The organism is Geobacillus sp. BK01, assembly GCF_052220245.1.
Lineage (GTDB): Bacteria > Bacillota > Bacilli > Bacillales > Anoxybacillaceae > Geobacillus.
Genome location: NZ_JBQPTH010000001.1, coordinates 228,476 through 283,409, shown reverse-complemented (window position 1 = coordinate 283,409; position 54,934 = coordinate 228,476). Strand labels below are relative to the sequence as shown.

The window sequence follows — 54,934 nt, the reverse complement described above, 5'->3', positions numbered from 1 at the left end:
GCGGGTACGTCCATTCCCCTTCATGCCCGACCATCGATGGATCCGACGCCGCGATTTGTTCTCTTACGTCAAATACGGCCATCTGCACGAGCTCATCCGCCTCAACGGCCTGACGGGCGTCATGCATCGCCTGTTGTTCCACTTCATATAAAAGCAGGACGTGCGTAACGGAAAAAGCAAACAGCAGCGCGACGACCGCTACAAGCGGAAAAATGACACCGTCCTGACGTCCCATCTTTCCCTTTCCTCCTTTCATTCCTTCGTCCCGTTACGCAAAACTTACAAAATTCTACAAGAACGTTGCAGCAGTTTTCGTTTGCTTCCTTGCTCATCGCGTCCGATTTCGCCGAAGCTACTCTCGTTTCGTTGACGCTCCGAAGACTTCACTTCCCATGCAACTCACGGTACAAATCGCTATGCAAGGTAGTTCGAAAGATTGATGCTGTCTTTCGATCTCTGTCCATTTCAAGTCCACAATCCTCACATCGAAATATCCCCTCCCGAGTCAAAGGAAGCAAAGCGGCCGCTAAGAGCCGCTCGCGATCGAACAGGCAGAGCTTCCGCTAAAACGCCCGCGCCACAAACGCCTCATAAACGATGCCATCGTCCCCTGTCACTTGCACAAACAGGCCGCGGACACCAACACGGTACGAAACAGCCTGCACATGGCGAAGCGCTGTTTCGTTGCCCGTTCCATTCACTTGACGGATTACATTGGACTTGACGAACGAAAAGCTCACCTGATCGCCGTTCCATTTTTGCAAATAAAGCGTTGTCCCATCCGCCGACCATCGTTCCGTTTCATGCAACTCGATTTGCAATTGCTGTAAAAACAAACGCCATTCAAGGTGCGTAAACCCGTCAACCGGCGCAACAACACCAAGCGGGCGGACAGACAGCAACACCGGGATGACAGCCGCAACGGTCAATGCGGCCGTTAGTGCCAACAGTGCTTCTAAAAGTGTAAATCCCTGTCCCCCGGCTACCGCTTTCCGTACCCGCATCTCACCACCTCGCGGCCGGCGTAATCGTTCCAGCGCACGCATACTTTCCACATCCGTCCTCCTTCCTCGTGCGCCTGCAGGCGAAACGTTGTTCGCCCGTCCACCACCGTCGTTTCACCGACAAACGGCTCTTCATACAAGGCAACGGCTATCAGTCGGCGGGCCTTTTCCTCAAGCACAAGGTTGTTCCGTTCGAGCACCACTTGCATGAACAAAGGAAGGAGAACAGCAGCTGTCGTCCATAACAGCACAAGAGCAAACAATCCCTCAACAAGCAAAAACCCGCCGCTACATTTTTTGCACATAAAACCGCCCTTTTCCGAGCAAAAATGTCACTTTATAATTGCCTTTGCGACTTTTTACCCAAACGGTCCCGCCTTGTTCGATATTGCCGTTATCGGTAAAGATAAGCGGGTTGCGCAGCGTGCCGAGCTGAAACTGCCATGGCGCCGGAAGCGTGCGGACGATGATCCGCTGGCCGCTATCCGTATCAACCGCCCGATACTCGCCGCTCCCCTCGGTAAAAAACACGGACACTTTCACCCGTCTGGCGACGGCATGTTGCTGGGCGCCGTATAAATCGGCGCGCAACAGTGCCAACATATACGTTTCCTCACGTTGGTGCATGATCCCGCTGAGGGTCGGGGCAACGAGCGCGGCCAACAGCAGTGCAGCCGACAACACAACAAGCATTTCAAGCAGCGTAAACCCGCCGTTACGAGCCAACTTCGCTCACATCGCCGTTCTCGTTAATTTGGATCGCACGGCCGTTTGGGCATTTATCTGATTTAATATACCCGCCATCGAGCAATTCTTGAATGGTTGGAATTTTGTTATGCTCCATCTCATATGCCTTCACTTGCGCCTGCACCGTATTGACAAGCGCCTCACATCCTTTGTCGTTGATCATGCCGTTATGCTTCGTAATGTTCGGAATCGCCACTAACAGCAACACCGAAATGACCATTAACACAATCAGCATTTCAATGAGTGTAAATCCTTTTTCGTTCACGGCAACTCCTCCTTGCATCATCATGGTTCGCGCTCATCCGTAACCGCCGCATATCCCCTAAGCAGCCTTACAATCCATTTAACATCGAAAACATCGGCAACAAAATGGCCAAGTACATTCCGACGACGAATGCTCCGACCGCTGACAACAGCACCGGCTGCACAAGCTTCAGCGCCGTTTCGAGCCGCTTTTCGATCACTTGCAGCAAAAACTCCCCATAATGTTCGAGTTCCTTGCCAAGTTCGCCGTTCGACTGACCGTGGCGAATGACAAGCGTCAACTCCGGCTCGTAGTAGCGGGCGGCGCTGACGAGATCGTCAAGCGCCATCCCTTTTACCAACCCTTCGCGGATTCGTTTCCCTTCCATTTGCAGAAACGGCCAGGAAAAAGGTTCGCTAAAGACGCCGAGCGCTTCATAAACGGACAAACCCGCTTGCAGCAGGCGGCCGAGCTGACGGGCCATTACATATGTGGCAACCAATCTCACCAATAAGGCGCACCATGGAATGGATAAAGCGAACTGAAGCCGGCGGGCGACCGGCCAACGGCGGAAGAAAGCGGCGTAAAACAACCAGAAGAATATGGGGAAGGCGGCGATGCCTGCCAATGCCATCGGCGCATGGGCAATGAGCGCAATAAGTAAAGAAGTCTGTTCATTTCCGGGCGAAAGCGCCGCGGCGGTCTGCTCAAATTGCGGGAGCAGCCATCGTTGCATGAACACGAGCATGACAATGAGCAAAACAAAGAGAAAAAGAGGATAGCGGCTGAAGCGGCGCAATTGTTCGCCGAAGCGCGCTTTTTGCGCAAGCGCCGCTCCCGCCTCCGCCATGCCGCGGGGCAAATCGCCGTGCCGCTCGGCAAAAAAGAGCAGGCTGATGGCGATGCGGTCGATGGACATCCCCCCGATGGCGACAAAAAGAGGCGACCCGGCCCGCAGCTGCTGCAAGCAGCGTTCAAGCTCCAACCGACGCTTCACCGGCGCTTGAATGGCTAAAAATTCGAGCGCGTGTCCGAGCGGGTAGCCGCGCTCAAGCAGCCGGCCGAGCCGGATAAAAAACAACGCTTGTTCAGCAAGCGGCCACATTTTTCTCCTCATCGCTCTCCCCCTTCGGCAAGCTCAAGCGCGCGGGTCGGCAAATAACCAAGCGCGATTCCCTTGCGGATGAGGCGCCCTAATGTCATATGGCGGCGGGGCCGTCGCCCATCACTGTCCGACAGCGAACGGATGACATTCATAAGCTCCGGTCCGTAAAGCAGTTCATGGACGGCGGCACGCCGTCTGCGTTGAAGCCGGCGACACGCCGGATGGCAATCGTCGCCACATAGCGGACAGCATAGCTCGACAAGGCGCTGCGCCGAAACGGCAAGCAGCGTTTCAGCCAAGTCGCCGGGTGGCACACCGAATTCATGCAGCCGGTACACCGCACCGACGGCATCCGCGGCATGCATGGTCGACACGACCAAGTGTCCGCTCAACGATGACCGCACGGCGATGGCCGCCGTATCATGATCGCGGATTTCCCCGACCATTAACACATCCGGATCATGGCGCAAAGCGGCTTTCAAGCTGGCCGCATACGTGATGCCTGCTTTTTCATTGATCTGCACTTGCAAAAACCGGTCATTTCGTTTTTCGACTGGATCTTCCAATGTGATGATGTTGCGCTGTCTTTCCGCTTGACAAACATCAAGAAGGGTGTACAACGTCGTCGTCTTTCCCGACCCGGTCGGGCCGGTCAGCAATATGAGCCCTTGCGGCTGCTGCATAAAGGAAAACAATCGTGCGGTGGAGTGGGAAAATAAGGATAGTTCGCGAAGCGGCAGCGAAAAGCGCTGCGGCAAGAGGCGGATGACGAGGCTTTCGTCGTAAAGCGTCGGCAGCGTCGATAAGCGCAAATAGACCGTTTCCCCGGATTCGTTTACTTCCATCGCCCCGCTTTGCGGACGGCGCCGTTCACCGATATCCATGTCGGCTAAAAATTTGAAATGCACGATGACGCGTTCGGCGATCTCTTTCGGGAGCGTACCAACATCGATGAGCATGCCGTCAACACGGAGGCGGATGGCCGCATCATGGCGGCGCGGAATGAGGTGAAGGTCAGAGGCGCGGCGCTGCACCGCTTCAGCGAGGAGACGGTTCGCTACTTGTTCGATATCATCCAGCGCATATTCCCTCCCTTCCATTAGGTTGCTTTGAATTTCGACGGACGTTATCGGTTTTCCTGCTGCTGTCGAAATTTTTTTCGTGAACATTTTTTGAACTTTTGCTCACTTATCGTCAATAGTGACAAAAATCATTCCTCGCCTTCACCTATTTCATTATAATAACCGTATCAATGATTTATTTAGGAGGGAACCCCGATGGAACAAACATTAAAAATTACAAACGTGCTGTCCGACCCAACAAGATTTCATATTTACGAATACATGGCTAAAATACACCGCGAAGTTTCGGTTCAGGAGATTGCTGAAAAGTTCCATATCCATCCGAACGTCGCCCGTCTTCATTTGACAAAGCTTGAAGACGTTCGCATGGTCGTATCGGATACACAAAAGACGGGAAAAGGCGGGCGGCCGAGCCGATTGTACCGGTTATCTGACGAAGTCGTCGGTTTGTATTTTCCGTTCCGTGACTACCAGCTTCTTGCCCGCATCGCCATTCAGACGATGGCCAAACTGGGGCCGGCCGGGATCGAGGCGTTGCGTGAAACAGGAAAGCAGTTTGGTTATGAACTCGTTGCCAATCGCCTGCCGCATAACGGTTCAGCAAGCGCGCTTACCTTGGAAGACAAAATCCGCATCATGGAAGAAGCAGCTGAGGCGGCCGGATTTCTTCCGCAATTCCATTATGAAGAGAACGAAGGAGTGCTTTACCTCGACATTTTCAACTGTCCGTTCAAAGAAATCGCTGCACAGCATCCTGATACAGTGTGCGGCATGCATCATTCGTTTCTGGAAGGAATGGTGGACGTGCTGTTTGCCGATGCGAAAATGGCTGAAACAGAAAATATGATGGACGGCAGCCGCCGCTGCGCCTACCGCATCGCCATCCGTCCGTAGCAGCAGCCTGTCTCCTCCTTTTTCCTTCATATTGGGCGGCGGCTGGGCGGCAGGCGCCCCATCTTTTTTTCTTACAGCCTGTCCGAAAGCGTTATTTACATTCCCAACTATTGTACATTATAATAAGTAAAGACCAATGGATTGTATAAAAGGAGGGATACATAATGGACCGCATGTTCCGCGTGCTCGCTTTTTGGACCGGCATTTTCGCTGTCATGTTTTACCTCGGCCATATGCATACGACATCACTCATCTTCTTTGGCCAAACGGTGTTTTTCCTGTTCCTCGGCTTTTTAAAACTGACCGAGAGAATGTACATCTATATTTTCGGGGCGTATTTAACCATTTTCTTTGCCGCGTTCACGTATTGGACGACGTTTATGATGGTGCCCGGCATGGGCGAATAAAAACAGGCAGATCTTTCTGCCTGTTTTTCTTTACGGCAAAAACTCCGGCGCCGCCCAAATGTCGGCAGCGGAAAGCTTTGTTCCTTTTTGGTGAACGAGCACATCGAAAAAACGGCTGATGCCGTCATCGGCAATAAGTGTGCGAATCATCCGGTTTTGTCGGTTTACCGGCGAAAACAACTCCATGCTTTCAGAAACGACCCATTCGTTTAAGAGGCCGGCCGCCAATAAAAACCGGTCTTGGCGGACAAACGCCACTTCCTCCCATCCGGTCTGCCGGGCGTATAAACGAAGCGCATCCCATTGCACATGAGATGTCAAGTCCATCTCCCCCGGATGACAGAGCGGGTCGGCAATGAGCCGATGGCGAAAATAGCCGCGCAGGCTTCCATGCCGCCGCGCCGGTGCGCCCAGCTGTTCATCGGTGCAGCCGTAATCGATTGTCACCATCACCGCCTGTCGGAACAGCGGCCCGATCTCAAGCCAAAACCGCTTCACCGCCAACGGCACTTCCAAGCGCTGGCCTTCGGTGAGAACCAACCTTCGTTCATCTAAATAACGGATAATATCCGGGTCGTGCAGCGGCGCTTTTTCCTCGACGAGCCGGCCGCCGCGGGCGGCGACGAAACACTCGTACAAAACGCCATGTTCCTTTGTGATGACATGAACGGGAAAAGCGTCAAAAAACTCGTTGCTAAACACGATGCCGGAAAACGGCCCGCACTCGGCCAGCCAGCGGGAAACGCCGTCATATTGCCTTATCTTTTCCGCAACCGGACGCAGTGTTTCTTGTTGCCGTCGGCGGTGGAACGGGCTTTGGTCAATGATTGTATACGACAAATTTCTATATGTATGCGGGCTTTTTTTCTTCCATTCCTCTAATACGGCCAGCGCCAAACGCCCGTCCCCGCCCCCCCATTCGCAAACGGCCGGCGGCAGCCCTCCCCGTTCCACGAGCCGAATCCAAAACGAAGCGAGCGCTTTTCCGAACGCCGCCGCCAAAGAGCTGCTCGTAAAAAAATCACCTTCCTTTCCTATTTTTTCTCTCTCACGCATGTAATAGCCGAAACGTTCATCATAAAGGGCCATTTGCATGTAATCAGCGTATGACACCCTCCCGTCCGGCGCGGCGGCAATGCTCTTGTACAGTTGATCCATCATTCATTCCTTCCCCAATTTTTTATTTTTTTACTATTGACATAGTGAAAACAATCGTATATCGTTATTATAGTAGTAGCTTAACTATATCCCCTCCCATGATTGTGGATAGAACATCCCCCAAAACCCTTCTTGGCGCGGCTAAGAAGGGTTTTTTCTGGTTTACAGGCAGACGACGGGCGTCTGCCTGTTTTTCATGAAATGCAGCAAGGCGCAAAAGGTCTGAACAACAGTTCGGATTCGAGCGTTGCTTTTCTTTTATGAAAATCCATGCAAAAACGGATTCGTATCCATTTCCATGCCGATCGTCGTCTCCGGTCCGTGTCCGGACAAGACCATCGTCTCTTCAGGCAGCGTCAACAACTCGCGATGAATGCTCGTCAACAGCTGTTCATGGTGGCCACCTGGCAAGTCGGTGCGTCCGATGCTGCCGGCAAACAGCGCATCGCCAGAGAACACGAGCTTTGCCGCTTCGCAATAATATGAGACACTGCCTGGCGAATGGCCCGGCGTTTCACGGACGTCAAACGTAAACGGCCCGACCGTCAGCGTCATCGGCCCTGTGATGGATGTCGGTTCGCAGCGGACAACGACCGGACCGCCGAAATACAGCGAGCCGTTTAGCGCCGGGTCTTGCAGCCACTGTTTTTCGTTTTCATGCAAATACACCGGAATGTCCCAGCGGGCGAGCACATCCGAAACACCGCCGATATGGTCAAAATGAGCGTGCGTCAATAAAATCGCCATCGGAGTCAGCTGTTTTTCTTCAATCCGGCGAACGAGCGCCGCTCCTTCCGCTCCGGGGTCAACGATGACGCATGCGCCGTCTTCAGCCGACAAAAGGTAGGCGTTCGCCTGAATCGGGCCGACAGGGATGCGAGTCCATTCCATAACCGTTTCCTCCTTTATCTGGCATGGCCAATGCATGTTTAGCTTTATTTTACTGGTTTTTCCCACGCGATGAAAGGGAAAAATAAAAAGGGAATGGACCTCGACAAATGGAAGAAAAAAGATTACAATGAAAAAGAATGGACTCGTTTGTACATACTGTTTCATGAGGGGGGAAAATGATGGGTACAGTCATTATTTTTGCGCTCGTGGCTCTGCTTGCCCTTTATGGAATGTTCCGCACGTTGCGCGAGAAAAACGTGCTCGGATTTTTATTCGGACTTGCTACTGCCGCCGTATTCGGTTGGTTTACAATCATGACGATTTTGCATCAAGGGATTCCGACCGGCACGCATTAAAAACGCAAGAGGCGAATCGAGCCTCTTGCGTTTTTTACGCCATTTTAAGCGTTGCCAAAAACAGACCGAGGGCGTCCCGATAAATTTGCCCAAATTGCGAGAGTGGCAATGGATTGACTCCTTCGCCGAGCTCGACCGTATAGCCGCGCCGCTTCCACGTCTGAATGAACCAATCACGATAGCCGGCATGGCTGTCGATATAGCGGACAGCCTTGTATCCGCTTGCTTCCGCCATCGCGTTGACGGTCTTTTCCGCTTCTGGAGGCTCCAATCCTTCATATCCCCAATAAATTTCTTTCCCTTGTGTATGAAATGCGACAACCATCGCAAAATCGCTTGCTTCCGCCAACGCCGCCATGGCCTTCACCTCCGGCTCGGTGAGCGGGGCAAAGCCGGGGAAATCACGTGGCGCCGGCGCCTTTGGGGGTTTGCGCGCCTGTTCAATTTCCCAACGGGCAGGAAATTGGTTGTTTAAATCAATGCCGCGGATGTTCGCCTTCCATTGCGAAAAATCGAACGAGCCGCCGTTGATGCGGACGGCTTCGCTCCGGTGCGGCTCCTTTTCGGGCGGGCCGTTCAGCACAAGGTTGACGCCATCCGGGTTGACCATCGGCACGATCGAAAGGGTGACTTTATGGTAATACTCAAGCACCCGATGGCCGGCAAGCACGGCATCATCGACAAGCGCTCGTAAATAATCATCAATGAGCGCCATTAACACCGCGGTCGTCAGCCATTCGTTAGCGTGGAACGATCCGTTCATATGGACACGTACGGGCCCGCGTCCGATTTGCAGCTCGATAAGCGGCAACCCGAGTACGCTATGGCCGATCGTCCGCTGGCGCACAAACGGGTAGCAGCGGATAATAGCCGCGATATCTTCGGCAAGGGCGGCAAAATCGTATGGCTGGGCACGGCGAACGATCGGAGACATGATCCGCTTTGGCAGCGGCGCCGTTCCATTGACGACTGCCATCGCCCCCGGCAACCGCCGCAGCGTCTCAACGGGCAGCGCCAGGCAGCCGGCGAGTGCTTCCCATGTATCCATCATCTCATAGCCCGGGATGGCGACCGTCTGTCCCGGGCGCAGCGTTCCCTTTTCGACGTGCGGATTGGCGTCTGCGATTAACTCGGTCGGCACGCGAAACCATCGTCCATACTTCTCAAACGTATCGCCTGGCCATGCTTGCATGTGCATGCGCCTTCTCCCCTTCCCATTCTTCTATCTTCAACATATGTCACGAGACGCCAAAAAATGAAAGCAACGGCTGGCCGCCATCTGGCAGCCAGCCGTTGTTGTTTATGCACTAGCGAGCACCTTAGCTAGCCAGGCGCCGCCGATGACGCCGGCATCGTTGCCAAGCGTCGCCAAGGCGATCTCCGCCCCGTCGGCGACACGCGGAAAAGCGTAGCGGCGGAAATGGGCGGCAACACGCTCAACGAGTATGTCGCCTGCTTTCGAGACGCCGCCGCCGATGATGATTTTCTCCGGGTTGGTTACATTGGCGGCGTTCGCCAACGCCAAGCCAAGATAGTGCGTCACTTCGTCAACGACTTCAAGGGCGAGCGCATCGCCCGCTTTAGCGGCATCAAACACGGCTTTGGCGGTGACCTCCCCGCCGCGCAGCGCGCTTAGCCGCTCGTCGGCCGCTAGTTTTTCGTTGGCGATCCGCACGATGCCGGTCGCTGACGCGATCGTTTCAAGGCAGCCGGTTTTGCCGCAATTGCACGGTGCACCGCCGTCAACGATCATCGTCATATGTCCAATTTCCCCGCCGGCGCCGTTCGTCCCACGCACGATGGCGCCGTTGGCGATCACTCCCCCACCGACGCCGGTGCCGAGCGTCACAAACAGCAAGTGGGGGGCGCCGCCCCCGGCTCCTTTCCACATTTCGCCGAGCGCAGCGATATTGGCGTCGTTATCCACAGCGACCGGCAGCGCTGTCGCCGCTTCCAACTGTTGTTTCAAAGGGTAATTTTTCCACCCTAAATTGACGGCCTCATACAGCGTTCCGGTTTCCTCTTGCACCGGCCCGGGAGCACCGATGCCGATGGCGAGCAACCGTTCCTTCGTCTCGCCAAGCCGGGCAAGCGTCTCGTCAAGCGACCGGGCAATATGGGTGACGATATGTTTTCCTTGATTTGAGATATCTGTCGGTATTTCCCATTTGTGCACGATGATGCCGTCCGTTGTCATGAACGCCATTTTGGTCGTCGTGCCGCCAAGATCCACACCTACCAACCATTGTTGCATTTCGTCCTCATCCTTTTTTCGCTTGTTTGTCCCGCTCGATTTGTGCCTCGTGCCGCAAAATCAGCAAAGCGGCCTGCAGCTGTTTGACATCGATCAGCTGGGATTCGTACAGTTCTTTCACTTCCTCTTCCATCAGCTCTAAATCGGCGAGCCGGTCGCCGACATAAATGATCGTACCAAACTGTTTGAGCAGCTGTTGCACATCATATACGGTCTTCATCGTCCTCTAAGCTCCTTTTCCCTCTTCTAATGTAGCGGCAAACAACGGCGGCCGTCAAGGCAAAAAAACGCAGGCGCTGATGGAAACAGCACCTGCGTTAGCGGTCGGGGTCGCGCGGATGAAGAACGGCCGGCCGCCGGTTTTTCAACGGTATCGGCGAACGGATGAGCACATCGCGCATCCCCCGGTAAGAAAACGGAATGAACGGCCATAAATACGGAATGCCAAACGACGACATCCGGGCCAAGGCGATGATCCAAACGGTAATGCCGAGCACATAGCCAAACAGGCCGAACAAGCCGGATAAGATAAGCAAAGCGATGCGGACAAGCCTGTTTGCCAAACTCATTTCATAGCTCGGCGTTGCAAACGTGCCGATGGCAGCGACAGAAAAATATAAAATCACCTCATTGGAAAAAAGACCGACTTCCACCGCAATGCCACCGATCATAAGCGCGGCGACGAGACCAAGCGCAGTGGCCAGCGAAGATGGGGTATGAATGGCAGCCATCCGCAGCATATCCATCCCAACCTCAATCATAAAAAGTTGGGCAAAGAGTGGAATATCGCCTAATTTCGCCTTTCCTAAAAATTGCAGGGGCCCCGGCAGCAGCTCCGGCTCTGTCATGAACAAGTACCAAAGCGGCAGCAAAAACACTGACGCCCAGACAGCTAAAAAACGGACAAGCCGCAAATACGCTCCAACGATCGGCTTGTTCCGGTATTCTTCGGCATGCTGCAGATGATGCCAAAACGTCGCCGGAGTAATAATCACGCTTGGCGACCCGTCCACAATGACAAGCACATGCCCTTCGTACAAATGGGCAGCCGCCGTATCAGGGCGTTCTGTATAGCGGACGACCGGGTACGGGTTCCAATGCCGTCCGGAAATAAACTCCTCAACCGTTTTTTCCGCCATCACGAGCCCGTCCGTATCAATGGCGGCGATCGACTGACGGACACGGCGGACGAGTTCCGGATCGGCGATTTCCTCGATATAGCAAATGCAAATGTCCGTTTTTGAACGCCGTGCCACCTGCACATACTCCATGCGTAGCGACGGATCCCGGACACGGCGGCGGATGAGCGCGGTGTTAAAGACGAACGTCTCGACAAAGCCATCGCGCGCTCCGCGCACAACCCGTTCAGTATCCGGTTCTTGCGGTCCGCGCACTGGGTAAGTGCGGGCATCGATCAAAATGATTCGTTCGATCCCATCCACAACGAGTGCTGTCGGCCCGGCAAGCACCGCGGCGACCGCTTCCTCGAGATCGTCCGTTTGCCCAATTTCAATGTAAGGAAGATGCGTCTTTAACAGCTTCTCGAGTGGATGAGCTTTGAGCTCATGTTCTTCAAGGCGGGATAAATATTTCATTAAATGGTGCAAAATATCGTCTTTGACAAATCCATCGATCATAAACAACGCCATTGCCCGACCGCCATACTCAAGGTCAAGGCGAATAACATCAAAACTTTTGCCGACTCCGAGCCGTTTAGCCAAGTAAGCCGCATTGTCGTGGAGGCGGCGGGAAGCCGGCTGTTTTGGCGCGCGTTTGTCCATCATCATCCCCCTGCGTATCGTTCACTGTATACTCCCCATCATAGACAACCGAAAGGAAATTCATACATAAATGTTCCTTTCCATGCATATATTGGTGAAAACCTTGTCCAATCCAGGAGGATGTCATGAAAAGATGGGTGATAATTGCCGCGCTGCTTGCCGCCATCATGGCCGCCGCGGCTTCGCTCTTCTCATGGTGGGAGCGCCATCGCACCGTCGAAACGATCAAATTTTTCCCACTCGACCACGAAGCAGCATTCATCGAAGCAAACACGACGCTTGTGCCCAAAGCCAAAAAAGGACGAGAGCGCTATGCGCTGCGCTGGTCAGCCGCCTCCACTTTAAATCGTTCCGCCTATTTGCGCCAAGACGTCTCTCTGTTGTTTGCCGACGGCCGGTTAGTCGATGTGTTATCCAAATGGGAAACAGATGTAGATGTAATCCGAATGGGGAAGACAGTGATGGCGCATGACAGCCGTTTTTTCCAAGCGATTACGTTCCATCACGGTGAACTGCATAAAGGGGAAAGCATTACGAGCAGCCAGACGATGTCAAGTACGTACTTGTATGTCATCGACTCGCCGTACTATCCGTTCACGTCGTTCCGGCGTCCGAAAACAGACGCTGAACGCGAATGGCAGCGCGTCTTAAACAAGGCGGCCAACGAATTTCTCCGTCATAAAGCGGACGAATTGCTCGCTTACTTTTCCTTGTCGAAAGACGACTATTACGCCCTTTACTTGCCAGAATTAGTTGCCTATACAGAACAGCCGCTGCCCGGCTTGTCAACAGCAAAAACACAAACCATCATCGGCCGCCTATGGGAAGGGCTGTACAAATCGTATATTCTCGGCATAAAAAAAGAGGATGGTTCCATCCTCCCGCCGGCCGGCAGCACGATGCCGCTCATTTTAATTCAAAAAGATTATCGTCGAATCTTTATCTTGCTCGAGGCGAAAAATGGCGAAAAAGTGATGCTCATCCAAGTTCCTTAACGAAAGCCGAACCATAAACCGGCGGCGGCCAGCAGCGCGGCAGCAGCCAACGCCTTGACCTGCCGCCCCCGGGCGGTGCGCTTCGGCAAATGGACAGCGCCCGCCGCTAAAAAGCCGCCGACCAGCCCCCCGATATGGCCAGCGTTATCGATGCCAGGGACAAGCAGGCCAAACAGCAAGTTCACAACGATTAAGCTGATGACGTTCATGCCGATCGTGCGAAAAAACAAGTGCCGATATACCGTGCCGAAATAAAGAAGCGCCCCAAACAATCCGAAAATGGCGCCGGACGCCCCGGCGGAGATAGACGGGGTAAACAAAAAACTCGCCAACGTCCCAAAAAAGCCGGCTGTTGTATAAATGAGCAAAAATCGAAACGAACCGTACAATCGCTCAACCGTCATCCCCAAATAATACAAAGCGAATGTATTGGTCAACAAATGTAAAAACCCGATATGCAAAAACATCGGCGTCAAAAAGCGCCACCACTCTCCCATTTCAATGAGCGGATTAAACTTAGCGCCATAACGGATTAAGACGTCCGGGTTCGTGCTGCCGCCGCTCCATTCGAGAATGAGAAACATGGCGACTTGCACCATGATCAACAGCCGGGTAAACACCGGCTTGCCATATTCAAAAATGCGCCGTTCTTCCTCCCGTTGGCGGCGCCATTCCGTTAGCACCTCGTGCTTTAACCGCCTAGCAGCGGCAAGCGGATCGGATCCTTCCAAGGACGGCAGCGGAATGAGCGTGGCGCCAGTCATGTCCTCAAGCCGCGGGAGCATCTCGCCTATGTTGCCGCTATGAATCACAAGCGTATGGAACGCACCATCACCTGTCCCTGAAAGCGGCAGCGGTTCGTTGATGAGAAACTCCCAGTCATCCACCGGCGGATACGCCATCACATATACATTGACGACCCGCCCCCCGTTGCCGATTTTTCGCCCGTTCATTTGCCGAATGAATTGCCACGTATACTCCATATCAAGGCGCAGCGACCGGCTCCAATCAAAATCGGCACGCGCCAGACGGATAAGAGTCGGACGCCGCCAGTGGGCCGATTCAAGCCATATTTCATCGCCGCGCTCGGACACCCGCGCGATGCGGTAACCGCCGCGGAGTAAAAGATGAACAAGCTGCCAAAACAATGCATCCATCGTTCCGATCACATTCCCCTCTCCCTTTTCCTGACGAGACCAAGTCCACCGAGCAGCAAGGCGGCCAATTCGCCGACCGTCCGGCAAACAGGGACAGACGAACCAACGGGAGCCGGTTGCCGCGGCCGAAAATATACAGCCTCCCAACCAGCGCTAAGCGCGCCCTCTACATCCAATTTCCACGAGTCGCCAACATATACCGGCTGCTTAGATGGCTGCCTGTCTCCGGCGTAATGAAAAATCGCTGCCGCCGGCTTTTCATATCCGACTTCTTCGGAAATAACGACCGCATCGCTGCGGAAAAAGACGTGAAGGCCGCAGGCGGTCAGTTTGCGCCGCTGAATGACGCCGCTGCCGTTCGTAATAACACCTAGCGGCACGTTTGCCGCGCGCAATTGACAAAGCAAGCCGGTTATGCCCGGCAAAGCAACAGCAAATCGGCTGACTGCCTCATCAAAATAAGCGTGAAACCGGTCGGCCATCTCCTCGTCTGCTTCAATTTGGCAAGCGCGCGCCGCATCGAGAAAGCGAAGCCGGCGGTAAGCGCGCCGCGTCAACGTCCCGGCTTCGTAGTCGTCCCAATACCGGTCACATGCCTCTTTAAAAATCGGAAACCAAACGGAAAACGAAACGGGAGCGGCCGAAAAAAAGCGATGAAAACAATGACGGATGGCGGCGTGAAACGTCCGCTCATAGTCGATAAGTGTCTCATCCAAATCAAACCAAACGGCTTCCCACCGTTTCATCGTTGCCTCACGTGCGCAACATTTGCGAAACGAGAGCGCCGCGTACTGCAGGAATGTTGAGCGCAAACCGGATGAGCTGTTTTCGCAGCGGCGGAACGCGCAACGCCCAGTCGGCCATCCGGTAACGGTAACGGTAGGCAAGCCAGCCGGCGGCAATGGCCAATAGCGAGTACGACCATTTGTTCATTGGTGTTCCCCTTTCATCATATGATATGCTCGTTATTCTTTTTCCCTTTTTCTCTCCAATTATGAAGCGGATTGGTCAGCGTGCCAACACGAACGCAGCGGCAAGCACCGCACCGGCGATCGACAAAGCGTTGACCGCATCGTTATCAAGCCAGCGCCATCCTTTTACATGGATCGTCGTTCGTCCGCAATGCCATTTCCGCTCTGTAGCTGCCCCACATGCCGGACAGCGGTAAACGGATTGCCAGGCGGCGCCAAGCCATGTGTCCAACCAGCTGCCAAGCCAGCCGAACAGCGCAAGGGCTGACACCGGAGCAGCGTCAAGGAAGTGCGCGCCGGCGGCGGCGATCAATAGCGCCCCGGCAAGGGAAGCGGCCGTGCCAAGGAGCGTCACCGCCCCCGACGTGCCGGCTTCCACCGGCCGGAAACTCGGCCATGCCCGCGGCGGCCGTCGGCTCAAGGAGCCGATTTCCGACGCCCACGTGTCGGCGTTCGCTGCGGCGACAGCGACAACGAAAAGTGCATGCCAGGCAGGGTCAGGGCGAAACAACGCCAACAGCGCCAAAACGGCCGGCACCCCGCCGTTGGCGAACACTTGGACGGCATCACGCCCCCCGCTTTTCGCCAATTTTTCCGCCATCGCTGCTTTTTTCCGCTTCCCAACGTTGCTAAAGGCGCTGGAACTGGCAAAAAAGAGTCCGAACACCCATAATCCGCCCCAAGAAAAACCGCACCCGACCAGCGTGCCGATGACAACGGCTGCCGCCGCCCCTGAGGCGGACAGCGACCGCGACAACCATCCGCCGCCAGCCGCGATGGCCGAAACAGCAGCATACCCCCATTCATCGCCCACAATGAATGACTCCTTGATCGGTAATGATAAACCCTACCGGCACATCATGCTCCTCGACCGGAATATCGTCTACAACTTGAAACGAATAAGCAAGTGCCGCCGTCACTGCCGCACTCCCCGGCAAATATCGGTCGTAATACCCGCCCCCATAACCGATTCGGTAGCCGTTTTTGGTGAAACATACCCCCGGAACGATAATGAGATCAAACTCATCACGGCCGATTGCCACTGTTTGTTCTTCGATCGGCTCGAGCAGTCCGGCATACGCTTTCTCTAGTTGAGTGAACGACTGAATTTGCCGGAACGTCATCGTTTTCGTCAGCGGATTGCATTTTGGCACACCAACTTTTTTTCCTTCCCGCCAAGCTTGTTCGATGATCGGCACAGTATCCACTTCTGTCTCTCTCGCCACCGTGATGGCGATCACTTGCGCCTTTTGCCATTGCGGCCACTCGTATAAATACGCAGCGATTCGCCGGTCGTATGCCTGCTTTTCAGCACGTGAAAGGTGTCGAAGACGATCAAGCATACGACGGCGCAGTTCCCGTTTGTCATCCATCGTTCTCCCTCCTTCAACATAAAGACAAAAGCAGCAGGAATGACCTTCCTACTGCTTACTTCGTTTCGCGGTGCAACGTAACTTTGCGGTCCCGCGGGCAATATTTTTTCAGTTCGAGACGCTCTGGATTGTTGCGTTTATTTTTGGACGAAATGTAATTGCGTTCGCCACATTCCGTGCATGCCAATGTAATGTTCACGCGCATCTTTTTTCCCTCCAAACGTGCTTTATATAATCAGACCTTTCTATGATAGCATTTTTTCGCGGTGATTTCCACCTCTAAATTTCATCTTTTTCAATAAGACCGGCCACAAACATAGATCGATATGATATAGTGAAAGGGGGAGGGATGGACGATGGTAGAATACGCAATCATCGCTTTGGCAGCCTTATCAATTGTTTTGCTCATCATCTCGTTTTTTGCCAAAGACGAACTAAAACCGCTCGAAGAACAAATCGACCAGTTGACCGTTTCGTTGGCACAAGAAACGTACCAAATGAAAAAGCGACTGCAAGTCATCGAAGAGGAGCTGCTCATCCCCGAGCGCCGACGGCCGGCTTCACCCCGCCGCGGCGGAGCATTGTCGCCCACTGATCGGCGCGTCTTGTTTTTACATAAACAAGGGTTTCCGCTCGATGAAATCGCGCAAGAAACCGGCTTGACCGTTCCCGAAGTCGAGCGGGCCATAAGGAGATTGCAGCGATGAGAAAGCGGACGATGCGTTCTTTCGCCTTCGGCCTGCTTGTTTCGACGTCGCTCATCGGCACCGCATATTACACGTCCCCGCCGGCCGCACCGACCGAAACGGACGTCGAGGCGTTTCTTGAACAACATGGACTCGTCGCCGTCGCCAAGGACGAATACGACAAGCTCCTAAACGCCCAGTCGAAAGCACCGGCCGAACAACCGTCCAAGCAATCGGTGCAAACCGTTTATGTGTATCGCCTTGTCATTGAAAAAGGAGACACGCCAGAGGCGTTTGCCAAAGAGCTTGAGGCGGCCGGCATCATCCAAAGCGCTCGATCATTCAATGATTACTTGAAACAGCATGGGCTGACGCGTTCGATCCGCCCCGGTACTTACAACGTGCGCAGCGATATGGATTTTGCGGCAATCAGCCGCCTGATTGCCCGCCCATCATGAGACGAAAGGAGGCATCCACCAGGACGCCTCCTTAGTTTAGATCGTCAGTCGTTCAAATCGTAATGCTTCCCTTTGACAAGGTAAACGAGATGCTCGGCAATGTTGGTCGCATGATCCGCCATCCGCTCAATATACCGGGCGACAAGGGCAAGCACGTTCATTTGCGCCAGCGCCCCTTTATCTGTTTTCTCCATCTCAAGCAACGATCTCATCATCTCCCCATACTGCTCATCCACCCGGTGGTCCATATCGGCAATTTTTGCAGCCAGCGACGCATCTTCCTGATCGTACGCCGTCATGGCCGCTGATACCATGTCTGCCGCCAATTGATGCATCGATACTAGCGGACGGATATCCATGACAAACGGCTCGCCGCCGATACGGACGCACGCCTTGGCGATATTAACGGCAAAATCGGCGATCCGCTCGATATCGCTCGCGATTTTGATTGCGGCGATGACGCGGCGCAAATCGGTCGCGACCGGCTGCTGTTTCGCAATGAGCCACAACGCGAAGTCGTTCACTTCTTCTTCGAGCTTGTCAATGAAACCGTCTCCGTCAATGACGGCCATCGCCAAATGTTTGTTTTGCGTTTGAAACGCGTCAATCGCCTGTTGCAGCGCCACTTCCGTTAACCGCCCCATCTCGATCAGCTTGTCGTGCAGCGCCCGTAAATCATCAGCAAACTTTTCACGCATTCCAGGCTTGCCTCCTTTGTTTTTTATCCGAAACGGCCGGTAATGTAATCTTCTGTACGCCGGTCGGCCGGATTGGAAAACAACTTGTTCGTCTCCGCATATTCAATCACTTCCCCGTTCAAGAAAAACGCCGTTTTGTCGGAAATGCGGGCCGCCTGCTGCATGTTATGGGTCACGATAATGATGCTGTATTGTTTTTTCAACTCTTGAATAAGCTCCTCAATTTTCAACGTCGAAATCGGGTCGAGCGCCGACGTCGGCTCATCCATTAAAATAACGTCCGGCTCAATCGCCAAACAGCGGGCGATGCACAATCGCTGCTGCTGCCCGCCTGATAAACCGTAGGCATGATCGCGAAGCCGGTCTTTCACCTCATCCCAAAGCGCCGCCCCGCGCAAACTTTTTTCGACAATATCATCGAGCACTTTTTTATTGCGGATGCCATGAATGCGGGGACCGTACGCAATATTGTCGTAAATCGACTTCGGGAACGGATTCGGCTTTTGAAACACCATGCCGACTTGTGTTCGCAGTTGTTCAACCGGGTAGGACGGATCAAAAATGTTGCGTCCGCGGTAGGCGAGCTGGCCGGCAACGCGAACATTCGGCACGAGTTCGACCATTCGGTTCAACGTTTTAATATAAGTCGATTTTCCGCACCCTGACGGCCCGATAATCGCCGTCACCTCATTTTCATAAATCGTTAAATGAATGTGCTTCAGCGCATGATGTTCACCGTACCATAAGTTTAAATCTTTTGTCTCGTATACAACGCCTTTTGCCGTAACGTCCTCGGCCGTCGGCGTTGCCGCAGCCGATTCGACCAACGGCGAAAGCTTCGTTTCCTTTGTCTTTGTTGCCATCATCTGATCGGTCTCCTTTCGCTCTTTCCCGGATTTTTACGTTAAAATCGCTTTTGAAACTTGTTGCGAATCAATACCGCGACCGAATTCATCAAAATTAAAAAGACGAGCAAGACGACAATCCCGGCAGCCGCCACATGCTGAAACTCCTCTTGCGGCCGTCCTGTCCAGTTGTAAATTTGCAGCGGCATGACAGTAAACGTATCGAGCACGCTGCTTGGCAAATAGGCGATAAACGTCGGGATGCCGAGCACCACAAGCGGGGCTGTCTCCCCAATGGCGCGGGAAAGCGCCAAAATGGCCCCCGTCAGCATCCCCGGCAGCGCCGCCGGCAGCACTACCCGGCAAATCGTTTGCCATTTCGTCGCCCCCATGGCATACGAAGCCTCTCTCAATTGCTGGGGAACTGCACGGATCGCTTCTTGGGCTGCGACGACGATCACCGGAAGAACGAGCAAGCTCATCGTCAACCCGGCCGCCAAGATGCTGCGTCCGAGCCCAAGCTCACGGACAAAAACCGTGAGCCCCAACAAGCCGAACACGATCGACGGCACGCCAGCTAAATTGGAAATATTCGTTTGGATAAACGCGGTGAAGCGGTTTTTGCGCGCATATTCTTCCAAGTAAATTGCCGTCCCGACTCCTAAAATAAAGGAAACCGGTGCGACAATCATCATCAGCCAAAGGGAACCAACCAGTCCGGATTTAATCCCAGCTTCCTCCGGACGGCGCGAAGGAAAGCTGTTTAAGAAATCGCCATCGAGCCAGCCGATCGCCTGAATGATGACGCGGGATAATAATAACGCGAGAACAATGAGTCCAAAAATCGTAGCAACAAAAAAAATGGCTTGCAAGACGGCGTTTTGCGCCAGCCTTCCTTTCATTCGCTTCCAAACGAGCGGTTTGTCCAACTTGTTTTCCATGGTGTTCAATACTCCTCCCTCAACCGGTGGGAAATGTATTGCGCCAATATATTCATCAGCAGCGTGAAAATAAAGAGCGTCATCCCGACAGCGTAAATGCTGTAATAAATCGTCGTCCCATAGCCGGCGTCGCCGGTTGTCACCTGAACGATGTAAGCGGTCAATGTTTGAATCGATTGCGTAACATCAAACGTAAACTCCGGCGATGATCCGCCGGCCACCGCGACGATCATCGTTTCACCGACCGCCCGGGAAATGCCTAAAATAAACGAAGCAATCACCCCGGAAGCGGCGGCAGGAAGCACGACCTTAAGCGCCACTTCGAGCTTTGTCGCACCAAGGGCCAAGGCGCCTTCGCGAATGGAATTCGGGACCGCGCTCATCGCATCCTCCGACAGCGAGGCGATCATCGGGATGATCATAACCCCCATCACGAGCCCCGGGCTGAGCGCATTAAAAATATCGAGATCCGGAATGACGTTTTGCAATAACGGCGTCACGATCGTCAACGCAAAAAATCCGTACACGATCGTCGGAATGCCGGCCAACACTTCCAATGCCGGCTTAATGATGCGACGTGTCCGCTCCGATGCGTACTCGCTTAAGTAAATCGCTGAAGCAAGTCCGATCGGCACCGCGATCAACATCGCGATCCCCGTCGTCAACAACGTGCCGGTGACAAGCGGGGCGACTCCGAACGATCCTTGTTCCTCGTTCCAAGGAAGCCATTCTTTGCTCGTCACAAATTCGATGATCGACACACGGCGGAAAAATTCGATCGTTTCAAAAAGAAGGGTGAATAAAATCCCGAGTGTCACGAGCACCGAGAGCGCCGCCAATACAAAAAGGAGTTTCGGTGCAAGCTTTTCCATCCTTTTCGGCCAACGCTGCCGTTTTTGGTTTTCTTCAATCATCTTCCGAACCGAAAGCAGTTGCTCCTTCTTCGGAATGCTCATCATGCAAACCCCTTTCCGTCATCCTCCGACTCCTGTCACACGTATAGGCCGACAGGCAAAGCGAACCGTCGGCCTAGGCAAGCTTATTTCAATCCAGCCAATGTTTCCAATTGTTCTTTGTATTTATCCTCCGGCAAGCGGACGTAACCAACTTCTTCCGCCAAATCTCCGGCCGTTTCAAGCAAAAACTCCATATAGTCATACACTTGCGGTTTTTCTTTCAACGATTTGACGTTCACATACGTAAACAGCGGCCGCGAAAGCGGAGTGTACTTCCCGGTTTCAATCGTCTCGTTTGTCGGCTCGACTGGACCGTTGCCGCCATCAATCGGTACGACTTTCAGCTTATCTTTATTTTCAAGATAGTACGCATAGCCGAAATAGCCGATCGCATATTTGTCGCCTTCCACTCCGCGGACGAGGATGTTGTCATCCTCTGACAGCTGAGCCGTTTTCACGATCTCTTTCCCTTCCAAAATGACTTCATCAAAGTAGTCAAACGTTCCAGAGTCATGGCCTGGTGAGAAGAACTTGATTTCCTCATCCGGCCATTCCGGGCGGATATCCGACCATTTTTTCACGGTGCCATCTTCCGTCCACATTTTTTTCAACTCGTCAACCGTCAAATAGTCGACCCAGTCGTTTTCTTTATTGACAATGACAGAAAGACCGTCATAGGCAAGCTGAAACTCTTGGAACTCAATACCGTTGTCAGCAGCTGCCTGTTTTTCTTCCTCTTTGATTGGACGAGAGGCGTTGGAAAAATCGGTTTCCCCCTTCGTGAACTTTTCAAATCCGCCGCCCGTTCCAGAAACACCGACAGAGACTTTGACGTTTGGCTGTTCCATCATATATTCTTCAGCGGCCGCTTCCGCAATCGGAAAAACCGTCGAGGAACCGTCCATGATCACTTCGCCCGACAGTTCTTTCGCTGCGGACCCACCGTCCGCCTCATTTTCCTGCGCTCCATTTCCTCCACCACAGGCGGCAACGATCATCATCGTTCCGCCAAGTATACCCGACAACATCAGTCGTTTCCATTTGCTCATCTCTTTTCCCCCCGACCGTTTCGTTTTCTCTTACATGTCCTATCATAAATGGACGCTGTTAATAAGGTTTAAACGGAATGTTAAGATTGTGTAAACTCCAGCCTGACTGTTTTCACTCTCAGCATCCGTCCCTCCTTTTGCATCAATGACGTTTCCCGTCTTTGAAAAATAAAAAAGCTGATTCGATAGAAGAGGCTTCCTCTATCAAATCAGCTTCAGTTCATCAAGATTGTTCTGTTGCTTCAGTACCGTCGGCTGACGGTTGAACAGGCTCTTCGGCCATTCGCTTCGCCTTCAATTCAAAATAGGCGTCCAAAATGCGGCGGCCGATCCGGTTGTTAATGCCGTCGCTGTCCCCTTGCGTTGCCCACGGCACCACAACGGCAAACGACACTTGCGGATCGTTGTACGGCGCATACCCGACAAGCGTCAAATTGTAGGTCGGGTCATTGCGCCGGCTTTTGATCGGCCCGTCGTAAAACGCTTCAGCCGTGCCCGTTTTTCCGGCTGGCTTGTACGGGGCGCCGGCGAAATACGCATACGCCGTCCCGCCCGGCTCTTGCATGACGCGGCGGAATCCTTCCTGCACGCGCTCAATGTATTCCGTCTTCATATCGACGCGGTTTAAGACGACCGGTTCGAACCGTTTGACGACCCGGCCAGGCTCTTTTCCGTCAATGGACGGCTCGCGAATTTCTTTGACGAGCTGCGGCTTCATCCGGTAGCCGCCGTTGGCGATCGTCGAGACGTATTGCGCCAGCTGCATCGGCGTATACATGTCGTACTGGCCGATCGCCAAGTCAAGCAAAAATCCGCCGCGCGTGCTTTGCCCTTGGAAGCCGCCGAGTTCATTCGGCAAGTCAATGCCCGTTTTGACGCCCAAGCCGAATTGGCTGAAATAGTGGCGCATCGTTGCAAACGCCGCCGGATTGATGTTGAGCGGCTCACGCGGGCGGTATGTGCCGCCGCCAATGGCAATGGCGGTTTTAAACATGTACACGTTCGACGACTGTTTCAACGCCGTCAGTTCATTGATCGTCCCCATCGTTTTCCACGATTTTTTCACCGGAGTCCCTTTGATATACAACGGCTCGTCCTTGATATACGTATTTGGATGGAGCACTCCCGTTTGAAAACCGGTGAGGATGGTCGCCCCTTTCACCGCCGACCCCATCGCATAAGCGGACGTAATGTTGCCGATCGCAAAGTCGACAAACTCGCCATCGCGAAGCAGTTTGCCGGCCATCGCCAACACTTCGCCCGTTTTCGGATTCATCATGACGACAAACGCCCGGTCCAAGAGCGGCGAACGGCCTTTGCGCTTTGTCGCCAAAATTTCTTGCTGGATGATTTGCTCGACCTTTTGTTGCAGTTCGGCATCGATCGTCAGCACAAGGTCTTTGCCGCGCTCACCCGGATACACTTCCTCAACCGCCACGACATGGCCTGACTTGTCAACAACGTTTTTGATCTTCGCCTTTTTGCCGTGCAGCACTTCCTCATACTGCATCTCCAAATAGCTTTTGCCGACGCGGTCGTTGCGGCTGTAGTCGCGAGCCAAAAAGTAGTCGAGCCGCTCACGCGGGACACCTTCATCTTCATCGGTCACACTGCCGAGCACGGAGCGGAACGTGTTGTCATAAACGTACTTCCGGTCCCAGTCAACGGTCGTGTTGACCCCGGGAAGTTCGCTTAAATGTTCGCTGACGACCGCATATTCACGGTCGGTCACTCCTTTGCTTTTGACCGTCTGCGGCGTCAGCGCATAGCCGCTCTCCATTTCATGCTTAATGGCAATGACTTCAATCTCCCGCTTGGAGATTTGTGCCAAGTCTTCCTCTGTGATGCGGTCAAGCGTCCATTCGTACACTTTTTTGTCAATCTCTTTTTGCGTCAATCCTTGGTCGGCCAACCGCTTTTTTTCCCGTTCGCTCACCTTTTTTTTCGCCTCATCCGGACGAGTCAAAATCCAATAATCTTTCATATCGCGTTCCGTCACTTTTTCTTCTGCATCCGGAATATCGATATATCGGGCGAGCTTTCTGGCCACTTCCAATATTTCTTCCGGCTGCGTCGTTTTGGAACGCGTATACGTAATCGCCTTTTGCGGTGTGTTGTCGACGATCACCCGGCCCGACCGATCATAAATTTTGCCGCGCGGCACCGGCGTGCTGACAATCTCATCTTGCGTCCGCTCGACTTCGCGCCGGTAATCTTCTCCGTACACGATTTGCACGACCCCAAGGCGCAAAATGAGCGCCGAAAACAACAAGAAGACAAAGAAAAACAAAATGTTTAAACGGATCGGCACTTGCGCCCGCTTTTTCCGCTTCATCCCCCGGTCCTCCTTTCTCTCTCCCTTATTGTAAAAGAAAAAGGTGGGCATGGCTAGGGAAAAACATGAGCAGCCCTTTTATGCCGACGGGCCGCCCCGTTCGCCGGCCAGTTTTGGCCGGAATAGGAGCGGCTCCCGCCGATCCCGCTCCGGACGGCCATCTGTGAAGCGAATGTGGCGGACGAACCAGTAAATCACTAAATGCCCGGCTCCACACACAAACATGAGTACACGAATGCCAATCTCTTCCCCGAAAAGTGTCAATGCCGCTAAAAAAGCGAAAATCGATACCATCCGCCCGGCGTTTAAAAACAGCTCGCGAACAACAATATACTCAACACGTGCTTCCGCTGATTTCCAGCTCCTCCCAATCACATCGAACGTTAACGATGAGTAAGGAACAAGCAAAATCGGATAGGCAATGGCGATCGTGACGGCATAAAGAAGAAGGCGCGGGTACGACGGGTGAAACACAATTAAAAAAATAGCTGCGTACAGCAAAAGGCCGCCCAATAAAATGGCTTTCATCCGGTATTCCCGCTTCATCAGCCGGGAAACAGCGTAATAGGCAACAAACGATGTAAACGAATTGACAAGCCCGTACTTGCCGAGCGCCCATTCGCTTTTTGAGGTGACATACACCAACACCGAAATAACGAACACAAACGATCCTTCGCGCAATCCTTGAAAAAAGTGGGCGTTCGTAATGAGCCGCCAATTCCGGTTTTCATTCCGTTCCTTTAAAATGCGGAGAAATAAATATTTTCCCGCTGCTGTACGGCGCTTGAGGAAAAAACTAAGCAGCACAGCGATAATAAATAAGCCAAGCGACAGCGAAAAAACGAGCGTATATCCTTTCAGACCCGCGAGCGACGAAATGATATAGCCGGCGGCAATCGGCCCGATCATGCCGGCAGATGACGTGAGCACCCCGAAAAAGCCGTTAAAAAAGTCGCGCGTTTCCGGCTCTGTAATTTCAAACGTCAGCACGTTAAACGCCAGCCAATAAAAACCATAGCCAACACCGAGCAATGCGCCGAGAACGAGCAAATATTGATGGGCGCTAGGGCCGACCAATAAAACGGTGATAAAAAAAACGGCTAAACACGACACACCAAGCCGTAAAATCAAAATGCGGTCGATCTGTTTCGCCAGCCGGCCGGCGAATATAAATGTCAGCGGCTGCATCGTGACGACCGCCAAATTATACAATGCCAAATCGCGGAAATCGCCGGTCTGTTTCCATAAATAAATGTTGACAAACGTATTGGACAGCGACACAGCAAGCGCATAAAACCCACCGATGCAAAGAAGCAGCAGCAAATCGCGGCTCACCCGTTCTTGGCCAGTCAATTTTTCGAATAATGACATCGTAAACTCCCCTTTTCGTCTATCCGGTAGTGTGGCCATTTCTGCCGCTGCTATGCACCCGGCATCAGCAAAAAGCGGGGCGATCGATTCGCCCCGCTTCATCCATTATTTCGCTTTTGCTTCACTGTAGCGTTTCGCCACTTCGTCCCAATTGACAACGTTCCAGAACGCGGCAATGTATTCCGGACGACGGTTTTGGTATTTCAAGTAGTACGCATGCTCCCAAACATCCAATCCAAGGATCGGTGTTTTGCCTTCCATGATCGGCGAATCTTGGTTCGGCGTGCTTGTGATTTCCAACTCGCCATTGTTGACGACAAGCCACGCCCAACCGGAACCGAAACGGCCGGCCGCCGCTTTTGAAAATTCGTCTTTAAACGCGGCAAAGCTGCCGAATTTTTGGTTGATGGCATCAGCGAGTTCGCCTGTCGGCTCGCCGCCGCCGTTTGGCGACAAAATCGTCCAGAAAAGCGAATGGTTCGCATGGCCGCCGCCGTTGTTGCGCACCGCTGTACGGATGCTTTCCGGAAGGGCTTCCAAATTGCTGAGCAATTCTTCGAGCGATTTGTTTTGCAAATCCGCCTGCCCTTCGAGCGCCGCATTCAAATTCGTCACATATGTGTTATGGTGCTTCGTGTGATGGATGTTCATCGTTTCTTTATCGATGTGCGGCTCCAAGGCATCATACGCATACGGTAATGCCGGCAATTCAAATGGCATCCAAATCTCCTCCTTTTATCCTCATTATGTAAGCGGGCGCTGACCACCCGTCCAAAATTAGCTTACCAAAATTACCACAATGTTTCAATGTATTTGCTTGCCTGCTGGTTTCCAAAAAACGCTCAAAGTTGAATTCCGTTGACGCCGCATATACAATGGAAATGGAGAAAAAGAAAGGTGTGTCCATGATGAATGTATTCACCCAAATTTGGAAAAGTTTGTACTCCCCCAAAGATATTGCCCGCTTCCGCTTTCAAGGAATCGGCAAAACGATCGGCTATGTGTTTTTACTTACATTTTTATCCATCCTTCCAACCTTGTCCTATGCTTCCGTATCGCTCGTTGAAGGTGTCCGCACAACAGGCGCCTTGTTGCGCGACGACTTGCCGCCTTTTTCGATTGAAAACGGCGAGCTTCGCTCAGCGGCGGCTGAACCGATCCATATTGACCAAGGCGGGTTTACGATCATTTTTGACAGCACGGGTGAAGTGACGAGAGAAGAAGTGGAACGGTTTCCGAACGCCATCGCGTTGTTGAAAAATGAAGCGGTGCTCGTTGCCAGCCACCAGGCGCAACATTACAGCTATGCCGCATTTCCAGATGTGGTCATTACTGACGAAGACGTGCGTGCGTTTATCACCAGCTTGCAGTCGCTTCTGCCGGTGCTCATTCCGCTTTTTGGGCTCGTGTTATACGTGCTCGCATGTGCAGGAAAATTTATTAGTGTGTGCCTGCTCGCTTTTTTCGGCCTTATTTTTGCCGGCATGTTGGACAAAAAGCTTCGCTACCGTCATACATGGATCATGTCAGCCTATGGCATTACGTTATCGACCGTCTTTTTTGCTTTGATGGAAGCCGTCCAAACGATCGTGCCATACGGCATGTTTATTCATTGGTTCGTTTCGCTCGCCGTTCTCTTTTTGGCGGTGAAGGAAGTTCCTGCCTCAGCCTAGCGAAACAGCTAGCCGCCAAGGAGTTCCTTGGCGGCTTTTTATCCGGCCGTTTCAAACTGTTTCACGCTTTGCCTCAACGTTTGGCCGAGCTCAATAAGCTCAAGCCCGATTCGATACATCGCCTTCATATCTGTTGTTTGTGTGTGGGAAGAATGAAGCATCTGTTCAGCGCTTGCCAATGTTTGTTGGGCCGTTGATACGAACGAAATGGTTGCCTGTTCCATCGGAGGAACCGAATTTGCCAACTCTCCCATATGTCGTTTCATACCCTCGATCTTCTCTGTCACAACTGCAATCTCCCTTAGCAATTCCTCGAGGGAACATTTCGAGCGGTACGCTGTCTGCATATACGTAGAAAAACGTTCGGAAACGAGCATGCCTTGCTTCGTTGTCGCGATGATGACATCGACCATCTCTTCCGTTGTTTTCGCAATCGACTCAACCGCTTTTCCTGATTGCTCCGCTAACCGCCTTATTTCTTTCGCCACGACAGCAAACCCTTTTCCAGCTTCTCCTGCTCTCGCCGCTTCAATCGTTGCGTTCAAAGAAAGATATTTCGTTTGCTCGGCGATCGTGCGAATCACTTGCACGATGTTGGCAACGGACGATGAGTAGCTCTCAACCTTTTTGACGGCGCCGGCCATTTGGGCAATTTCCTGCTCGAGTGCCTGAATGGACTGCGTCAGTTGCTTAATTTGTCTTCCCCCTTCCAAAGCAGCCGTATTCATATGTTGGGAGCTTTCTTGGATCATCTCCATCTGGTCAGTGACTTGCACCATATCCTCTTTCATTCGCTGAAAGAAAGTAATCGTTGCGTCTGAAGAAGATGCCGTTTCCGCAGCACCGCTTTTCACCATTCCGACTGCTTCCATTAATTCCTGATTACTCTCCACTGTCTTTTTAGATACTGTTTTTAATTGCTCGCCTTTATCCGAAAGCTGTTCTGTTGTAACCGATATGCGATAAATCATCTCCCGCATATTGCGAACCATCTGTTGGAAACTGGCGGACAACGATTGAATTTCCCGGGTGCGGGAAATGATGGACAGGTCGCTGCTCAAATCTCCATTCGCCACCTTTTTCATCGCTCGCTGAAGGCTGACGATAGGTGCTATCACCGTTCGGACAAACGCGATGATGACCAATGAGGCCGCACATGCGCTGATCAATGTTGCCGCCAAAATAAAAACAGCCATTTGGCGCACAGCCGTCATGTATGAACTTGTAGGCACAGCAATAACATAGATTCCTTTTAATTCCTGTATATTCCGGTAAACAAGTGTATAATCTTTTCCATTTATAACGGCATAGGAAATCCCATTTCTTTTCTTTTTCATATGTTCGGTGAGCGTCTCCGGAAGCAAAAGCTGTGAGCGCCGGCTTATGTAGAATGGGCGAACCGTTTCAGCAACGAGAAAAAATTCAGCCGGCACCCCATCTTGCATCAATTCGGCTTGTTGCTTGCGGACGCCCTCGTTCACCCGCTCCATAAACTGTTCTTGATCCCCTATGTACATAAATAAAAGGTTTTGCACCAGTTCATACATCATATCCGTTTCCCGCTCAAGGCGTTGCTCAATCGCTTGCATTGTCTCCTTTTTGGCTTTCGCATACGATACTGCGCCAACCAGTCCAACTGAGATGGCTACAATGCCGACAAATAAAATGATTAACTGGTTTTGCAACTTCATCTCTCTTCGTGTTTTTTTCATGCTCGTCCCCCTCCTTCTCCCATTATGTCGGCCAACTATTAAGCCCGTGTAAATACTTTGTAATTTTTTTGAATTGTTCTCATATTTCACGCGGACAAGCATACATTTCATAAAAAAAGCGGTGGAGGAATCATGAAAAAGTGGCTGCTTGTTTGCATAGCTGTCCTTGTCGGCTATATCGCCTACCGGGATCTGACAACTGGAACACTTCCGGCGTCATCGGAGCCGCTGATCGCTGAAGAAGGGATCAGCAGTCCCACGTACAAGACGGTCAAAATCAAAGCCGGAGACACGCTTTTGTCCATCGCCGAACGTGAACAGCAAGGACCGCTTCCCGTGCCGATCGAAACGTTGATCCGCGACTTTGAAAAGCTGAATCCCGGCACAAAGGCAACCGCCTTGCAAATTGGAAAAGTATATAAAATCCCGACATATAAAAAATAAGCGTAGTGTATTTCTTGTCAATGCATTGTCACTATTGATAAACTTAGGGCAGAACAGCATTTGGTTTAAAGGAGCGAATGTTCGTGGGTGACATAATCCATCGTTCAAAAACGCGGCCCGTCCGCGTCGGTCCGCTGACGATCGGCGGCAGCAATGAAGTGATTATCCAAAGCATGACGACGACGAAGACGCACGATGTCGAGGCGACCGTAGCCCAAATTCACCGGCTTGAAGAAGCGGGCTGCCAAATTGTCCGGGTCGCCTGCCCGGACGAGCGGGCGGCTGATGCCATACCAGAGATTAAAAAACGAATTAACATCCCGCTTGTCGCCGACATTCATTTTGACTATAAATTGGCGCTAAAAGCGATCGAGGGGGGCATCGATAAAATTCGCATCAACCCGGGCAATATTGGACGCCGGGAGAAAGTCGAAGCGGTCGTCAAAGCTGCAAAAGAACGTGGCGTACCGATCCGCATCGGCGTGAATGCCGGATCACTCGAGAAACGGATTTTGGAAAAATACGGATACCCGACGGCCGACGGCATGGTCGAAAGCGCCTTATACCATATCCGCATTTTGGAGGAACTCGATTTCCACGATATTATTGTTTCGTTAAAAGCATCTGATGTGCGCCTCGCTATTGAAGCGTACGAAAAAGCGGCGCGCACATTTGACTACCCGCTTCATGTCGGCATTACCGAGGCGGGGACGCTTTTCTCTGGCACGATCAAAAGCGCTGTTGGACTCGGCGCTATTTTAAGCAAAGGGATTGGCAATACGATCCGCGTTTCCTTAAGCGCCGATCCGGTCGAAGAAGTGAAAGTGGCGCGCGAGATTTTAAAAACGTTCGGGCTGTCGTCCAATGCGGCGACGCTCATTTCCTGCCCGACGTGCGGGCGGATTGAAATCGACTTGATCAGCATCGCCAATGAAATCGAGGACTATATCGCCAAAATCAAAGCGCCGATCAAAGTGGCTGTGCTCGGCTGCGCGGTCAATGGCCCGGGCGAAGCGCGCGAAGCCGATATCGGCATTGCCGGCGCCCGCGGTGAAGGCCTGTTGTTTCGCCACGGCAAAATTGTCCGCAAAGTGCCGGAAGAGCAGATGGTCGAAGAACTAAAGAAAGAAGTCGACAAGCTGGCTGAGGAATATGTTGCAAAACAAAAGGAAAAAGAGGCTGCCCTTAAAGGCAGCGCCACAGAGTAAACGAGGGCGCGTCCCGAAGGACGGCTGCAAAAAAGGGCGTCCCCGACTGGGGACACCCTCGCTTTTTTTACGTGTAAAACGGCATAATAAACAGGCGGACGAGAATGGCGATGACGCCGATCCCGATGGCCCATGCCCCGAGCGTTTCCGCTCCGCGCCGGCGTGCGATAAAACCGACAATAATGCCGGCCGCCCCTAACAAAATCGGCCAAATAAACAAGGCGATGATGGACAACGCCAAGGCGAGCCATCCAAGCCCGGCACCGCCAGCGCGTTCTTCGTCCCGCCCATCGCGGCGGCGGATCGGTTCGGCGACCTCCGCCGCTGTTTCTTCCATGAAATTGCGCTCTGGTTCCTCTTTTCCGATCGATTGCACGTACCTTTCGTTATACGTGCGCTCGCGGTCATCTGCCATATGCTTCCCTCGCTTTCCTAAAGTAAGGAGCATTCTTAGTATGGGAAACTGGTGTCATTATTATCAGTGTGAATATTTTCTAAAAGGGGGATGGAACGATGAAGCACCGGCTCGGAATCGACATCGACGGCACGGTTACGTGTCCGAGCACGTTCATTCCGTATTTAAATGAGTCGTTTGGCAAGCAGCTCGCCTTATGCGACATTACGCAGTACAATTTGGCGCCGCTATACGGGGCAACGGAAGAGGAAATGGACCGCTGGATGGAGGAAAATGAAGCGGGCATTTATGAACGCGCTCCCCTGGCCCGCTATGCACTTGAGGTAATCGACAGTTGGAAAGACAAATACGAGCTGTTTTACATCAGCGCCCGCGGCCGCCATTTGTACAAGCTCACCGAGCGTTGGTTTCAGCGACATGGCGTTCATTACCACCATATTGAACTGATCGGTTCCCATGATAAAGTCGCCGCCGTCCGCCGATACAAGCTGGCCGCCTTTTTTGAAGACAAATACGATAACGCTTGCGAGATCGCGGAAACATGCGGCATTCCGGTCCTTTTATTCAACACCCCGTACAATCAAGGCCCGCTGCCGGAGAACGTTATCCGCATTAAAAACTGGCTCGAAGCAAAGCGGGAAATAGAGCGGCGTTTACAGCCATAAAAAACATCTCCCACCTCATAATGGGAGATGTTTTTGGCATTGCGGACACGTGCCGTAAATTTCAAATTTATGGTCGTCAATCTCATAGCCGTCGAGCTGCGCGGCAATCTTGTCCATTGGACATACGTCAATATCCTTTGTTTTCCCACACCGGATGCAAATAAAATGGTGGTGATGGCGGCGGGCATCACAGACAAAGCGGAAATGTTTTTCACCGGACAGCTCGGTCATTTCCAAAATGCCGAGCGCGGCAAAGAGCGATAAATTGCGGTACACGGTGTCAAAGCTTAAGCCCGGATACGTAGGGCGAAGCGCTTCAAGCACCTCTTTCGCGGTCAAGTATTTATCGCGGTCGGCAAACAGCTCAAGCATTTGTTTCCGTTTTTCAGTATATTTAAATCCCTTTTCTTTCATTAACTGCAACGCTTCGCCGATATTCATCACTACCGTCCCCTTTTCCATTTTTTCCATCCCAATACGAGAAGCAAGATGGCAACGGCCAACATGACGATTGTCCCGCCTGGCGCCCAATTGAGCTCGTACGCTGCCAACAGCCCGACGATCACCGCCAGCTCCCCGAAGATAATGGAAAATGCGATCGCCTGTTTAAAACTTTTGGCGATACGAATGCTCGCCGCCACCGGCAGCGTCATGAGCGAAGAAACGAGGAGCACACCGACAATGCGCATCGACGCCGCGATGACGAGAGCGACAAGCACAATGAACAAAAAGTGAATGAACTTGGCGCGAACGCCGGAGACGCGGGCGTACTCTTCATCAAAGGAAAGAAGAAACAGCTCCTTATAAAATGCGAAAATGACGGTGGCGGCAATCACAGCGACAGCGGACGCCGCCCAAACGTCAGTGCTGCTCACAGCGCTGACACTGCCAAACAAATATGAAAACAAATCGGTATTAAATCCGTTAGCGATCGAAATCAAAATGACGCTCAACCCAATGCCGGTCGATAAAATAATCGGAATGGCGAGCTCTTCATAATGACGGTAAACAGCGCGCAACTTCTCAATAAGCAGCGAGCCGACAACGGAAAAGCCCATTCCAATGTAAAGCGGATTCCAACCAGCGGCGGCCGGCATCGATTTCCCAAGCAGCAGCCCGGCGGCGATGCCAGCAAGCGTCACATGACTTAGCGCATCCGCGATGAGCGACAGCCGCCGAACAACGATAAACACCCCGAGCAGCGGCGCGGCAAATCCGGTCAAAATACCGGCCAAAAACGCGTTGCGCAAAAATTCATATTGCCATAAGGCTTCCCACACGTGTCATTCCTCCACAATCAACCGTTTTCGTTTCGTTCGTTAATGCCGGTGGGAGAGAACGTGAAGCGGATGGCCGTAAAACCGGGAAATCGTCTCGTCGCCGAGCTGTTCGAACTCTTCGGCATTTCCATGAAAATAGAGACGTTTGTTTAAGCAGGCGATATGGGTGACGCGTTCTGTAATCGTCCCAATGTCGTGCGTCACGAGCACAAGCGTCAACCCCCGGCGGTTCAAATCGCCAAGCAGCTCATAAAACTCGTGCACATGGCGGGCATCAACGCCGACAGTTGGCTCGTCTAAAATCAACAAATCCGGCTTGCTCGCCAGCGCGCGGGCGATAAACACCCGCTGTTGCTGGCCGCCTGACAACTCGCCGATATTGCGCTTCGCCAAGCCGCGCAAACCAACCGCCTCGAGCGCCGCTTCGACCGCGCGGCGGTCTTCTTTCGTCAACAGGCGGAACAAGCCACGTTTGGCTGTCAGCCCGCTTGCCGCCACTTCCTCGACGGTCGCCGGGAAACCGCGGTTAAAGCTGTTCGCTTTTTGCGACACAAAGCCGATCCGATGCCATGCCCGAAACGACTCGATTGGCTCACCGAACAGCAAAATGCGGCCGCGGTCCGGTTTTAGCAGCCCCAACATACATTTAAGCAGCGTCGACTTTCCCGAGCCATTCGGACCCACCAATCCTAAAAACGCTCCTTTTGGCACGGCCAAATGGACGTGTTCAAGCACTTCCTCTTTCTCGTATCGGAACGATACATCCTCGATTTGCACGACAAGCCTGTTTTCCATGGCCGTTCTCCCCTACTAATTCAGAATCGTTACGATTTATGCTCATGTGCAAGTATAGCCGATCATGCCCATTTTGTAAACCTTAATGAATGGCCGATTTAAAACGAGCGCCGCGCACTTCATGCGTCGCCATAATCGTAATGAATGCACTCGGGTCAATTTCATTCACAATCGATTTTAACTTTGTCACTTCTAGACGCGTCACAACGGCATAAATGATTTCTTTTTGCTCGTCCGTATAGCCGCCTTTGCCAAGCAACTTCGTCGTCCCGCGGCCGAGGCGGTGCAAAATGGCATCAGAAACCTCCTCGTAATGATCGGTGACAATAAAAGCAGCCCGCGTTTCATCAAGCCCTTGGATGACCGCGTCGATCGTTTTGGAAGCAATATAGTACGTCATGACCGAATACATGGCCGGCTCGATCCCAAGCACAAACGCCGCCCAACCGAAAATAAACACGTTGACAAACATGACGAACTCGCCAACGGAAAACGGAATTTTTTTGGTTAATAAAATCCCTAAAATTTCTGTTCCATCCAATGATCCGCCATGGCGAATGATCAACCCGACGCCAAGCCCGAGCGTCAAGCCGCCAAAAACAGTGGCTAAAATCGGCTCGGTCGTCAGCGGAGAAAAATGATGAAGCGCCCGTTCAGCACCCCCGAGGATGACAACGCCTAAAATTGTCGACCACATAAACGTTTTGCCGATGTGTTTGTAGCCGAAATACATAAACGGAGCATTCAAGAGGATGACTAACGTGGCAAAATTGAGCAGCCGCCATTCATCGGGAATTACATAATCAAGAATAAGCGATACGCCGATAATGCCTCCATCGATCATTTTATTTGGAACGAGCAACCGCTCAATAGCAAATGCCGCCAATGCGGCGCCGATGGCGATCATCACCATCCGGTACAATATGCGGTTAAACGGCTCTTTTTTATGCTGTTTTGTCGCCAAACTCCCACCCTTTCCCTTTTACTTTCATTTCCATTATACCATACACCCCTTTTCCGTTCACGTCATATGATGGAACAGAAACAAGGAGGGGGCTGCCATGAACCTTTACCAACAGCTCGTGAAACAAAAGTTAAAAACGATCACCCCGGAAGAACTCGTTGCGTACAGCCAAGATTACGGATTGCCAATTACAGTCAGTCAGGCAAAAAAAATTCTTCATCTCGCTCGAACGAATGACATTAACGTCTTCGACCCGCAAGAGCGGAAAAAATGGGTGCGCGAGCTGGCGAAAATCACCTCGCCGGAAATCGCTAAAAAAGCAAACGAACTGTTTTTAAAATTTGTACAAAAAAAATAAAAAGGGCGGAATGCCCTTTTTATTGCGCGTCAGCCACAATTTTCTCACGCAACTGATCGTCAAACGCCTGTGCCCGAAGCATCGCAATTTCATGCTTGTATGGCGGCTTTTTGTTGTTTTTCTCCTCGCCGACATACGGCGTTTCTAAAATTTTTGGAATATCCTCCAACTGTGGATGATGGACGATATAATTGAGCGCAGCAAACCCGATATGGCCGAAACCGATGTTTTCGTGGCGGTCTTTGCGGCTGCCGCGCGGGTTTTTGCTGTCGTTAATGTGCAGCACTTTCAAGCGCTCAAGACCGATAAGGCGGTCAAATTCGTCAAGCACACCGTCAAAGTCGTTCACAATATCATACCCGGCGTCATGCGTATGGCATGTATCAAAGCAGACGGATAGCTTGTCATTATAGGTGACGCCATCGATAATATGTGCCAGCTCTTCAAACGTGCGCCCGCATTCCGACCCTTTGCCGGCCATCGTTTCAAGCGCGATTTGCACGGTCTGTCCGCGCGTCAGCACTTCGTTCAGCCCGCGGATGATTTGCCGGAGTCCGGCCTCGGCTCCGGCGCCGACATGGGCGCCCGGGTGCAACACAAGTTGTTTCGCCCCGATCGCTTCCGTCCGCTCGATTTCGGCGCGCAAAAAATCAACGCCAAGCGCAAACGTATCGCGGTTTGTCGTGTTTCCAATATTGATGATATACGGGGCGTGAACGACGATCTCCTCAATGCCGTGCGCCGCCATATGTTTTCGCCCGGCTTCGATATTCAGCTCCTCGATCGCTTTGCGTCTCGTGTTTTGCGGCGCCCCGGTGTAAATCATAAACGTATTCGCCCCGTAAGAAACGGCTTCTTCACTGGCAGCAAGCAACATGTTTTTGCCGCTCATCGACACGTGTGAACCGATTTTTAACATTTTCTTCTCTCCCTTTTTCTTTTGTTCAGAGCAAAGGCTACGATTTTTTGAAGCGGTCAAGCCGCTTTTTCTTCCTCTCGAGCTCGGCACGCAGCTTTTTCTTATAGCCCGGCTTCACTTTCTTCGCCTTTTTCAGCCTAGCGACCACCGGTGCCAGTTCATCTTCCTTCTCGCCAGCCCGCTTGCCCCGCCGGTTCCACGGAGGAAGCTCCTTCCATTCGCCGCGCACGAGATCGCGATGAACAAATGAAATCCCCATTTTTTCCAATCTGGCAATCGCGTCTTGATCGCCCGGTTCGTAAATGGTGGCCGCAATGCCGCTATAGCCGGCGCGCGCCGTCCTTCCGGCACGGTGAATATAAAACTGCAAATCATCGGGCAGCTCATAGTTGATGACATGGCTGACCCCTTCGATGTCGATGCCGCGCGCAGCCAAGTCGGTGGCAACCATGTATTGAAACTCGAGCTCGCGAATTTGGTTCATCATCTTTTTTCGCTCGCGCGGGGTCAAATCGCCATGCAGCACACCGACTTTCAGCCCTTGCTCCGCAAGAAGGTCGGCGACTTCATCCGCCCTCTTTCTCGTATTAACGAACACAATAGCTAAATACGGATTGTAGCTGACAAGCACATCGTAAAGGAGCTTGACTTTTTCGCGCCCGCGCAGTGGAATGAGCACATGCTCAATGTTTTCATTCGCCGCTTGTTTCGGCTCAATCTGGACGAATGTCGGGTTTTCCATATATTTTTTCAAAAACGGCTTCAGCTTTTCTGGAATCGTCGCCGAAAAGACGAGCATTTGCAACTCTTTTGGCATTCGAGCGGCAATTTGGTCAACGTCGGTGATGAAGCCCATATCGAGCATTAAATCGGCTTCATCGACGACAAGGGTGCGCGCCGTATGCACATCAAGCGCCTGCTCGCGAATGAAATCGTTAATGCGCCCCGGGGTGCCGATGACAATGTGCGGCTGCACATGGAGCTTTTCGAGCGCTTTTTGCTTATCCGTCCCGCCGATGAAGCAGCGAGCAACAATCGTCCGGTCTTTCGGGCAAAATTTCGTGATCTTTAACGTTTCATGATAAATTTGCGTTGCCAACTCGCGCGTCGGTGCTGTGATGACCGCCTGTACTTCCGCACGCTCCGGGGCGATCTTTTCGATGATTGGCAATAAATAAGCATGTGTTTTTCCCGTCCCGGTTTGCGACTGACCGACCATGCTTTCGCCGCGCAACGCCCCCGGAATGATGCGTTCTTGAATTTCCGTTGGTTTATAAAAACGAAGCGCTTGAATGGCTTCGATGATAAACGGTTGAAACGAAAAACGGGTAAACTGCGTTTCCGCCATTAATCCACAACTCCCTTCTGCATGCGCCGCCTCGTTCGCTTCACCATTATAGCGAATGTCGACGGACGGCTGCAACTAAAGACAAAAACAGCAGGAAAAACCTTTCCCGTCTTGCCCGCATATTTTATGAACGAGGACGATTGTTCATCCACATAACAGAAAGGAGGCAACTGCCATGAGTGCCATGAGATACGGCCGACCCCCGATGATGCCGTCCCCTTTCACCGGCACGCCGCCCGCCCCGTTCGCCCGCATGCCCGCCGGCGTCCCCCGCCCTGGCAGCGGAGGCGGTCTGCTAGCCCGTTTGTTTTCGCGCGGACAGGCGCCGTTCGCCGCTCCGTCCCCGTGGGGATTGCCGCTGTTGCAAAATACGGCAGCCAATGCCACCACGGCGGCGAACACAAGCGGCGGATTCATCGGCATGTTAAATAACGTGCAAAAAATGCTCGGCATTGCGCAAAATGTTATGCCAATGGTGCAACAATATGGTCCGCTCATCCGTAATCTTCCCGCCATGATCCGCATTTTCCGCGAGCTGAAGCCGGCCGATGAAGAAGAGGGGGAAACAAAGCCGGCAAAAAGCGCACCAGCAAAAGAAGCGAAGCAAAAACCGGCCGCGCAGGCAGTCAAAAAGCGCACCGTTCCGCAGGCCAAGCGCGAGGAGCCGCGGGAAAAACAGACGCCGGCCGCGCCGAGACCATCGACTCCGAAACTGTATATCTAGCCTCTCTCCCGCCCTGGCCATGTTTGCCGTTTGGGGCGGATATTCTTTGTCTTCTCCTCTTCTCTCCGATATAATGGAAAGTGAAAACCGCCGCACGGTCGGCGGCAGGGAGGGAAAACGATGGAAGTGATTAAAATTACCCCGCGTGGGTATTGCTATGGGGTTGTTGATGCGATGGTCATCGCCCGCAATGCGGCGTTAGACCCGTCATTGCCGCGGCCGATTTACATCCTCGGCATGATCGTCCATAATAAGCACGTCACAGACGCATTTGCTGAAGAGGGCATCATTACGCTTGACGGGGAAAATCGGCTTGAAATTTTGGAAAAAATCGACCGGGGTACCGTGATTTTCACCGCCCATGGCGTGTCGCCGGAGGTGAAAAAACGGGCGCTCGAAAAAGGGTTGGTGACAATCGATGCGACATGTCCGGACGTGACGAAAACGCACCGGCTCATCGAACAAAAACTCGCTGATGGCTACGATATTATCTATATCGGCAAAAAAGGGCATCCGGAACCGGAAGGAGCAGTTGGCATCAATCCCGAGCGCATTCATCTCGTCGAAACGCCCGATGATGTCGAGCGGCTTTCTCTCAAAAACGAGCGTCTCATGGTCACCAACCAAACGACGATGAGCCAATGGGATGTCGCTGATATTATGGCGAAAGTGAAGGAAAAATACCCGCACGTGGAAATGCATAAAGAAATTTGTCTCGCGACCCAGCTTCGCCAAGAAGCGGTTGCCGAACAAGCGAAGCAAGCCGACGTGACGATCGTTGTTGGCGACCCGCGCAGCAACAATTCGAACCGTCTTGCCCAAGTGTCCGAAGAGATTGCCGGCACGAAAGCATACCGCATCGCCGATGTAACGGAAATTGATATCAATTGGATTAAAAAGGCGAAAAAGGTGGCGGTCACCGCCGGCGCTTCCACCCCGACACCGATCACGAAAGAAGTGATCGACTTTCTGGAGCAATTCGATCCGAACGACCCGGCAACATGGCAACAAGAACGGAAAGTGCCGCTGCAAAAAATCTTGCCGAAGGTGAAAACAAAGAAAGAAGAGTGACAATCTCGTTCATAAACGGAGGCTATCCTGGACAAACGGTTGACCCGCTTGCAGGACAGCCTTTTTCGTTTGTCGCTTAGATGAACTGAAACGGATCGGTATGGACGCTGGAGGCGATTACGTCTGTTTCCCACTGCCGCTTCGCGAGCTCGGCGGTTAGATAGCGGGCAACGCCTTGTTTCATGACTTTTTCAACGTTATGGCCTGGGTCGACGAGATGGAGACCGAGCGCCTGAGCATCGTGGGCGGTATGATAATACACATCCCCGGTCACATACACGTCGGCACCGGCCGATGCGGCGGCAGCAACAAACTTGTTTCCGTCCCCACCAAGCACCGCCACCGTCTGCACAAGATCATCCAACCGGCCGACAACGCGGACCGCTGGGATAGAAAATGCCGTTTTCACTTGTTCGGCAAAGGCACGCAGCGTCACCGGCTGCGGCAGCCGGCCGATGCGCCCGAGCCCGAAGCGGCGCCCTTCATTGTCAAGCGGATAGATGTCATACGCTACTTCCTCATACGGATGAGCGGCGAGCATCGCCTCCATTACTTGACTTTCCAACGAAGCAGGAACGATCGTCTCGATGCGCACTTCCTCCACTTCTTCAAGCCGCCCTTGCTCACCGATAAACGGCTCGGCCCCTTCTTCCGGCAAAAACGTTCCGATGCCGCGGCTGTTGAACGTACAATGACTGTAACGGCCAATATGGCCGGCGCCGGCATCCCCTACGGCCGTCCGCACCGCCTCAGCGTGGCTCACCGGAACATAGACGACAAGCTTTTTCAACGCTTCCGTATAGGTTGGCACAAGCACGTCCGTTTCATTCAGACCGAGCGCTTCGGCGAGCCAGTCGTTCAATCCGCCAAAAGCGACATCCAAGTTCGTATGAGCAGCATACACGGCAATGTCATGCTTGACGCATGCCGCGATCATCCGTCCGTGCCCGTCATCGGTCAATAGCTGCTGCAGCGGACGATATAGCGGCGGATGGTGAGCGATAATTAAATCGACCTGTTGATCGACAGCTTCGGCGACAACGTCTTCAAGCACGTCAAGGGCGACCATGACTTTTTTGACCGGCTTGTTCAACGTCCCGATTTGCAGGCCGATCCGGTCTCCCTCCATGGCTAACGGTTTCGGAGCGAGCTGTTCGACAAGCTGAATAACCTCGTAGCCGTACGGAATGCGGCTCATAGCAACGCCTCCTCTACCAATTGGACTTTTTTCTCCAGTTCGCGCTTTTTCTCCCGCGCCGCTTCACTTTCTCCCTTTTCCGCTAAATCAGCGATAATCCGCTTCCAATGCCGGAGTTCACGCTGCCATTTTTCACGGAACACCTCACTGTTTTCTTGGCGCAAAAACGGGCCTAAAAGCAGTTCCGCCTCCAAATGGCGATACGGTCGTCGGGCGTCGCCGCGCTCGGCGACAAGCACTTCGTAAATTTGCCCGTCCTCTTTCAAAATGCGCTCAGCCGTCAGCTCCCACCCGTGGTCAAGAAGCCAGCGGCGGACAAGCTCGGCCCCGATGTTCGGCTGCAAAATGAGCCGTTTTACGCCGGTCAGCTTTTCTTCCCCCTCGTCTAAAATACGGGCAATAAGAGCACCGCCCATGCCGGCGATCGTGATGCAATCCACTTCCCCGTGGTCGATGACGGCCAGCCCGTCCCCCTTGCGCACGGAAATGAGATGGGAAAGCCCGGACTTTTCCACTTGCTGCCGTGCTGAGCGGAGCGGTCCATCCGCCACTTCGCCGGCAATGGCTTTGGACGCATAGCCGCGCAAGCAGGCATAACAAGGCAAATAGGCGTGATCCGAACCGATATCAGCGAGCACCGCCCCTTTCGGGATGAAGGAAGCGACCGTTTCGAGCCGTTTTGATAGGTGAAATTCGTTCATGATTCCTTAATAACGAAACCAACCTTCCCTAAGCTGCCATACGAAGGCGGCCCGCATTCCCCTCCTTTCTTTTTCCAATTTCATGCCCCTTTATTGTACTACTCGAACGTTCTCCTATGTATGCTCACACGAAAAAGCAAGGAGCTGCCCGGTTCGAAATGATAAAACATCCCTTCGCCAAAGGCAAAGGGACGCCAATCATCATTATTTTAAGCCGGCCAGCCATTTCGTCATCGCATCGAGGTTGTCAGCCGGCACCAACCCGCCCGGCATGCCGCCGCGGCCGTTTTGGAGAACGTCTTTAATTTGGTCGGCCGACAGCCGTTCGCCAACTCCTTTTAACGCCGGACCGACGCCGCCTTCATAGCTTTGGCCGTGGCAGCTGGCACACGTTTGTTGATAAAACTGCTCCGGATTGAATTCCACGGCTTGTTCCGTTTTTTCGCCGCCTTTTTTCTCTTCAGCCATCTCTTTCGCATCGCCTAGCCCTTTGAACGACAAGACGAACGTTAGTACAACCCCGAACGCCATGATGATGAAAAACGGGATGAGCGGATTGCGGTTCATCTTTTTTACCTCCCTTATGTATGATCAAGAACACTGCAAACACTTTTATTTTACTGTAAATAATGGACAAGGAAAAGCCCTAAGTTTCCAAAACGGAAACAACCGGCTTCATTGCCACCAAACGATCACCGCTGTAAGCACTCCCCCGACAGCGGCAGCGAGAGAAAAATAATGGAGACGAAACAGGCGGCCGACAGCAAGCCAAGCGGCACAGTTGGCCAGCACCGCAACCGTAAGCGCACCGCTCTGGCCGGGAAAATAATAGCTGCTGCCGGCGACTGTCCCCATCAATAACAGCCATGCACTGCCGATCAGCGGAAAATGAAGGAGCTGCCGTTCTTTCCGCCATCGCCAAACGAGCAACAGGCAAACAGACAAAAAAAGGGACAAAAGGAGCGTTTGCAAAACGAATGACAATTCAGTAAAATAAATGGCAAGAGCGGCGGCTGGCAACAATAAACAAAGACCGGCAGCAAGCGAACCGGGCCGCTGGCGGCTGCGTGGGCGACCATCGCCTTCCGTATAGAGGGCAAGCAAGTAATCGCAATATTGTTCTGGCAGAAGTCGTGAACGCTTCCAATATTCAATTTCTCGGATAATCGTTTCCCGTCGTCGCCGATTCATTCGTCAATCACCTTTCATCCATGAAAGAAAAGAGAAAAAAATAGTTTACTTCCGAGGAAGTAAACTACCAAAAGACGGTCATTCCAAAAAGTCTTTCAACCGTTTGCTGCGGCTTGGATGGCGCAGTTTGCGCAGCGCCTTGGCTTCGATTTGGCGAATTCGTTCGCGCGTCACGCCAAATACTTTCCCGACTTCTTCCAATGTCCGCGTCCGGCCGTCATCGAGCCCGAAGCGAAGGCGGAGCACGTTTTCCTCGCGATCCGTCAGCGTATCAAGCACATCTTCGAGCTGCTCTTTCAACAGCTCGTAAGCGGCGTGTTCCGACGGCGACGTCGCCTCTTGGTCTTCGATGAAATCGCCAAGATGCGAGTCGTCTTCCTCGCCGATCGGCGTCTCAAGCGACACTGGTTCTTGAGCGATTTTCAAAATTTCCCGCACTTTCTCCGGGGTCAAATCCATTTCTTCGGCGATTTCTTCCGGTGTTGGTTCGCGCCCGAGGTCTTGGAGCAGCTGCCGCTGGACGCGGATCAATTTATTGATCGTCTCGACCATATGAACCGGGATGCGGATCGTCCGCGCCTGATCGGCGATCGCCCGCGTAATAGCTTGGCGAATCCACCATGTCGCGTACGTGCTGAATTTGTAGCCCTTGCGGTAGTCAAATTTTTCAACCGCCTTGATCAAGCCCATGTTTCCTTCCTGAATGAGATCGAGGAAGAGCATGCCACGGCCGACATACCGTTTGGCGATGCTGACAACAAGGCGGAGGTTCGCTTCTGTCAGCCGGCGTTTCGCTTCTTCGTCGCCCTGCTCAATCCGTTTGGCCAGCTCGATTTCTTCTTCCGCCGATAAAAGCGGAACGCGGCCAATTTCTTTTAAGTACATGCGCACCGGGTCATTAATCTTCACGCCAGGGGGGACGGACAAATCGTTTAAGTCGAACTCTTCCTCTTTCACCAGCTCATCGATATCCGGATCGGTCTCGATGTCGGATTCGCTGATCACTTCAATGCCTTGGTCAGCGAGGTATTCGTAATATTCATCCATCTGATCGGAGTCCAAGTCAAAGCCGGAGAGCCGCTCGGCGATTTCCTCGTACGTGAGGATGCCGCGTTTTTTGCCGAGCTCGGCGAGCTGCTCTTTCACTTGCTCAAGCGTATCGCCAGCAGCTTCCACCTGCTTTGATTGGGCTGGTTTTTCAGCCATTTCATTACCTCCTTTAAAAACTCATACCACCATGTTATGAAGAAGATAACATTTTTTTCATTTCAATCATTTCTTTGGCGATGCGAGCGGCAGCCAAAAAGTCTTTTCTTCGCTCCGCTTCGGTTTTTTCTTGCTCTTTTTCCTTTAGCATTAACCATTTCGGGTGATTCAACACATGCTTCATATAATCGGCGAGCTCTTGTTCGGAAACATCATCGCTCACCAACAAAAGCGACAGCTCACTCGCCAGCGGCTGCAGTTCGCCGGGAAGCCGGAACATGAGTGCACCAAGGTCGGCTTCATGCCCTTCTTCATAAAAGGCATAAATATAAGCGGCTAATGCCCGATGCTCTTCGATGTTAAACCGTCCGCCGACCCGCTCTTGAACGATGAGCGCCATATCGCGGCTTCGCATCATATGGGCAAGCAGCAGCCGCTCCGCGTTTTGGAAAGCCGGCAGCAGCTTTTTCGCCAGCGTCGGCCGCGGCGCCTTTTCGCTGGCCGCCGCCTCCCGCTGCTTCGGCTTTTCGTGCTTGTAGCGGGACAGCTGCTCATTGAGAGCGGAAAGCGACAAAGAAAACTCATCTGCGAGTTGGCGTACGTAATAATCTTTTTCGACAGGACTCGGCAGTTTGCCGATCTCACGGAGCACTTCTTCAATATAACGAAGCCGGTCGCCTTCGCGCTGCAAATTTTTTCCCCGCCGCAAATAGGTCATTTTAAACGCCATGAGCGGTTGGGCGGCAGCGATTTCTCCGGCAAACCGTTCCTTGCCGTAAACGCGTATATATTCATCCGGGTCAAGGCCGTTCGGGATGGATGCCACCTTGACGTGGCATCCGAGCGCGCTCAGTTGTTCGGCGGCGCGCCAGGCAGCTTCCGTTCCGGCGTTGTCGCCGTCGTAGCAAATCGTGACCGTTTCGGCATGACGGCGCAAAATGCGCGCCTGCTCCTCGGTCAGCGACGTGCCCATCGTTGCCACCGCATAATCAATGCCGGCCTGGACGGCGGAAATCACATCGGCAAACCCTTCAAGCAGCAACGCTTCCTGCCGCTTGCGGATCGGCACCCGCGCCTCATGAAAGTGATATAAAAGCGTTCCTTTATGAAAAATCGGCGTTTCCGGGCTGTTAACGTATTTCGGCTGCCCCTCGCCAAGCAGGCGGCCGGAAAACCCAACCGTCTCACCGCGGTGATCATGAATTGGAAACATGATCCGATTGCGAAAGCGGTCGACATACCGTTCGTCTTCTTTTTTCGTTACTAAGCCCGCCTTTTCCATCACCGGAAGCGAAAAGGAATGGCTGTCGAGAAGCCGGACCGCTGCATCGGGCGCATCCGGCGCATAACCGATTTCAAACCGGTCAATCGTCTCCTTCGTCCATCCGCGCGCCTGCAAGTAATCAAGCGCCGCTTGTCCTTCTTTTGTATAGACAAGTAAATGGTGGTAAAAACGTTTCAGCAAGGTGTGCGCCTCAATCATCGCCTTGACCTCGCCGTTTTGGCCGTCATCATGCCCGCGAACATTCAACTGATAGGCGGACAGGTCGATACCTGCCTTAGCCGCAAGACGTTTCGCCGCTTCCACAAACGGAATGCCCTCCATATCCATTAAAAACGTAAAGGCATTCCCCCCTGCTCCGCAGCCGAAGCAGTGGAAAATTTGCTTCTCTGGGGAAACGGAAAACGATGGCGTTTTTTCCCCGTGAAATGGGCATAAGCCAAAATAGTTGCGGCCTTGCTTTTTCAGTTGAACATATTCACCGACCACATCAACGATATCGATGCTGCGGCGAATCGCTTCAATCGTTTCTTCGGGAATGCGATGTCCCATATGAATCCCCCCTGAACTTCCTAACGACTAAAGTCATGGGGTTCTTGTGTACTACAGAGCTTTTTCCATGTCTTCGCTCGACAGTGACCCGTATTCCCCAAGAGCTTTACAGGCAACCATCTATCCGATGCCTAACCCCCTGCAGGCTCGAGAACGCCTTTGATTGTTTCCCCATATTTTCATTCCAGCGGTTGAAACCGTGGGGCTTCATCATGCCTGTTCTTACTTATTCTCGGCGGCAAGCCCATTTTCCTGTTGGTTTCGACAAATTTTTTCAATATCTCTGTTTCGCCTTCCCCCTTGCCTCCAAATCAAAGGTTGAACGCCGTGCCTTCTGCTGCCTCCTCGCTTCGCTTCCTATGTAGGAGCCCATGGCGGCGGTCCCGTTCGAAGACGCACTCGGTATATTATATTTCAGCACCGGAAAGAAAATTTCACTTTTTTCTTGGCACTTTGTTGCAGTACACAAACCCGCTTTTGCGGCAAGGGATGGCTTTACACCCCCTATTATTCTACACCGTTCTAAAAAATCCTTCTTTTTTTCCGAACGGTCGACATTTTTTGTCGAAAAACTTTTTTTTGCAACTCTTGACAAGCAGCTATAAATAGTTTACTCGTCTCATGACCGCTCTAAACCTATATGGGGCATTTTTCTCACAATTTTTTATTATAATATAAGCTGTGACAATATGCCATAAAAAAACGCACCGTTCCCATTAGGAAACCGTGCGGACAACGCGCAAACCATAACGCAGCATTAACGCTTTAACTTTTTTATAATAATACTCGCCGTTTCTTCAACAGCTTTATTCGTGACGTCAATGACATCGCAGCCGATTTTTTTCACCACCCCGTCAAAATAGGCGAGTTCCTCTTTAATGCGATCCATGTTTGCATAAATGGCTTGATCGTTCAAGCCGAGCGATTTCAGGCGCTCGCGGCGGATCGACAGCAACTTGTCCGGGCTGATTTTCAAGCCGAAACATTTGCTTGGGCCGACTTGGAACAGCTGTTCGGGCGGTTCGACTTCCGGAACAATCGGCACGTTCGCTACCTTCAGCCGCTTATGTGCCAAATATTGCGACAGCGGCGTTTTCGATGTGCGCGACACGCCGATCAACACGATATCAGCGCGCAAAATGCCCCGCGGGTCGCGGCCATCATCGTACTTCACGGCGAATTCAATCGCTTCGATTTTTTTGAAATAGTCTTCGTCAAGCACGCGTACTTGACCCGGTTCATACCTTGGCTTCAGTTGGAACAAGTCGCTCATCTTTTCAATGAGCGGACCGATGATATCGTAAGCGACCACCCCTTCGCGCGCCGCCTCGGCGAGCAAAAATTCCCTCATCTCCGGGACAACGAGCGTAAAGGCGATAATGGCTTGGTTCATTTTCGCCAATGCGACCACTTCGGCTAACGTTGTTTTGTCCTCTACGTATGGGACGCGTTTTACTTGAACCGGCGAGGCGTAAAACTGGCTGGCTGCCGCTTTAACAACAAGCTCAGCCGTCTCCCCGCCCGAATCGGATACGACGTAAACGAGGCGCTGATTCATGTGTCTCCTCCTTTTTGGCTCATACATCATCTTTCGCTAACGAAACAAATGCTTTCGTCATATTCGTTTTCGTAATACGGCCGACCACTTCATAGCCTTTTTCCGTTTTGCGCACGACCGGCATGGCATCGATTTGCTTTTCGATCAGCTGCTCGGCCACGTCAATGAGCGGATCGTCCTTATAACAAACAGCGATGTTCGGCATTCTTGTCATAATAATATTGACCGGAATCGCCGTCAGTTCTTGTTTGCCGATGCTCGCGCGCAACAAATCTTTGCGCGACAAAACGCCGACAAGAAGCGACTCGTCATCGACGACAAACAGCGTGCCCACATCTTCCAGAAACATCGTAACGATCGCATCGTAGACGCTCATGTTTTCGTTGACGACGACCGGAATCGATTGATAATCTTCAACTTTCATCTTTTTAATTTTATCGGCCAACAGCTGCGTGCCCGTTTTTCCGGTATAAAAATAGCCGACGCGCGGCCGTGCCTCCAAATAGCCGGCCATCGTCAAAATGGCCAGATCGGGCCGAAGTGTCGCCCGCGTCAAGTTCAGCTTCTCGGCAATACTCTCTCCGGTGATCGGCCCATAGTCTTTCACAATTTGCAAAATTTGCTCCTGGCGTTTATTCAGTTCGATCGTCGCTCACCACCTTGCAAAAAGGTCCCATACGCTATTACTCTCGTTCATATTATACTACATGCCGCGTTTACAGGGAAAATCAGGTCTCATGTCGGCCGCTTGAATCAAGCTTGTCCCCCAACTTGGCGATTTGTTCTAAAAAACGCTTTGCCTTCAGCGATAGGCCGGCATATTCATCATAATAACTGGATAATACAGCCCTCAATTCCGCTTTTGTACCTTCTTTGACCGAAATGGATCCAAGCCGGGCGAGGTCAATGTGGTAAAACAGGCGCAACAGCCGGGCCGAGGCCGGCGAAAGCGGAATCTGGTGCGGATCGGCCGCCTCGCAGCGATGGCAAAGGAAGCCTGCTTCCTTAACCGAAAACGAGAAGCGCCCTTCCGTTGCCCCACAGCGGGCACAGCGGTCGAGCACAGGCGGGATACCGAGCACCGGAAGCATTTTCATTTCATAAATAAAGGTCATAATCTCTAAATCGCGACCTTCGCTCATATATTGTAATGTTTGCAGCAGTAGCTCGAACAAGTATGGATTGCGCTTTTGTTCCTCCGTACCTTTATCGGTGAGCTCAACAATATACGCCGCATACGCGGCAGCAAACAAATCCTCCCGCAGCGCCCGCATCGAGTCAATCAGCTCCCCTTGGTGAAGAAGGCCAACGCCGCGGCTGCGGCGGATCAAATAATGGCCGTAAGCGAGCGGCTGCGTAACAGCAGAAAGGCGGCTGCTTGGCTTTTTCGCTCCCCGTGCCATCACAGCCACCTTTCCCCATTCTCGTGTAAACAATGTGACAATTTTATTTGTCTCACCGTAATCGACCGTCCGCATGACGATCGCTTCGCACTTCTCAAACATCCCATCACCACCGCTTCAGCCAACAACGATACTAGGAGATCGGCTGGTCGATTTCTTCCTGTTCGGCGTTTTGTTCCTCACCGCCAAACCGTTGTTCCCGTTCCAGCTCTTTAAACAGCAGGTACGTATCAATATTGCCTGTTTGGCTAAACAACTTCCACGTAAACTCAAGCATGGAATGACACCTCTTTCCGCCTGCAGGCATTGCGTATTGGTGGTCTACCTATAGGTTGGCTCGGGCAAAAATGGTTTATGTCGCGTAAAATTTTCTAGCCGTCAATACTCGTCTTCGCGAAAACCAAAATCGCGCAGCTGCGCAAGACGGTTGCGCCAATCTTTTTGCACCTTTACCCACAGCTCCAAAAACACTCTTGACCCAAGCAGCGCCTCAATGTCAGCGCGCGCCCGCTGCCCGATTTCCTTCAGCATCCGGCCTTGTTTGCCGATGATAATCCCTTTTTGCGAATCGCGCTCAACAACGATAACAGCGCCGACGTATACCGTGCCTGTCTCCTCGCGCCGCTCGATGCGTTCGACAACGACAGCAATCGAATGCGGAACCTCCTCACGCGTTAAGTGAAGCGCTTTCTCGCGAATGAGCTCAGCGATGATAAACTGTTCCGGATGGTCGGTAATCTGATCCGGCGGATAATATTGCGGCCCTTCCGGCAACCGCTGTTTAATTTGCTCCAGCAGACGTTCGACATTGTTCCCTTCAAGCGCCGAAATTGGCACGATCTCGGCAAAAGGGTACAAGTCTTTGTACCGGTCAATGAGCGGCAGCAGTTCATCCGGGTGGACGCGGTCGATTTTATTGATGACCAAAAACACCGGAGTATGGACTTCGTTCAACCGCTCGATAATAAACGCCTCGCCGCGCCCGAACCCTTCCTCCGCATTGACCATAAACAAAACCAAATCGACTTCGCGCAGCGCATTGAGCGCCACTTTCATCATAAAGTCGCCGAGCTTATGCTTCGGTTTATGCACCCCGGGGGTGTCGATGAAAATGATTTGCGCGTCATCATCCGTATAAACACCTTGAATTTTATTGCGCGTCGTTTGCGGCTTGTCGCTCATAATGGCGATCTTTTGCCCGATAACGCGGTTTAAAAACGTCGATTTTCCTACGTTCGGTCTTCCGATAATGGCAACAAATCCCGATTTGTATCCTTCTTTATTCATGCATATCCTCCGCTGCAAAAGCTTCCGGCAGTAATTCGTCAACGGTCATGACTTTGACATCGCCGTTTAAGTTGGCCAAAATCACTTTCATATCGCCGGGGCAAAGTTCGGCGATCACTTGGCGGCATGCGCCGCACGGCGGCACCGGACGGGGGGTGTCTGCAATGACTGCGAGGGCGGCAAACTCCTTCTCCCCTTCCGAATACGCCTTAAACAGCGCGGTTCGTTCCGCACAATTGCACATGCTGTAGGCAGCGTTCTCAATGTTACAGCCGCGGTACACGCTGCCGTCTTTCGTTAACAGCGCGGCGCCAACTTTAAACTTTGAGTAAGGCACGTAGGCGAGTTCGCGCGCTTTTTTCGCTTCGGCAATGAGCTGCTCGATCTCCACGAATAACTCTTCCTTTCCTGAAAGCAAACGCTGCTTTCTTTTATTTTACAAAAAAACGCTACAAATTTCATCATCTGAAACGAAAATGTAACAGAAAAATTAGAATTTTCTTTCTCGTTCGTTTAGCGAAGATGCGGCCAAAACAGCAGCCCCCCGATGATGACAGCCAGTCCGGCGGCCACGAGCACAGCCGCAGCGGCGATATCTTTCGCCGCTTTCGCCAGCGGATGAAACTCCTCTGTCACTAGGTCGACGGTGCGCTCAACGGCCGTATTGACGAGCTCAAGCGTGATGACTGCGCCGGCTGTTAGCAGCAGCACGATCCACTCCCACCGCGACAATCCAACGATGCCGCCGACCGCAAAGGCAACAACGGCGGCCGCCAAGTGAAAGCGCAAATGCGCTTCCTCCTTCACCGCCGCCTTCATTCCCGCCCAAGCCCAAGCGAAACGATCCCGTTCCCGTACGCCGCGCATGGCTTATCTCGTCAACCCGAACTGCGTCAATATTTCCTCCTGCTTGGCAAACATGACCCGCTCCTCCTCTTCCGTCTCGTGGTCATAGCCAAGCAAGTGCAAAAAACCGTGCACGGCCAAAAATCCGAGCTCGCGCATGAATGAGTGCCCGTATTCTGCGGCCTGCTCTTTCGCCTTCGGAATGGAGATGACAATATCACCGAGCACCGGCGGCACATCGGCGCCAATGATGTCAACTTCGCCTTCCCCCTCCTCTTCAAGGGCGAACGACAGTACGTCCGTCGGGGCATCTTTGCCTCGGTAATCGCGGTTCATCACGCGAATGCGTTCGTTGTCAACGAACGAAACGCTTACTTCCGCCCCCTCCGGCACGTTCTCAACAGCCGCCGCTTCACAAATAAGCCGCTCGAGCGTCTCCATTTGCTCGGCTGTTACTTCGTTCGTCTCATCGATAAAGTCGATTTGAATCGTCATGCATGCTTCACCTTTTCCTTTCGTACTTCCGGATATTCGATGCGCGAATGAAAGACGCCGTTTAACGTCTCACAAAGCGAACGGGCAACCACTTCCAGCTCTTTCAACGTAATGTCGCACTCGTTCAGCTGGTTGTCTTGCAGACGGTCAGCGATAATCGCCCGGACGATTTTTTCAATTTTTTCTTGCGATGGATTGGCTAACGAGCGAACGGCCGCTTCGACGCTGTCGGCAATATTGATGACCGCCGCTTCTTTCGTCTGCGGCTTCGGACCGGGATAGCGAAACTCCGCCTCGGAAACAAATTCGGTTTGCTCGCGTGCCTTATGGTAAAAGTACTTGAGCAACGTCGTGCCATGATGTTGTTCGGCGATGTCGACAATCTCCTTCGGCAGCCGGTGTTTGCGAAGCAAGGCAACGCCGTCGGCGACATGGGCGATAATAATATTTTTGCTCAATTGCGGCGACAAATGGTCATGCGGATTGCCGCCCATTTGGTTTTCAATGAAATAACGCGGCCGTTTCGTCTTGCCAATGTCATGGTAATAACAGGCGACGCGCGCCAACAAGCCGTCGGCGCCAATCGCCTCGCACGCCGCCTCAGCCAAATTGGCGACCATGACGCTATGATGGTACGTGCCCGGCGCCTCGGTCAACAATTTCCGCAGCAGCGGGTGGTTCGGGTTGGACAACTCTATGAGCCGGAGCGGCGACAAAATGCCGAACGTCGTCTCCAACACCGGCAGCAGCCCGATCGTCAAAATGGCGGAAAAAATGCCCGAAGCCGCCGCCATGATGACAAAGAGAGTGAGCTCCATCAACGAATAGCGGCCATTTTTTAACAGCAACAGCGAAAGGAGCGAGACGATATTGACGGTAGCGACGAGCACGCCGGCCCGCCAAATTTTCGTCTTTGCCAGCTCCTTTGGCAGACAAAACGTTCCGGCCAAGCCGCCGGCAAGCAAATAGACGGCCAAGGACACGGACACCACACCGGTCGCTCCAATTTCCTCATTGAACAGCAGGCTGCCGCACACCGCCCCGATGACCGCTGTCATTATCGCCAGCCGTTCGCCGAGCAGCACGCGGACGAGCATTGGACCGAACGCCGCCGGAACGAGGTAGCCGACCGAAACAGCGCCGCCGGACGGCAGAAGACGGATCAGCACCATCACCGCCATCATAAATGTGAAAATAGCCGTATAAAGCGACAGCTTTTCATTTGTCGTTTCGGGACGGAAATAGTAAACGAGCGGCGAAAGCAAGAGCAGCACGAACAAAAACAATCCGGCCGCCGGCCATAGCGGGCGCCCACCGCTGAGCAGCCCGACAAGCTCAAGCCGATGATAAATGTCGCTCGTAATAAACTGCCCCTCTTCGACGATCACTTGTCCTTGCAAAATTTTCACCGGCTTCACTTCATCCATCGCCTGCCGCCGTTTTTCTTCAGTCGCCGTCCGGTCGTACACGACGTTCGGAATAATCGCCCGTCGGCACAGCTTGGCAACCGTTTCGCGAAGCGTCGGCGACAGCGCTGCGTATTCAAGCTCTTTCGCCGCCTTCGCGCGCGCCTCGTCAAGCTCAGCTTGGGAAATACGTTCGCTCATGGCCGCGTGCACGACTGTCAACGCAGCTTCTTTCGCCGTCTCGAGCTCATCGGGAGCAGCGTTTAGCAACCGCTGCCATTCTTCGGCAGACAAATGGGCGAGCCACTCCGGCGGCAGCCGCTCTTCAAGCTTAGCCGCCAAATCGCCGGGCGAGCGATCCGATCCCGCCTCATGCTGCACACTCTCGATGGCGGCAAACAGCGAGGAAAGAAGATCGACGCGGTTTTCGGCATATTCTTTTTTCAACGTGTAAACGTCCGCTACTTTGGCGGCTGCCTCTTCTTTCAGCCTCGCTGTCGCCTCCTTATCCTCCACCGTCACCGGCGAACGGATCGTTTCTTTGGCGACATCAAACAGGCGCAGCTCATATTGGCGCGGCTTCACTTGCCAGTACAGGACGGCAAACAACAGCACAACCAAAAACAAAAACAACCAAAAGCGGACGAAGCGGACATCTTTTGTCCGCTCAAGAAAAAAACGAAGCCTTCCCACCGGTTTTCCCCTCGCTTTTCAAGAAAAGACCATGCGCTCCGGATCTTTTTTCTATAAGCCGGCCTCATCGTAGGCGTCAATAATTTTCGCCACAAGCGGATGGCGGACAACGTCAGACTGCTCTAAAAATACGAAGGCGATGCCGCTAATGGACGCCAAAATGCGTTTGGCGGCCGCAAGCCCCGATTCAACCCCTTTCGGCAAATCGACTTGCGAAATGTCGCCCGTAATGACCATTTTCGATCCGAAACCGAGCCGGGTTAAAAACATCTTCATTTGCGCCGGCGTCGTATTTTGCGCTTCATCAAGAATGACAAAAGCATCCTCGAGCGTCCGGCCTCGCATGTAGGCGAGCGGGGCGATTTCAATCGTGCCGCGCTCAATGAGCCGCTGCACATACTCTGCCCCGAGCACGTCGTTTAACGCGTCGTACAGCGGGCGCAAATACGGGTCGACTTTCTCTTTCAAGTCGCCGGGCAAAAAACCGAGGCTCTCCCCCGCCTCGACAGCCGGACGGGTTAAAATGATGCGTTTGACGCTGCCATTTTTCAGCGCCTTTACCGCCATGACGACAGCCAAGTATGTTTTCCCGGTGCCGGCCGGCCCGATGCCGAACGTCAAGTCGTGCTGTTCAATCGCCGCAACATAATAGCGCTGGCCTAACGTTTTGACGCGAATCGGCTTTCCTTTGGCGTTTTTCGTAATCTCCTCGTCATACAGCTGAACAAGGCCGTCAAGCGCCCCTTTTTTCGCCAGCTGAATGGCGTAAATGATGTCGCGCTCACTGACCGCCACCCCTTTGCGGATGACGATCAACAAATGGCGCAACAGCTCGTCAACAAGCTGGACTTGCTGCGGCGTACCGGAGACGTTGACCGTCTCCCCGCGCGTCACAATTGATACGCCGAGCTCCTCTTCGATTCGCTTTAAATGGGCGTCATGGACACCAAAGAGCGCCGCCGCTTCCTGCTGATTGCGCACATGTTGGCTGATCGTAACAAACTGCTCCGACATTCTCAATCTCCTTGAACGATTGGTTGTGGTACGGCAATATTTTCGATGACTTCGTAATGCAATTCTACCCTTACTTTACCACTCTCTTTCCTCTGATGCAAAACTTTTTCGCCGCGAATGGCCGCCTCCTCCGGCAGCTTGGCCCGCAATTCGCGGCGGGCGATTTTTTTCGCTTCTGCGAACGCTTCCTCCCATGTATAGCTCCGCTTCACCACTTCCGCCTCGCGGATGGTGACGCGCTCGTAGTAAAACGGCAAGTCCCATTTCCAAAAGCGGAACGGTCGTTTTTCCTTCTCGATGATCGTGTGGGCAAACGGCGGCTTCTTCCATCCCCAAACCGGAAGGGAAAAGCGGCCAAAACCGATATAATGATGCTCGGTGAACTCGCCGGTCAACACATGAAACGTCGTCTCAAGCGGCAGGACAACGGTAGACTTGTACCATGTTTCGCCAAATACTTTCCCGGTGGCCGGCACAAATTTCGTCCGCCCTTCGGCTCCGATAATGCCGGAAACGAGCAATTGACCCTTTTGTACGTAATCGTTGACGGAAACGAGCGGTTGTCCTTCCTCAACGAATAAATCAGCCACCACCGCCTCTTTTTTCGCGACTAAATGGCGTGGGGGCGCCGGCTGTTTCGGTTCCGGAATCTCTTTTTCGACAACGCGGAAGTGAAGCGATGTTCCCTCCCATTGAACACCGATCCACGTGATGTCGTGGATGCGTTCCGTTAGCTTTTTTTGCATTGTTTCTGGATCATCAAGCAAA

The 54,934-nt window shown here is 52.7% G+C and carries 65 protein-coding genes (2 of these 65 cut by a window edge); 13 read left to right on the top strand and 52 right to left on the bottom strand.

Annotated features, from left to right (window positions below; all coding sequences use genetic code 11):
* The 7 genes from comGG to comGA all read right to left on the bottom strand — a co-directional run.
* Positions 1-235, bottom strand: the 5' portion of a protein-coding gene (gene comGG, locus ACTVDO_RS01485) for a competence type IV pilus minor pilin ComGG (protein WP_020960563.1). The gene continues 155 nt to the left of window position 1, outside the view; 235 of the gene's 390 nt are visible here — the first part of the coding sequence; the start codon lies at positions 233-235; its stop codon lies beyond the left edge, outside the window.
* A gap of 328 nt (positions 236-563) precedes the next feature.
* Complete coding sequence (gene comGF, locus ACTVDO_RS01480) at positions 564-1,004, bottom strand: competence type IV pilus minor pilin ComGF (protein WP_020960564.1); 441 nt, start codon at positions 1,002-1,004, stop codon at positions 564-566.
* Entirely contained in the window at positions 983-1,309 is a 327-nt protein-coding gene (locus ACTVDO_RS01475; protein WP_020960565.1) for a type II secretion system protein, read from the bottom strand. Before ACTVDO_RS01475 ends, comGF begins: the two co-directional genes overlap by 22 nt.
* Complete coding sequence (comGD, locus tag ACTVDO_RS01470; protein ID WP_020960566.1) at positions 1,293-1,730, bottom strand: competence type IV pilus minor pilin ComGD; 438 nt, start codon at positions 1,728-1,730, stop codon at positions 1,293-1,295. The genes ACTVDO_RS01475 and comGD overlap by 17 nt, the downstream gene beginning before the upstream one ends.
* Complete coding sequence (gene comGC / locus ACTVDO_RS01465) at positions 1,720-2,016, bottom strand: competence type IV pilus major pilin ComGC (protein WP_020960567.1); 297 nt, start codon at positions 2,014-2,016, stop codon at positions 1,720-1,722. Before comGC ends, comGD begins: the two co-directional genes overlap by 11 nt.
* A 67-nt stretch (positions 2,017-2,083) precedes the next feature.
* Positions 2,084-3,112, bottom strand: a complete 1,029-nt coding sequence (gene comGB, locus ACTVDO_RS01460) for a competence type IV pilus assembly protein ComGB (RefSeq protein WP_020960568.1) — start codon at positions 3,110-3,112, stop codon at positions 2,084-2,086.
* Positions 3,109-4,200 carry a competence type IV pilus ATPase ComGA gene (comGA, locus tag ACTVDO_RS01455; RefSeq protein WP_041267964.1) on the bottom strand — a complete coding sequence of 364 codons (1,092 nt, stop codon included), beginning with the start codon at positions 4,198-4,200 and terminating at the stop codon, positions 3,109-3,111. The genes comGB and comGA overlap by 4 nt, the downstream gene beginning before the upstream one ends.
* Before the next feature lie 177 nt (positions 4,201-4,377).
* On the opposite strand from comGA, the gene ACTVDO_RS01450 reads away from it, so the two are divergent.
* Positions 4,378-5,076 carry a helix-turn-helix transcriptional regulator gene (locus ACTVDO_RS01450; RefSeq protein WP_020960570.1) on the top strand — a complete coding sequence of 233 codons (699 nt, stop codon included), beginning with the start codon at positions 4,378-4,380 and terminating at the stop codon, positions 5,074-5,076.
* A gap of 164 nt (positions 5,077-5,240) precedes the next feature.
* On the top strand, positions 5,241-5,483 hold the full coding sequence (locus ACTVDO_RS01445; RefSeq protein WP_008879854.1) for a DUF2626 family protein: 243 nt from the start codon (positions 5,241-5,243) through the stop codon (positions 5,481-5,483).
* A gap of 30 nt (positions 5,484-5,513) precedes the next feature.
* Here the strand turns inward: ACTVDO_RS01445 and ACTVDO_RS01440 are convergent, their stop codons facing one another.
* Complete coding sequence (locus tag ACTVDO_RS01440) at positions 5,514-6,641, bottom strand: class I SAM-dependent methyltransferase (protein WP_442900959.1); 1,128 nt, start codon at positions 6,639-6,641, stop codon at positions 5,514-5,516.
* Between the two features lie 258 nt (positions 6,642-6,899).
* The gene (locus tag ACTVDO_RS01435; RefSeq protein ID WP_442900901.1) at positions 6,900-7,532 is read right to left on the bottom strand and encodes an MBL fold metallo-hydrolase; all 633 of its coding nucleotides are present in this window, start codon (positions 7,530-7,532) and stop codon (positions 6,900-6,902) included.
* Between the two features lie 179 nt (positions 7,533-7,711).
* Between ACTVDO_RS01435 and ACTVDO_RS01430 the strand changes: the two genes are divergently transcribed.
* Positions 7,712-7,888, top strand: coding sequence for a DUF2759 domain-containing protein (locus tag ACTVDO_RS01430; protein ID WP_020960573.1), 177 nt, complete (start codon positions 7,712-7,714; stop codon positions 7,886-7,888).
* A 34-nt stretch (positions 7,889-7,922) separates the two neighbouring features.
* Here ACTVDO_RS01430 and ACTVDO_RS01425 read toward each other — a convergent pair whose 3' ends face one another.
* The 4 genes from ACTVDO_RS01425 to ACTVDO_RS01410 all read right to left on the bottom strand — a co-directional run bounded on the left by ACTVDO_RS01425 (position 7,923) and on the right by ACTVDO_RS01410 (position 11,923).
* On the bottom strand, positions 7,923-9,086 hold the full coding sequence (locus ACTVDO_RS01425) for a M14 family metallopeptidase (protein WP_020960574.1): 1,164 nt from the start codon (positions 9,084-9,086) through the stop codon (positions 7,923-7,925).
* Between the two features lie 102 nt (positions 9,087-9,188).
* The gene (locus tag ACTVDO_RS01420) at positions 9,189-10,142 is read right to left on the bottom strand and encodes an ROK family glucokinase (RefSeq protein ID WP_020960575.1); all 954 of its coding nucleotides are present in this window, start codon (positions 10,140-10,142) and stop codon (positions 9,189-9,191) included.
* A 7-nt stretch (positions 10,143-10,149) separates the two neighbouring features.
* The gene (locus tag ACTVDO_RS01415) at positions 10,150-10,362 is read right to left on the bottom strand and encodes a YqgQ family protein (RefSeq protein WP_020960576.1); all 213 of its coding nucleotides are present in this window, start codon (positions 10,360-10,362) and stop codon (positions 10,150-10,152) included.
* A 97-nt stretch (positions 10,363-10,459) separates the two neighbouring features.
* On the bottom strand, positions 10,460-11,923 hold the full coding sequence (locus ACTVDO_RS01410; RefSeq protein WP_020960577.1) for a spore germination protein: 1,464 nt from the start codon (positions 11,921-11,923) through the stop codon (positions 10,460-10,462).
* A gap of 125 nt (positions 11,924-12,048) precedes the next feature.
* Between ACTVDO_RS01410 and ACTVDO_RS01405 the strand changes: the two genes are divergently transcribed.
* Entirely contained in the window at positions 12,049-12,918 is an 870-nt protein-coding gene (locus ACTVDO_RS01405) for a hypothetical protein (protein WP_020960578.1), read from the top strand.
* Here the strand turns inward: ACTVDO_RS01405 and ACTVDO_RS01400 are convergent.
* The 6 genes from ACTVDO_RS01400 to rpmG form a co-directional block, all read right to left on the bottom strand.
* Complete coding sequence (locus ACTVDO_RS01400; RefSeq protein WP_041267965.1) at positions 12,915-14,075, bottom strand: rhomboid family intramembrane serine protease; 1,161 nt, start codon at positions 14,073-14,075, stop codon at positions 12,915-12,917. The genes ACTVDO_RS01405 and ACTVDO_RS01400 overlap by 4 nt on opposite strands.
* 8 nt (positions 14,076-14,083) lie before the next feature.
* Positions 14,084-14,821: an HAD family hydrolase gene (locus ACTVDO_RS01395; RefSeq protein ID WP_442900900.1), complete on the bottom strand. Its 738-nt coding sequence runs from the start codon at positions 14,819-14,821 to the stop codon at positions 14,084-14,086.
* Between the two features lie 7 nt (positions 14,822-14,828).
* Positions 14,829-15,008 carry a hypothetical protein gene (locus tag ACTVDO_RS01390; RefSeq protein ID WP_020960581.1) on the bottom strand — a complete coding sequence of 60 codons (180 nt, stop codon included), beginning with the start codon at positions 15,006-15,008 and terminating at the stop codon, positions 14,829-14,831.
* Between the two features lie 75 nt (positions 15,009-15,083).
* Positions 15,084-15,860, bottom strand: coding sequence for a DUF92 domain-containing protein (locus tag ACTVDO_RS01385; protein ID WP_020960582.1), 777 nt, complete (start codon positions 15,858-15,860; stop codon positions 15,084-15,086).
* Complete coding sequence (locus ACTVDO_RS01380; protein ID WP_020960583.1) at positions 15,850-16,419, bottom strand: 5-formyltetrahydrofolate cyclo-ligase; 570 nt, start codon at positions 16,417-16,419, stop codon at positions 15,850-15,852. Before ACTVDO_RS01380 ends, ACTVDO_RS01385 begins: the two co-directional genes overlap by 11 nt.
* Positions 16,420-16,474: 55 nt before the next feature.
* Entirely contained in the window at positions 16,475-16,624 is a 150-nt protein-coding gene (gene rpmG, locus ACTVDO_RS01375; RefSeq protein ID WP_008879868.1) for a 50S ribosomal protein L33, read from the bottom strand.
* A gap of 151 nt (positions 16,625-16,775) precedes the next feature.
* On the opposite strand from rpmG, the gene ACTVDO_RS01370 reads away from it, so the two are divergent.
* On the top strand, positions 16,776-17,126 hold the full coding sequence (locus ACTVDO_RS01370; RefSeq protein WP_020960584.1) for a sigma factor-like helix-turn-helix DNA-binding protein: 351 nt from the start codon (positions 16,776-16,778) through the stop codon (positions 17,124-17,126).
* On the top strand, positions 17,123-17,563 hold the full coding sequence (locus tag ACTVDO_RS01365; RefSeq protein WP_020960585.1) for an endolytic transglycosylase MltG: 441 nt from the start codon (positions 17,123-17,125) through the stop codon (positions 17,561-17,563). The genes ACTVDO_RS01370 and ACTVDO_RS01365 overlap by 4 nt, the downstream gene beginning before the upstream one ends.
* A 44-nt stretch (positions 17,564-17,607) precedes the next feature.
* On the opposite strand, the gene phoU is transcribed toward ACTVDO_RS01365, so the two are convergent.
* The 8 genes from phoU to sodA all read right to left on the bottom strand — a co-directional run bounded on the left by phoU (position 17,608) and on the right by sodA (position 26,478).
* A complete protein-coding gene (gene phoU / locus ACTVDO_RS01360) occupies positions 17,608-18,261 on the bottom strand; it encodes a phosphate signaling complex protein PhoU (RefSeq protein ID WP_020960586.1) in 654 nt (217 codons plus the stop codon).
* A gap of 23 nt (positions 18,262-18,284) precedes the next feature.
* Positions 18,285-19,127, bottom strand: coding sequence for a phosphate ABC transporter ATP-binding protein PstB (pstB, locus tag ACTVDO_RS01355; RefSeq protein ID WP_020960587.1), 843 nt, complete (start codon positions 19,125-19,127; stop codon positions 18,285-18,287).
* A 38-nt stretch (positions 19,128-19,165) separates the two neighbouring features.
* Entirely contained in the window at positions 19,166-20,047 is an 882-nt protein-coding gene (gene pstA / locus ACTVDO_RS01350) for a phosphate ABC transporter permease PstA (protein WP_020960588.1), read from the bottom strand.
* A 5-nt stretch (positions 20,048-20,052) separates the two neighbouring features.
* A complete protein-coding gene (pstC, locus tag ACTVDO_RS01345) occupies positions 20,053-21,003 on the bottom strand; it encodes a phosphate ABC transporter permease subunit PstC (RefSeq protein WP_020960589.1) in 951 nt (316 codons plus the stop codon).
* Between the two features lie 83 nt (positions 21,004-21,086).
* Positions 21,087-22,052, bottom strand: coding sequence for a PstS family phosphate ABC transporter substrate-binding protein (locus ACTVDO_RS01340; RefSeq protein WP_020960590.1), 966 nt, complete (start codon positions 22,050-22,052; stop codon positions 21,087-21,089).
* A gap of 223 nt (positions 22,053-22,275) precedes the next feature.
* Positions 22,276-24,387, bottom strand: coding sequence for a peptidoglycan D,D-transpeptidase FtsI family protein (locus ACTVDO_RS01335; RefSeq protein ID WP_020960591.1), 2,112 nt, complete (start codon positions 24,385-24,387; stop codon positions 22,276-22,278).
* A 78-nt stretch (positions 24,388-24,465) separates the two neighbouring features.
* Positions 24,466-25,758 carry an MFS transporter gene (locus ACTVDO_RS01330; protein WP_020960592.1) on the bottom strand — a complete coding sequence of 431 codons (1,293 nt, stop codon included), beginning with the start codon at positions 25,756-25,758 and terminating at the stop codon, positions 24,466-24,468.
* A gap of 105 nt (positions 25,759-25,863) precedes the next feature.
* Positions 25,864-26,478, bottom strand: a complete 615-nt coding sequence (gene sodA, locus ACTVDO_RS01325) for a superoxide dismutase SodA (RefSeq protein WP_020960593.1) — start codon at positions 26,476-26,478, stop codon at positions 25,864-25,866.
* A 188-nt stretch (positions 26,479-26,666) separates the two neighbouring features.
* Between sodA and ACTVDO_RS01320 the strand changes: the two genes are divergently transcribed.
* Positions 26,667-27,431, top strand: a complete 765-nt coding sequence (locus tag ACTVDO_RS01320; protein ID WP_020960594.1) for a DUF1189 domain-containing protein — start codon at positions 26,667-26,669, stop codon at positions 27,429-27,431.
* Between the two features lie 38 nt (positions 27,432-27,469).
* On the opposite strand, the gene ACTVDO_RS01315 is transcribed toward ACTVDO_RS01320, so the two are convergent.
* The gene (locus ACTVDO_RS01315; RefSeq protein WP_168368796.1) at positions 27,470-29,143 is read right to left on the bottom strand and encodes a methyl-accepting chemotaxis protein; all 1,674 of its coding nucleotides are present in this window, start codon (positions 29,141-29,143) and stop codon (positions 27,470-27,472) included.
* Positions 29,144-29,275: 132 nt separating this feature from the next.
* Here ACTVDO_RS01315 and ACTVDO_RS01310 point away from each other — a divergent pair, with 132 nt between their 5' ends.
* Both ACTVDO_RS01310 and ispG read left to right on the top strand, forming a co-directional pair.
* The gene (locus ACTVDO_RS01310) at positions 29,276-29,587 is read left to right on the top strand and encodes a LysM peptidoglycan-binding domain-containing protein (protein ID WP_020960595.1); all 312 of its coding nucleotides are present in this window, start codon (positions 29,276-29,278) and stop codon (positions 29,585-29,587) included.
* 83 nt (positions 29,588-29,670) lie between these two features.
* Entirely contained in the window at positions 29,671-30,795 is a 1,125-nt protein-coding gene (gene ispG, locus ACTVDO_RS01305) for a flavodoxin-dependent (E)-4-hydroxy-3-methylbut-2-enyl-diphosphate synthase (RefSeq protein WP_020960596.1), read from the top strand.
* A 67-nt stretch (positions 30,796-30,862) separates the two neighbouring features.
* Here ispG and ACTVDO_RS01300 read toward each other — a convergent pair whose 3' ends face one another.
* Positions 30,863-31,210: a hypothetical protein gene (locus tag ACTVDO_RS01300; protein WP_020960597.1), complete on the bottom strand. Its 348-nt coding sequence runs from the start codon at positions 31,208-31,210 to the stop codon at positions 30,863-30,865.
* A gap of 98 nt (positions 31,211-31,308) precedes the next feature.
* On the opposite strand from ACTVDO_RS01300, the gene ACTVDO_RS01295 reads away from it, so the two are divergent.
* A complete protein-coding gene (locus ACTVDO_RS01295) occupies positions 31,309-31,875 on the top strand; it encodes a nucleotidase (protein WP_020960598.1) in 567 nt (188 codons plus the stop codon).
* A gap of 15 nt (positions 31,876-31,890) precedes the next feature.
* Here the strand turns inward: ACTVDO_RS01295 and ACTVDO_RS01290 are convergent, their stop codons facing one another.
* The 4 genes from ACTVDO_RS01290 to ACTVDO_RS01275 all read right to left on the bottom strand — a co-directional run bounded on the left by ACTVDO_RS01290 (position 31,891) and on the right by ACTVDO_RS01275 (position 34,914).
* Positions 31,891-32,316 carry a Fur family transcriptional regulator gene (locus tag ACTVDO_RS01290; RefSeq protein WP_020960599.1) on the bottom strand — a complete coding sequence of 142 codons (426 nt, stop codon included), beginning with the start codon at positions 32,314-32,316 and terminating at the stop codon, positions 31,891-31,893.
* Between the two features lie 2 nt (positions 32,317-32,318).
* On the bottom strand, positions 32,319-33,155 hold the full coding sequence (locus tag ACTVDO_RS01285) for a metal ABC transporter permease (protein WP_020960600.1): 837 nt from the start codon (positions 33,153-33,155) through the stop codon (positions 32,319-32,321).
* 39 nt (positions 33,156-33,194) lie between these two features.
* A complete protein-coding gene (locus ACTVDO_RS01280) occupies positions 33,195-33,950 on the bottom strand; it encodes a metal ABC transporter ATP-binding protein (RefSeq protein WP_020960601.1) in 756 nt (251 codons plus the stop codon).
* An 82-nt stretch (positions 33,951-34,032) separates the two neighbouring features.
* Entirely contained in the window at positions 34,033-34,914 is an 882-nt protein-coding gene (locus ACTVDO_RS01275) for a YitT family protein (RefSeq protein ID WP_020960602.1), read from the bottom strand.
* A gap of 97 nt (positions 34,915-35,011) precedes the next feature.
* On the opposite strand from ACTVDO_RS01275, the gene ACTVDO_RS01270 reads away from it, so the two are divergent.
* Positions 35,012-35,272 carry a DUF2624 domain-containing protein gene (locus tag ACTVDO_RS01270; RefSeq protein WP_020960603.1) on the top strand — a complete coding sequence of 87 codons (261 nt, stop codon included), beginning with the start codon at positions 35,012-35,014 and terminating at the stop codon, positions 35,270-35,272.
* A gap of 19 nt (positions 35,273-35,291) precedes the next feature.
* Here the strand turns inward: ACTVDO_RS01270 and ACTVDO_RS01265 are convergent, their stop codons facing one another.
* Positions 35,292-36,191: a deoxyribonuclease IV gene (locus ACTVDO_RS01265; protein ID WP_020960604.1), complete on the bottom strand. Its 900-nt coding sequence runs from the start codon at positions 36,189-36,191 to the stop codon at positions 35,292-35,294.
* Positions 36,192-36,228: 37 nt separating this feature from the next.
* A complete protein-coding gene (locus ACTVDO_RS01260; protein WP_020960605.1) occupies positions 36,229-37,539 on the bottom strand; it encodes a DEAD/DEAH box helicase in 1,311 nt (436 codons plus the stop codon).
* A 184-nt stretch (positions 37,540-37,723) separates the two neighbouring features.
* Here ACTVDO_RS01260 and vrrA point away from each other — a divergent pair, with 184 nt between their 5' ends.
* Positions 37,724-38,263: a VrrA/YqfQ family protein gene (vrrA, locus tag ACTVDO_RS01255; protein WP_041267967.1), complete on the top strand. Its 540-nt coding sequence runs from the start codon at positions 37,724-37,726 to the stop codon at positions 38,261-38,263.
* A 120-nt stretch (positions 38,264-38,383) separates the two neighbouring features.
* Complete coding sequence (locus tag ACTVDO_RS01250; protein ID WP_020960607.1) at positions 38,384-39,334, top strand: 4-hydroxy-3-methylbut-2-enyl diphosphate reductase; 951 nt, start codon at positions 38,384-38,386, stop codon at positions 39,332-39,334.
* 76 nt (positions 39,335-39,410) lie between these two features.
* Here ACTVDO_RS01250 and ACTVDO_RS01245 read toward each other — a convergent pair whose 3' ends face one another.
* The 17 genes from ACTVDO_RS01245 to yqfD form a co-directional block, all read right to left on the bottom strand.
* Positions 39,411-40,532, bottom strand: coding sequence for a Nif3-like dinuclear metal center hexameric protein (locus ACTVDO_RS01245; RefSeq protein ID WP_020960608.1), 1,122 nt, complete (start codon positions 40,530-40,532; stop codon positions 39,411-39,413).
* The gene (locus ACTVDO_RS01240; protein WP_020960609.1) at positions 40,529-41,233 is read right to left on the bottom strand and encodes a tRNA (adenine(22)-N(1))-methyltransferase; all 705 of its coding nucleotides are present in this window, start codon (positions 41,231-41,233) and stop codon (positions 40,529-40,531) included. Before ACTVDO_RS01240 ends, ACTVDO_RS01245 begins: the two co-directional genes overlap by 4 nt.
* 204 nt (positions 41,234-41,437) lie before the next feature.
* A complete protein-coding gene (cccA, locus tag ACTVDO_RS01235; protein WP_442900899.1) occupies positions 41,438-41,800 on the bottom strand; it encodes a cytochrome c550 in 363 nt (120 codons plus the stop codon).
* A 108-nt stretch (positions 41,801-41,908) separates the two neighbouring features.
* Positions 41,909-42,424 carry a hypothetical protein gene (locus tag ACTVDO_RS01230; RefSeq protein WP_442900898.1) on the bottom strand — a complete coding sequence of 172 codons (516 nt, stop codon included), beginning with the start codon at positions 42,422-42,424 and terminating at the stop codon, positions 41,909-41,911.
* Positions 42,425-42,502: 78 nt separating this feature from the next.
* Positions 42,503-43,630, bottom strand: coding sequence for an RNA polymerase sigma factor RpoD (gene rpoD / locus ACTVDO_RS01225; protein ID WP_020960612.1), 1,128 nt, complete (start codon positions 43,628-43,630; stop codon positions 42,503-42,505).
* A gap of 34 nt (positions 43,631-43,664) precedes the next feature.
* Positions 43,665-45,464: a DNA primase gene (dnaG, locus tag ACTVDO_RS01220; protein WP_442900897.1), complete on the bottom strand. Its 1,800-nt coding sequence runs from the start codon at positions 45,462-45,464 to the stop codon at positions 43,665-43,667.
* A gap of 757 nt (positions 45,465-46,221) precedes the next feature.
* A complete protein-coding gene (locus tag ACTVDO_RS01215; protein ID WP_020960615.1) occupies positions 46,222-47,022 on the bottom strand; it encodes a pyruvate, water dikinase regulatory protein in 801 nt (266 codons plus the stop codon).
* 19 nt (positions 47,023-47,041) lie between these two features.
* A complete protein-coding gene (locus ACTVDO_RS01210; protein WP_256380480.1) occupies positions 47,042-47,668 on the bottom strand; it encodes a helix-turn-helix transcriptional regulator in 627 nt (208 codons plus the stop codon).
* Positions 47,669-47,750: 82 nt separating this feature from the next.
* Positions 47,751-48,527, bottom strand: coding sequence for a DNA repair protein RecO (gene recO, locus ACTVDO_RS01205; RefSeq protein WP_020960617.1), 777 nt, complete (start codon positions 48,525-48,527; stop codon positions 47,751-47,753).
* A 31-nt stretch (positions 48,528-48,558) separates the two neighbouring features.
* The gene (locus tag ACTVDO_RS01200; protein ID WP_020960618.1) at positions 48,559-48,702 is read right to left on the bottom strand and encodes a YqzL family protein; all 144 of its coding nucleotides are present in this window, start codon (positions 48,700-48,702) and stop codon (positions 48,559-48,561) included.
* Positions 48,703-48,803: 101 nt separating this feature from the next.
* Positions 48,804-49,712: a GTPase Era gene (gene era, locus ACTVDO_RS01195; protein WP_020960619.1), complete on the bottom strand. Its 909-nt coding sequence runs from the start codon at positions 49,710-49,712 to the stop codon at positions 48,804-48,806.
* Positions 49,705-50,103, bottom strand: coding sequence for a cytidine deaminase (locus ACTVDO_RS01190; RefSeq protein ID WP_020960620.1), 399 nt, complete (start codon positions 50,101-50,103; stop codon positions 49,705-49,707). Before ACTVDO_RS01190 ends, era begins: the two co-directional genes overlap by 8 nt.
* A 122-nt stretch (positions 50,104-50,225) precedes the next feature.
* Positions 50,226-50,579 carry a diacylglycerol kinase family protein gene (locus tag ACTVDO_RS01185; protein ID WP_020960621.1) on the bottom strand — a complete coding sequence of 118 codons (354 nt, stop codon included), beginning with the start codon at positions 50,577-50,579 and terminating at the stop codon, positions 50,226-50,228.
* A 3-nt stretch (positions 50,580-50,582) separates the two neighbouring features.
* Positions 50,583-51,053, bottom strand: a complete 471-nt coding sequence (gene ybeY / locus ACTVDO_RS01180; protein ID WP_020960622.1) for an rRNA maturation RNase YbeY — start codon at positions 51,051-51,053, stop codon at positions 50,583-50,585.
* Positions 51,050-53,152, bottom strand: coding sequence for an HD family phosphohydrolase (locus tag ACTVDO_RS01175; RefSeq protein WP_442900895.1), 2,103 nt, complete (start codon positions 53,150-53,152; stop codon positions 51,050-51,052). The genes ybeY and ACTVDO_RS01175 overlap by 4 nt, the downstream gene beginning before the upstream one ends.
* Positions 53,153-53,203: 51 nt before the next feature.
* Positions 53,204-54,166, bottom strand: a complete 963-nt coding sequence (locus ACTVDO_RS01170; RefSeq protein WP_442900894.1) for a PhoH family protein — start codon at positions 54,164-54,166, stop codon at positions 53,204-53,206.
* Positions 54,167-54,168: 2 nt separating this feature from the next.
* Positions 54,169-54,934: the 3' portion of a sporulation protein YqfD gene (yqfD, locus tag ACTVDO_RS01165; protein WP_442900893.1), read on the bottom strand. Its footprint extends 422 nt past the window's final position; the window shows 766 of its 1,188 coding nt (coding positions 423-1,188); its start codon lies beyond the right edge, outside the window; it ends in the stop codon at positions 54,169-54,171.

Excerpts from the sequence above, each read along its gene's own strand:
- ACTVDO_RS01215 (WP_020960615.1), bottom strand. The coding sequence starts at position 47,022 with ATGAATCAGCGCCTCGTTTACGTCGTATCCGATTCGGGCGGGGAGACG.
- ACTVDO_RS01270 (WP_020960603.1), top strand. The coding sequence starts at position 35,012 with ATGAACCTTTACCAACAGCTCGTGAAACAAAAGTTAAAAACGATCACC.
- ACTVDO_RS01445 (WP_008879854.1), top strand. The coding sequence starts at position 5,241 with ATGGACCGCATGTTCCGCGTGCTCGCTTTTTGGACCGGCATTTTCGCT.
- ACTVDO_RS01295 (WP_020960598.1), top strand. The coding sequence starts at position 31,309 with ATGAAGCACCGGCTCGGAATCGACATCGACGGCACGGTTACGTGTCCG.
- ACTVDO_RS01315 (WP_168368796.1), bottom strand. The coding sequence starts at position 29,143 with ATGAAAAAAACACGAAGAGAGATGAAGTTGCAAAACCAGTTAATCATT.
- ACTVDO_RS01475 (WP_020960565.1), bottom strand. The coding sequence starts at position 1,309 with ATGTGCAAAAAATGTAGCGGCGGGTTTTTGCTTGTTGAGGGATTGTTT.
- ACTVDO_RS01290 (WP_020960599.1), bottom strand. The coding sequence starts at position 32,316 with ATGAATATCGGCGAAGCGTTGCAGTTAATGAAAGAAAAGGGATTTAAA.
- era (WP_020960619.1), bottom strand. The coding sequence starts at position 49,712 with ATGAATAAAGAAGGATACAAATCGGGATTTGTTGCCATTATCGGAAGA.
- comGB (WP_020960568.1), bottom strand. The coding sequence starts at position 3,112 with ATGAGGAGAAAAATGTGGCCGCTTGCTGAACAAGCGTTGTTTTTTATC.
- ACTVDO_RS01320 (WP_020960594.1), top strand. The coding sequence starts at position 26,667 with ATGAATGTATTCACCCAAATTTGGAAAAGTTTGTACTCCCCCAAAGAT.
- ACTVDO_RS01260 (WP_020960605.1), bottom strand. The coding sequence starts at position 37,539 with ATGGCGGAAACGCAGTTTACCCGTTTTTCGTTTCAACCGTTTATCATC.
- ACTVDO_RS01340 (WP_020960590.1), bottom strand. The coding sequence starts at position 22,052 with ATGAGCAAATGGAAACGACTGATGTTGTCGGGTATACTTGGCGGAACG.
- pstC (WP_020960589.1), bottom strand. The coding sequence starts at position 21,003 with ATGAGCATTCCGAAGAAGGAGCAACTGCTTTCGGTTCGGAAGATGATT.
- pstB (WP_020960587.1), bottom strand. The coding sequence starts at position 19,127 with ATGATGGCAACAAAGACAAAGGAAACGAAGCTTTCGCCGTTGGTCGAA.
- ybeY (WP_020960622.1), bottom strand. The coding sequence starts at position 51,053 with ATGACGATTCAAATCGACTTTATCGATGAGACGAACGAAGTAACAGCC.
- ACTVDO_RS01230 (WP_442900898.1), bottom strand. The coding sequence starts at position 42,424 with ATGAATCGGCGACGACGGGAAACGATTATCCGAGAAATTGAATATTGG.
- ACTVDO_RS01435 (WP_442900901.1), bottom strand. The coding sequence starts at position 7,532 with ATGGAATGGACTCGCATCCCTGTCGGCCCGATTCAGGCGAACGCCTAC.
- cccA (WP_442900899.1), bottom strand. The coding sequence starts at position 41,800 with ATGAACCGCAATCCGCTCATCCCGTTTTTCATCATCATGGCGTTCGGG.
- ACTVDO_RS01250 (WP_020960607.1), top strand. The coding sequence starts at position 38,384 with ATGGAAGTGATTAAAATTACCCCGCGTGGGTATTGCTATGGGGTTGTT.
- rpoD (WP_020960612.1), bottom strand. The coding sequence starts at position 43,630 with ATGGCTGAAAAACCAGCCCAATCAAAGCAGGTGGAAGCTGCTGGCGAT.
- ACTVDO_RS01185 (WP_020960621.1), bottom strand. The coding sequence starts at position 50,579 with ATGCGCGGCGTACGGGAACGGGATCGTTTCGCTTGGGCTTGGGCGGGA.
- vrrA (WP_041267967.1), top strand. The coding sequence starts at position 37,724 with ATGAGATACGGCCGACCCCCGATGATGCCGTCCCCTTTCACCGGCACG.
- rpmG (WP_008879868.1), bottom strand. The coding sequence starts at position 16,624 with ATGCGCGTGAACATTACATTGGCATGCACGGAATGTGGCGAACGCAAT.
- pstA (WP_020960588.1), bottom strand. The coding sequence starts at position 20,047 with ATGGAAAACAAGTTGGACAAACCGCTCGTTTGGAAGCGAATGAAAGGA.
- ACTVDO_RS01335 (WP_020960591.1), bottom strand. The coding sequence starts at position 24,387 with ATGAAGCGGAAAAAGCGGGCGCAAGTGCCGATCCGTTTAAACATTTTG.
- ACTVDO_RS01395 (WP_442900900.1), bottom strand. The coding sequence starts at position 14,821 with ATGAAACGGTGGGAAGCCGTTTGGTTTGATTTGGATGAGACACTTATC.
- ACTVDO_RS01410 (WP_020960577.1), bottom strand. The coding sequence starts at position 11,923 with ATGGACAAACGCGCGCCAAAACAGCCGGCTTCCCGCCGCCTCCACGAC.
- ACTVDO_RS01300 (WP_020960597.1), bottom strand. The coding sequence starts at position 31,210 with ATGGCAGATGACCGCGAGCGCACGTATAACGAAAGGTACGTGCAATCG.
- ACTVDO_RS01450 (WP_020960570.1), top strand. The coding sequence starts at position 4,378 with ATGGAACAAACATTAAAAATTACAAACGTGCTGTCCGACCCAACAAGA.
- ACTVDO_RS01425 (WP_020960574.1), bottom strand. The coding sequence starts at position 9,086 with ATGCACATGCAAGCATGGCCAGGCGATACGTTTGAGAAGTATGGACGA.
- ACTVDO_RS01240 (WP_020960609.1), bottom strand. The coding sequence starts at position 41,233 with ATGAACGAATTTCACCTATCAAAACGGCTCGAAACGGTCGCTTCCTTC.
- ACTVDO_RS01430 (WP_020960573.1), top strand. The coding sequence starts at position 7,712 with ATGGGTACAGTCATTATTTTTGCGCTCGTGGCTCTGCTTGCCCTTTAT.
- ACTVDO_RS01200 (WP_020960618.1), bottom strand. The coding sequence starts at position 48,702 with ATGCTTGAGTTTACGTGGAAGTTGTTTAGCCAAACAGGCAATATTGAT.
- ACTVDO_RS01310 (WP_020960595.1), top strand. The coding sequence starts at position 29,276 with ATGAAAAAGTGGCTGCTTGTTTGCATAGCTGTCCTTGTCGGCTATATC.
- ACTVDO_RS01400 (WP_041267965.1), bottom strand. The coding sequence starts at position 14,075 with ATGGATGCATTGTTTTGGCAGCTTGTTCATCTTTTACTCCGCGGCGGT.
- ACTVDO_RS01265 (WP_020960604.1), bottom strand. The coding sequence starts at position 36,191 with ATGTTAAAAATCGGTTCACACGTGTCGATGAGCGGCAAAAACATGTTG.
- dnaG (WP_442900897.1), bottom strand. The coding sequence starts at position 45,464 with ATGGGACATCGCATTCCCGAAGAAACGATTGAAGCGATTCGCCGCAGC.
- ACTVDO_RS01280 (WP_020960601.1), bottom strand. The coding sequence starts at position 33,950 with ATGGAAAACAGGCTTGTCGTGCAAATCGAGGATGTATCGTTCCGATAC.
- ACTVDO_RS01415 (WP_020960576.1), bottom strand. The coding sequence starts at position 10,362 with ATGAAGACCGTATATGATGTGCAACAGCTGCTCAAACAGTTTGGTACG.
- ACTVDO_RS01440 (WP_442900959.1), bottom strand. The coding sequence starts at position 6,641 with ATGGATCAACTGTACAAGAGCATTGCCGCCGCGCCGGACGGGAGGGTG.
- ACTVDO_RS01170 (WP_442900894.1), bottom strand. The coding sequence starts at position 54,166 with ATGTCGGAGCAGTTTGTTACGATCAGCCAACATGTGCGCAATCAGCAG.
- ACTVDO_RS01390 (WP_020960581.1), bottom strand. The coding sequence starts at position 15,008 with ATGAACAAATGGTCGTACTCGCTATTGGCCATTGCCGCCGGCTGGCTT.
- comGA (WP_041267964.1), bottom strand. The coding sequence starts at position 4,200 with ATGGAAGGGAGGGAATATGCGCTGGATGATATCGAACAAGTAGCGAAC.
- ACTVDO_RS01365 (WP_020960585.1), top strand. The coding sequence starts at position 17,123 with ATGAGAAAGCGGACGATGCGTTCTTTCGCCTTCGGCCTGCTTGTTTCG.
- ACTVDO_RS01245 (WP_020960608.1), bottom strand. The coding sequence starts at position 40,532 with ATGAGCCGCATTCCGTACGGCTACGAGGTTATTCAGCTTGTCGAACAG.
- ACTVDO_RS01405 (WP_020960578.1), top strand. The coding sequence starts at position 12,049 with ATGAAAAGATGGGTGATAATTGCCGCGCTGCTTGCCGCCATCATGGCC.
- comGF (WP_020960564.1), bottom strand. The coding sequence starts at position 1,004 with ATGCGGGTACGGAAAGCGGTAGCCGGGGGACAGGGATTTACACTTTTA.
- recO (WP_020960617.1), bottom strand. The coding sequence starts at position 48,527 with ATGTTTGAGAAGTGCGAAGCGATCGTCATGCGGACGGTCGATTACGGT.
- ACTVDO_RS01370 (WP_020960584.1), top strand. The coding sequence starts at position 16,776 with ATGGTAGAATACGCAATCATCGCTTTGGCAGCCTTATCAATTGTTTTG.
- phoU (WP_020960586.1), bottom strand. The coding sequence starts at position 18,261 with ATGCGTGAAAAGTTTGCTGATGATTTACGGGCGCTGCACGACAAGCTG.
- ACTVDO_RS01380 (WP_020960583.1), bottom strand. The coding sequence starts at position 16,419 with ATGGATGACAAACGGGAACTGCGCCGTCGTATGCTTGATCGTCTTCGA.
- ACTVDO_RS01330 (WP_020960592.1), bottom strand. The coding sequence starts at position 25,758 with ATGTCATTATTCGAAAAATTGACTGGCCAAGAACGGGTGAGCCGCGAT.
- sodA (WP_020960593.1), bottom strand. The coding sequence starts at position 26,478 with ATGCCATTTGAATTGCCGGCATTACCGTATGCGTATGATGCCTTGGAG.
- ACTVDO_RS01420 (WP_020960575.1), bottom strand. The coding sequence starts at position 10,142 with ATGCAACAATGGTTGGTAGGTGTGGATCTTGGCGGCACGACGACCAAA.